The 56,253-nt window shown below is 61.4% G+C and carries 55 protein-coding genes (1 of these 55 cut by a window edge); 37 read left to right on the forward strand and 18 right to left on the reverse strand.

The features are described 5' to 3' along the window. The 13 genes from lnt to ugpQ form a co-directional block, all read left to right on the forward strand. Window positions 1–414, forward strand: partial view of an apolipoprotein N-acyltransferase gene (gene lnt / locus K328_RS23865; protein ID WP_051284847.1) — the 3' portion only. It extends 1,194 nt beyond the left edge of the window; only the last 414 of its 1,608 coding nucleotides appear in the window; its start codon lies off the left edge, out of view; the stop codon is at window positions 412–414. A 137-nt stretch (window positions 415–551) separates the two neighbouring features. Then, window positions 552–992 carry a helix-turn-helix domain-containing protein gene (locus K328_RS0112600; RefSeq protein ID WP_084608272.1) on the forward strand — a complete coding sequence of 147 codons (441 nt, stop codon included), beginning with the start codon at window positions 552–554 and terminating at the stop codon, window positions 990–992. 181 nt (window positions 993–1,173) lie between these two features. Beyond that, window positions 1,174–2,343 (forward strand): methionine adenosyltransferase, encoded by a 1,170-nt coding sequence (gene metK, locus K328_RS0112605; RefSeq protein ID WP_028466278.1) that lies wholly within the window; start codon window positions 1,174–1,176, stop codon window positions 2,341–2,343. 24 nt (window positions 2,344–2,367) lie between these two features. Continuing rightward, a complete protein-coding gene (trmB, locus tag K328_RS0112610) occupies window positions 2,368–3,105 on the forward strand; it encodes a tRNA (guanosine(46)-N7)-methyltransferase TrmB (RefSeq protein WP_084608273.1) in 738 nt (245 codons plus the stop codon). Window positions 3,106–3,283: 178 nt separating this feature from the next. Then, window positions 3,284–3,781, forward strand: a complete 498-nt coding sequence (gene rimP, locus K328_RS0112615) for a ribosome maturation factor RimP (protein ID WP_245577528.1) — start codon at window positions 3,284–3,286, stop codon at window positions 3,779–3,781. Between the two features lie 49 nt (window positions 3,782–3,830). Then, a complete protein-coding gene (nusA, locus tag K328_RS23870) occupies window positions 3,831–5,405 on the forward strand; it encodes a transcription termination factor NusA (protein WP_036554003.1) in 1,575 nt (524 codons plus the stop codon). Next, complete coding sequence (locus tag K328_RS23875; protein ID WP_084608274.1) at window positions 5,383–6,045, forward strand: RNA-binding protein; 663 nt, start codon at window positions 5,383–5,385, stop codon at window positions 6,043–6,045. Before nusA ends, K328_RS23875 begins: the two co-directional genes overlap by 23 nt. A 52-nt stretch (window positions 6,046–6,097) precedes the next feature. Further along, entirely contained in the window at window positions 6,098–8,704 is a 2,607-nt protein-coding gene (gene infB, locus K328_RS0112630; RefSeq protein WP_028466281.1) for a translation initiation factor IF-2, read from the forward strand. Window positions 8,705–8,746: 42 nt separating this feature from the next. Next, a complete protein-coding gene (gene rbfA / locus K328_RS0112635; protein ID WP_028466282.1) occupies window positions 8,747–9,187 on the forward strand; it encodes a 30S ribosome-binding factor RbfA in 441 nt (146 codons plus the stop codon). Continuing rightward, complete coding sequence (gene truB / locus K328_RS0112640; protein ID WP_028466283.1) at window positions 9,177–10,103, forward strand: tRNA pseudouridine(55) synthase TruB; 927 nt, start codon at window positions 9,177–9,179, stop codon at window positions 10,101–10,103. Before rbfA ends, truB begins: the two co-directional genes overlap by 11 nt. A gap of 14 nt (window positions 10,104–10,117) precedes the next feature. Beyond that, window positions 10,118–10,387: a 30S ribosomal protein S15 gene (gene rpsO, locus K328_RS0112645; RefSeq protein WP_028466284.1), complete on the forward strand. Its 270-nt coding sequence runs from the start codon at window positions 10,118–10,120 to the stop codon at window positions 10,385–10,387. A gap of 362 nt (window positions 10,388–10,749) precedes the next feature. Next, window positions 10,750–12,861: a polyribonucleotide nucleotidyltransferase gene (pnp, locus tag K328_RS0112650; RefSeq protein WP_028466285.1), complete on the forward strand. Its 2,112-nt coding sequence runs from the start codon at window positions 10,750–10,752 to the stop codon at window positions 12,859–12,861. 14 nt (window positions 12,862–12,875) lie between these two features. Then, window positions 12,876–13,610 carry a glycerophosphodiester phosphodiesterase gene (gene ugpQ, locus K328_RS0112655; RefSeq protein ID WP_028466286.1) on the forward strand — a complete coding sequence of 245 codons (735 nt, stop codon included), beginning with the start codon at window positions 12,876–12,878 and terminating at the stop codon, window positions 13,608–13,610. On the opposite strand, the gene K328_RS27175 is transcribed toward ugpQ, so the two are convergent. Continuing rightward, on the reverse strand, window positions 13,511–13,930 hold the full coding sequence (locus tag K328_RS27175; RefSeq protein WP_084608275.1) for a ribbon-helix-helix domain-containing protein: 420 nt from the start codon (window positions 13,928–13,930) through the stop codon (window positions 13,511–13,513). The genes ugpQ and K328_RS27175 overlap by 100 nt on opposite strands. 253 nt (window positions 13,931–14,183) lie before the next feature. Here K328_RS27175 and K328_RS0112660 point away from each other — a divergent pair, with 253 nt between their 5' ends. Beyond that, window positions 14,184–15,053 (forward strand): hypothetical protein, encoded by an 870-nt coding sequence (locus K328_RS0112660; RefSeq protein WP_028466287.1) that lies wholly within the window; start codon window positions 14,184–14,186, stop codon window positions 15,051–15,053. 30 nt (window positions 15,054–15,083) lie between these two features. Here the strand turns inward: K328_RS0112660 and K328_RS0112665 are convergent, their stop codons facing one another. The 3 genes from K328_RS0112665 to fabA form a co-directional block, all read right to left on the reverse strand. After that, entirely contained in the window at window positions 15,084–15,866 is a 783-nt protein-coding gene (locus K328_RS0112665) for an enoyl-ACP reductase FabI (protein WP_036554225.1), read from the reverse strand. A gap of 82 nt (window positions 15,867–15,948) precedes the next feature. Continuing rightward, window positions 15,949–17,172 (reverse strand): beta-ketoacyl-ACP synthase I, encoded by a 1,224-nt coding sequence (fabB, locus tag K328_RS0112670; RefSeq protein WP_028466289.1) that lies wholly within the window; start codon window positions 17,170–17,172, stop codon window positions 15,949–15,951. 1 nt (window position 17,173) lies between these two features. After that, window positions 17,174–17,704, reverse strand: coding sequence for a 3-hydroxyacyl-[acyl-carrier-protein] dehydratase FabA (fabA, locus tag K328_RS0112675; RefSeq protein ID WP_036554007.1), 531 nt, complete (start codon window positions 17,702–17,704; stop codon window positions 17,174–17,176). Between the two features lie 254 nt (window positions 17,705–17,958). Between fabA and irrA the strand changes: the two genes are divergently transcribed. Then, on the forward strand, window positions 17,959–18,390 hold the full coding sequence (gene irrA / locus K328_RS0112680) for an iron response transcriptional regulator IrrA (RefSeq protein ID WP_028466291.1): 432 nt from the start codon (window positions 17,959–17,961) through the stop codon (window positions 18,388–18,390). A gap of 58 nt (window positions 18,391–18,448) precedes the next feature. Here the strand turns inward: irrA and K328_RS0112685 are convergent, their stop codons facing one another. Continuing rightward, window positions 18,449–18,967, reverse strand: coding sequence for an SH3 domain-containing protein (locus tag K328_RS0112685; RefSeq protein WP_028466292.1), 519 nt, complete (start codon window positions 18,965–18,967; stop codon window positions 18,449–18,451). 159 nt (window positions 18,968–19,126) lie between these two features. Between K328_RS0112685 and K328_RS0112690 the strand changes: the two genes are divergently transcribed. Continuing rightward, entirely contained in the window at window positions 19,127–20,113 is a 987-nt protein-coding gene (locus K328_RS0112690; protein WP_028466293.1) for a 2-hydroxyacid dehydrogenase, read from the forward strand. Window positions 20,114–20,488: 375 nt separating this feature from the next. Here K328_RS0112690 and K328_RS0112700 read toward each other — a convergent pair whose 3' ends face one another. From K328_RS0112700 to coaBC, 4 genes are all read right to left on the reverse strand, one after another. Further along, complete coding sequence (locus K328_RS0112700; RefSeq protein ID WP_028466295.1) at window positions 20,489–21,277, reverse strand: HesA/MoeB/ThiF family protein; 789 nt, start codon at window positions 21,275–21,277, stop codon at window positions 20,489–20,491. A gap of 5 nt (window positions 21,278–21,282) precedes the next feature. Beyond that, window positions 21,283–22,242 carry a cysteine synthase A gene (gene cysK, locus K328_RS0112705; protein WP_028466296.1) on the reverse strand — a complete coding sequence of 320 codons (960 nt, stop codon included), beginning with the start codon at window positions 22,240–22,242 and terminating at the stop codon, window positions 21,283–21,285. A 121-nt stretch (window positions 22,243–22,363) separates the two neighbouring features. Next, window positions 22,364–22,822 carry a dUTP diphosphatase gene (gene dut, locus K328_RS0112710; RefSeq protein WP_028466297.1) on the reverse strand — a complete coding sequence of 153 codons (459 nt, stop codon included), beginning with the start codon at window positions 22,820–22,822 and terminating at the stop codon, window positions 22,364–22,366. Continuing rightward, on the reverse strand, window positions 22,819–24,024 hold the full coding sequence (gene coaBC, locus K328_RS0112715; RefSeq protein WP_028466298.1) for a bifunctional phosphopantothenoylcysteine decarboxylase/phosphopantothenate--cysteine ligase CoaBC: 1,206 nt from the start codon (window positions 24,022–24,024) through the stop codon (window positions 22,819–22,821). The genes dut and coaBC overlap by 4 nt, the downstream gene beginning before the upstream one ends. A 269-nt stretch (window positions 24,025–24,293) precedes the next feature. On the opposite strand from coaBC, the gene K328_RS0112720 reads away from it, so the two are divergent. Then, complete coding sequence (locus tag K328_RS0112720; protein WP_051284882.1) at window positions 24,294–24,479, forward strand: DUF4160 domain-containing protein; 186 nt, start codon at window positions 24,294–24,296, stop codon at window positions 24,477–24,479. After that, window positions 24,479–24,922, forward strand: a complete 444-nt coding sequence (locus K328_RS0112725) for a helix-turn-helix domain-containing protein (protein WP_028466300.1) — start codon at window positions 24,479–24,481, stop codon at window positions 24,920–24,922. The genes K328_RS0112720 and K328_RS0112725 overlap by 1 nt, the downstream gene beginning before the upstream one ends. 127 nt (window positions 24,923–25,049) lie before the next feature. Here K328_RS0112725 and ubiB read toward each other — a convergent pair whose 3' ends face one another. After that, window positions 25,050–26,597 (reverse strand): 2-polyprenylphenol 6-hydroxylase, encoded by a 1,548-nt coding sequence (ubiB, locus tag K328_RS0112730; RefSeq protein ID WP_028466301.1) that lies wholly within the window; start codon window positions 26,595–26,597, stop codon window positions 25,050–25,052. A 6-nt stretch (window positions 26,598–26,603) separates the two neighbouring features. Further along, window positions 26,604–27,344 (reverse strand): bifunctional demethylmenaquinone methyltransferase/2-methoxy-6-polyprenyl-1,4-benzoquinol methylase UbiE, encoded by a 741-nt coding sequence (ubiE, locus tag K328_RS0112735; RefSeq protein ID WP_028466302.1) that lies wholly within the window; start codon window positions 27,342–27,344, stop codon window positions 26,604–26,606. Between the two features lie 169 nt (window positions 27,345–27,513). Between ubiE and mutM the strand changes: the two genes are divergently transcribed. The 9 genes from mutM (at window position 27,514) to K328_RS25850 (ending at window position 37,905) form a co-directional block, all read left to right on the forward strand. Continuing rightward, window positions 27,514–28,344: a bifunctional DNA-formamidopyrimidine glycosylase/DNA-(apurinic or apyrimidinic site) lyase gene (gene mutM / locus K328_RS0112740; RefSeq protein ID WP_028466303.1), complete on the forward strand. Its 831-nt coding sequence runs from the start codon at window positions 27,514–27,516 to the stop codon at window positions 28,342–28,344. 16 nt (window positions 28,345–28,360) lie between these two features. Beyond that, complete coding sequence (locus K328_RS0112745; RefSeq protein WP_036554011.1) at window positions 28,361–28,762, forward strand: hypothetical protein; 402 nt, start codon at window positions 28,361–28,363, stop codon at window positions 28,760–28,762. A 49-nt stretch (window positions 28,763–28,811) separates the two neighbouring features. Next, complete coding sequence (locus K328_RS0112750; protein ID WP_028466305.1) at window positions 28,812–29,588, forward strand: enoyl-CoA hydratase; 777 nt, start codon at window positions 28,812–28,814, stop codon at window positions 29,586–29,588. Between the two features lie 100 nt (window positions 29,589–29,688). Then, complete coding sequence (gene rpsT, locus K328_RS0112755) at window positions 29,689–29,955, forward strand: 30S ribosomal protein S20 (RefSeq protein WP_028466306.1); 267 nt, start codon at window positions 29,689–29,691, stop codon at window positions 29,953–29,955. A gap of 750 nt (window positions 29,956–30,705) precedes the next feature. After that, window positions 30,706–32,127, forward strand: coding sequence for a chromosomal replication initiator protein DnaA (gene dnaA, locus K328_RS0112760; RefSeq protein WP_028466307.1), 1,422 nt, complete (start codon window positions 30,706–30,708; stop codon window positions 32,125–32,127). Between the two features lie 185 nt (window positions 32,128–32,312). After that, the gene (gene dnaN, locus K328_RS0112765) at window positions 32,313–33,431 is read left to right on the forward strand and encodes a DNA polymerase III subunit beta (RefSeq protein ID WP_028466308.1); all 1,119 of its coding nucleotides are present in this window, start codon (window positions 32,313–32,315) and stop codon (window positions 33,429–33,431) included. 68 nt (window positions 33,432–33,499) lie between these two features. Beyond that, on the forward strand, window positions 33,500–34,690 hold the full coding sequence (recF, locus tag K328_RS0112770) for a DNA replication/repair protein RecF (RefSeq protein ID WP_028466309.1): 1,191 nt from the start codon (window positions 33,500–33,502) through the stop codon (window positions 34,688–34,690). Window positions 34,691–34,714: 24 nt separating this feature from the next. Beyond that, complete coding sequence (gene gyrB, locus K328_RS0112775) at window positions 34,715–37,165, forward strand: DNA topoisomerase (ATP-hydrolyzing) subunit B (RefSeq protein WP_028466310.1); 2,451 nt, start codon at window positions 34,715–34,717, stop codon at window positions 37,163–37,165. Window positions 37,166–37,287: 122 nt separating this feature from the next. Continuing rightward, a complete protein-coding gene (locus K328_RS25850; protein ID WP_051284848.1) occupies window positions 37,288–37,905 on the forward strand; it encodes a hypothetical protein in 618 nt (205 codons plus the stop codon). 14 nt (window positions 37,906–37,919) lie between these two features. Here the strand turns inward: K328_RS25850 and K328_RS0112785 are convergent, their stop codons facing one another. Then, the gene (locus K328_RS0112785) at window positions 37,920–38,789 is read right to left on the reverse strand and encodes an MBL fold metallo-hydrolase (RefSeq protein WP_245577529.1); all 870 of its coding nucleotides are present in this window, start codon (window positions 38,787–38,789) and stop codon (window positions 37,920–37,922) included. A gap of 95 nt (window positions 38,790–38,884) precedes the next feature. Here K328_RS0112785 and K328_RS0112790 point away from each other — a divergent pair, with 95 nt between their 5' ends. Next, window positions 38,885–39,217 carry an ArsR/SmtB family transcription factor gene (locus tag K328_RS0112790; RefSeq protein ID WP_036554014.1) on the forward strand — a complete coding sequence of 111 codons (333 nt, stop codon included), beginning with the start codon at window positions 38,885–38,887 and terminating at the stop codon, window positions 39,215–39,217. A 25-nt stretch (window positions 39,218–39,242) separates the two neighbouring features. After that, window positions 39,243–39,785 carry a rhodanese-like domain-containing protein gene (locus tag K328_RS0112795; RefSeq protein ID WP_051284849.1) on the forward strand — a complete coding sequence of 181 codons (543 nt, stop codon included), beginning with the start codon at window positions 39,243–39,245 and terminating at the stop codon, window positions 39,783–39,785. 3 nt (window positions 39,786–39,788) lie between these two features. On the opposite strand, the gene K328_RS0112800 is transcribed toward K328_RS0112795, so the two are convergent. Next, the gene (locus tag K328_RS0112800; protein WP_028466314.1) at window positions 39,789–41,171 is read right to left on the reverse strand and encodes a tetratricopeptide repeat protein; all 1,383 of its coding nucleotides are present in this window, start codon (window positions 41,169–41,171) and stop codon (window positions 39,789–39,791) included. A gap of 334 nt (window positions 41,172–41,505) precedes the next feature. On the opposite strand from K328_RS0112800, the gene K328_RS23885 reads away from it, so the two are divergent. After that, window positions 41,506–43,500, forward strand: a complete 1,995-nt coding sequence (locus K328_RS23885; RefSeq protein ID WP_051284850.1) for a transglycosylase domain-containing protein — start codon at window positions 41,506–41,508, stop codon at window positions 43,498–43,500. Window positions 43,501–43,511: 11 nt separating this feature from the next. On the opposite strand, the gene K328_RS0112810 is transcribed toward K328_RS23885, so the two are convergent. From K328_RS0112810 to ada, 4 genes are all read right to left on the reverse strand, one after another. Then, window positions 43,512–44,435, reverse strand: coding sequence for an endonuclease/exonuclease/phosphatase family protein (locus K328_RS0112810; RefSeq protein WP_028466315.1), 924 nt, complete (start codon window positions 44,433–44,435; stop codon window positions 43,512–43,514). An 88-nt stretch (window positions 44,436–44,523) separates the two neighbouring features. Then, window positions 44,524–45,246: a M48 family metallopeptidase gene (locus K328_RS0112815; RefSeq protein WP_036554017.1), complete on the reverse strand. Its 723-nt coding sequence runs from the start codon at window positions 45,244–45,246 to the stop codon at window positions 44,524–44,526. Between the two features lie 92 nt (window positions 45,247–45,338). Further along, on the reverse strand, window positions 45,339–46,544 hold the full coding sequence (locus K328_RS23890; RefSeq protein WP_051284851.1) for a multidrug effflux MFS transporter: 1,206 nt from the start codon (window positions 46,542–46,544) through the stop codon (window positions 45,339–45,341). Window positions 46,545–46,631: 87 nt separating this feature from the next. Further along, window positions 46,632–47,747: a bifunctional DNA-binding transcriptional regulator/O6-methylguanine-DNA methyltransferase Ada gene (gene ada / locus K328_RS23895; protein WP_036554232.1), complete on the reverse strand. Its 1,116-nt coding sequence runs from the start codon at window positions 47,745–47,747 to the stop codon at window positions 46,632–46,634. Between the two features lie 257 nt (window positions 47,748–48,004). Here ada and ugpB point away from each other — a divergent pair, with 257 nt between their 5' ends. The 4 genes from ugpB to K328_RS0112845 all read left to right on the forward strand — a co-directional run bounded on the left by ugpB (window position 48,005) and on the right by K328_RS0112845 (window position 52,209). Then, window positions 48,005–49,312 carry a sn-glycerol-3-phosphate ABC transporter substrate-binding protein UgpB gene (gene ugpB / locus K328_RS0112830; protein ID WP_036554019.1) on the forward strand — a complete coding sequence of 436 codons (1,308 nt, stop codon included), beginning with the start codon at window positions 48,005–48,007 and terminating at the stop codon, window positions 49,310–49,312. 79 nt (window positions 49,313–49,391) lie between these two features. Next, a complete protein-coding gene (locus tag K328_RS0112835; protein WP_028466318.1) occupies window positions 49,392–50,270 on the forward strand; it encodes an ABC transporter permease in 879 nt (292 codons plus the stop codon). Between the two features lie 15 nt (window positions 50,271–50,285). Beyond that, window positions 50,286–51,128: a sn-glycerol-3-phosphate ABC transporter permease UgpE gene (gene ugpE, locus K328_RS0112840; RefSeq protein ID WP_028466319.1), complete on the forward strand. Its 843-nt coding sequence runs from the start codon at window positions 50,286–50,288 to the stop codon at window positions 51,126–51,128. A gap of 10 nt (window positions 51,129–51,138) precedes the next feature. Then, a complete protein-coding gene (locus K328_RS0112845; RefSeq protein WP_028466320.1) occupies window positions 51,139–52,209 on the forward strand; it encodes a sn-glycerol-3-phosphate import ATP-binding protein UgpC in 1,071 nt (356 codons plus the stop codon). A 1-nt stretch (window position 52,210) separates the two neighbouring features. On the opposite strand, the gene K328_RS0112850 is transcribed toward K328_RS0112845, so the two are convergent. Further along, on the reverse strand, window positions 52,211–52,729 hold the full coding sequence (locus K328_RS0112850) for a MarR family winged helix-turn-helix transcriptional regulator (protein WP_028466321.1): 519 nt from the start codon (window positions 52,727–52,729) through the stop codon (window positions 52,211–52,213). A 110-nt stretch (window positions 52,730–52,839) separates the two neighbouring features. Between K328_RS0112850 and K328_RS0112855 the strand changes: the two genes are divergently transcribed. The 3 genes from K328_RS0112855 to K328_RS0112865 all read left to right on the forward strand — a co-directional run bounded on the left by K328_RS0112855 (window position 52,840) and on the right by K328_RS0112865 (window position 56,250). Further along, a complete protein-coding gene (locus tag K328_RS0112855) occupies window positions 52,840–53,442 on the forward strand; it encodes a nitroreductase family protein (RefSeq protein ID WP_028466322.1) in 603 nt (200 codons plus the stop codon). Between the two features lie 18 nt (window positions 53,443–53,460). Beyond that, window positions 53,461–54,387: a DMT family transporter gene (locus K328_RS0112860; RefSeq protein ID WP_051284853.1), complete on the forward strand. Its 927-nt coding sequence runs from the start codon at window positions 53,461–53,463 to the stop codon at window positions 54,385–54,387. Between the two features lie 78 nt (window positions 54,388–54,465). Continuing rightward, window positions 54,466–56,250, forward strand: coding sequence for an SLC13 family permease (locus tag K328_RS0112865; protein ID WP_028466324.1), 1,785 nt, complete (start codon window positions 54,466–54,468; stop codon window positions 56,248–56,250). The last annotated feature ends 3 nt before the right edge of the window (window positions 56,251–56,253 follow it).

Genomic DNA, 56,253 nt, shown 5'->3' on the forward strand with positions numbered 1-56,253 from the left:
AGTTTCGCCCATGCCGGGTTGCCGCGCATCGGTGCTTTGATCTGCTACGAGATCATTTTCCCTGGCGCCGTGACGGAAGCCGGCGGGCCGCGGCCCGGCTTGCTGGTGAATGTGACGAATGATGCCTGGTTCGGAGTGAGTTCCGGACCCTATCAGCACCTGGCCGCGGCCAGGATGCGGGCAATCGAGGAAGGCTTGCCGGTTTTGCGCGCAGCAAATACCGGAATTTCAGCGCTGATCGATTCCTATGGGCGCGTTCTGGCGTCCTTGCCCCTGGAGCGTACAGGGACAATCGACAGCCCTATTCCAGCGTCCTTGGAAAATAAAACACTCTATGCGCGTGGCGAAGAGCTTGCGGCAATCTTGCTCGTGATCGCATCGTGTGGTGCCGCATTCTTTTTACGCCGGAATTAAGCGGCTTTTTTCTTTTTTTTGTTACGGCTTTTATATTGACTGCATACGTTTGTATGGGTAACTGATTTTAGCGCAATTTGAGACTATTGGTTTGTAATATGGAGCAGCCGTCGAGCAAACGCCGCCCGGGAGGCCGGATGGCGAGCCTTGGAAAGCCAAATCCGGTTGATGTCCATGTCGGATCGCGTGTGCGAATGCGACGGACGTTGCTTGGGATTAGCCAGGAGAAGCTTGGTCAGGCGCTTGGGCTTACATTCCAGCAGGTTCAAAAATATGAGCGCGGTGCAAACCGCATCGGCGCAAGTCGGCTCTATGATCTCAGCCGCATCCTCGAGGTGCCGGTAAACTTCTTCTTCGAGGACATGGCGCAGGAAGTTCAGGAACAATCGCCTGGCCGTCTGTTCGAAAAAGAACAGGAGCCGGACGCCTATCAGATCCCCGACGATCCGATGAACCGGCGTGAGACTCTTGAACTTGTCAGGGCCTATTACAGGATCGCAGATCCGGAGTCGCGCCGCCGCCTGTTCGACCTCATGCGCTCCATCGCCAACGCCTTCGATGGCGAAGATCCGGAATAGGCTGCACGCGCTTTCCTCTTGACCATGAATCCCAAAACCGGCAGGAAGTCCTACCTCTCGGTGCCTTCATTCGATTCACCGGATAGAGATTCATGTCGAGCTGCTTCGGAACGAAGCGGGGCGTTCACGGGTACGTCTTCGAGCAGGCATGAGTGCAACTCATATTCTAGGAGAGCCCCCGTTGACTCAATCCGACTACGAATTCACCAGCGAATCCGTCTCCGAAGGTCATCCGGACAAAGTCTGTGACCGGATTTCCGACACGGTCGTTGATATGTTCCTGGCTGCCGATCCGATGAGCAGGGTCGCGTGCGAGACTCTGGCGACGACCGATAAAGTCGTTCTTGCCGGTGAAGTCCGCGGGCCCGCATCCGTAACGAAGGATGCGATCATCGAGTCCACGCGCGAAGCGATCAAGGATATCGGCTACGACCAGGAAGGCTTCAGCTGGAAGACGGCCGATATCGAGGTTCTCCTGCACGAGCAGTCGACCGATATTGCTGCCGGTGTCGACGCGACCGGGAACAAGGATGAGGGCGCGGGCGACCAGGGCATCATGTTTGGCTTCGCCTGCCGCGAAACCGAGCCGCTTATGCCGGCGCCGATCCATTTTTCGCACCAGATCCTGAAATCTATGGCCGACGCACGCAAGTCCGGCGCGGACAAGGGCTTTGGTCCTGACTCCAAGAGCCAGGTGACCTTGCAGTATTCAAACGGGAAGCCGGTTCGGGCGACCTCCGTCGTGGTCTCGACACAGCATGACGAAGACCTCGAGCAGGATGAGATCCGTGAGATGGTGCGCCGTCACGTGGAAAAGGTCCTGCCGGAGGGCTGGATGTGCCCGGAAGATCATTTCTACGTCAATCCGACAGGCCGGTTCGTGATCGGTGGTCCGGTCGGCGATGCCGGTCTCACCGGCCGGAAGATCATTGTCGATACCTATGGCGGCGCGGCTCCCCATGGTGGCGGCGCCTTTTCCGGCAAGGACCCGACCAAGGTTGACCGTTCGGCTGCCTACGCAGCTCGCTGGGTGGCGAAGAATGTGGTCGCGGCAGGTCTTGCCGACCGCTGCACCATCCAGGTCTCCTACGCGATCGGGATCTCTCATCCGCTGTCGGTGTATTTCAACACTTACGGTACCGGCCAGGTCGACGAAGCGAAGCTGGCCTCCGTTGTCCGGGAGATGGTTGATCTGTCGCCCCGGGGCATCCGTGAGCGTCTGGCGCTGAGCAACCCGATCTATCGCCCGACCTCTGCCTATGGCCATTTCGGCCGCGAGGACGGTGGTAAGGGTTACTTCACCTGGGAAAAACTCGACCTGGTGGATGATCTCAAGAGCGCGTTCGCCTGAAGCCTCTGAAAGCGGGACAGAGCCGTGCCCACGGGCAAGGAAGATCCAAAAAATATCGTACAGCGTGACCGCGTCTTCTATGGGAGAAGGCGCGGTCGCCGCTTGCGCGCGGGTATGGAAGGGCTGCTCGAAGAGCGGCTGCCGGACCTTGCCGTAATCCTGCCGGATGCAAACGAACCGGGTGCGACGCTGGATCCGGCATCGCTGTTCCCGGACACCATCAAAGATGTCTGGCTGGAAATCGGTTTCGGCGGAGGCGAGCATCTGGCGGCCCAGGCCGCCGCGAACCCGGATGTCGGGTTCATCGGCTCCGAGCCCTTCATGAATGGCGTGGCCAGCCTGATCCGACATTGCGAGGATCGAGGGCTTTCCAATGTGCGTATCTATCCGGACGATGTGCGTGACCTGCTGCCATTGCTGCCGGACGCCTCACTCGCCCGGATTACCGTACTATTCGCCGACCCCTGGCCGAAGAAGCGCCACCATTCGCGCCGCATCATCCAGCATGAAAGCATTGCTGAATTTCACCGGCTGATTGCGCCCGGTGGAGAGCTGCGGCTGGCGACTGACGATATAGGCTATCTGCGGTGGATGCTGGCCCGGGCGACTGCGCACCGGGGCTTCCGCTGGAAGGCCCGTGGCCCCTCGGATTGGCGCGTCCGGCCAGCGGACTGGCCGGAGACCCGGTATGAGGCCAAGGCGCGAGATCAGGGTCGCCGTCCGGCGTTCCTTCGTTTCGAGCGTCTCGAAACGTTTGATTGAGCGAATCTTCTTGAAGAGGGCGCGCGTTCCGCTATAGTGCGACTTCCATTACAAGACCCAATCGGTAAAGCTGATAGGGTGGGCCAACGGCCCACTTTTTTTTTGTGCTTTGCCAGGGTGGTTTCCGGGCTTTTCGGGGCGGGACCTGAAGGGCCGGGGCGAGACTTAGAGGATACGGGTGACGCAGCAACTGAACGAGAAGATCGCCGCGATGATCGGCCCCTCAATTGAATCGATGGGCTACGATCTCGTGCGGGTGATGTTCACCGGTGGAAAGCAGGCGGTTCTCCAGATCATGGCGGAGCGCTCCGATCGGGCCCAGATGACGGTTGAGGATTGCGCGAGCATCAGCCGGGCGGTTTCCCTGATTGTTGATGTCGAGGATCCGATTTCCGGAGAGTATAATCTGGAAGTCAGTTCTCCCGGCATCGACCGGCCGCTGGTTCGTCCGGATGATTACGACCGGTTCGCCGGCTTCGAAGCGAAGATCGAGCTTGAGGTCGCGGTGAACGGACAAAAACGGTTCCGGGGCGAAGTGCTCGGTGCCGAGAATGGTGATAGCATCGTGATTGATAAGGGAGGGGAGCGTATGAGCTTCCCGTTCGCATCGATCCGGACGGCGAAATTGGTTTTGACCGATGCTTTGATCGCCGCCGCTGAACGCGGCGAGATCTGAGCGCCGGTTTCGGCAAAAAACAGAACATAACGGCAAGAAGACGCGATCCATGGAAACGGCAACCCAACCCAAGCTTGAACTGATTCAGGTCGCTGACGTTGTTGCGCGCGAAAAAGGCATCGAGCGCGACGAGGTGCTTGAGGCGATGGAGCAGGCGATCCAGAAAGCCGGTCGCTCCAAATACGGCCATGATCACGACATTCGGGCGAATATCGACCGTCAAACCGGCGCCATCGAGCTGATGCGCGTTACAGAGGTTGTCGATGAGGTCGAGGATGAGGTGACGCAGATCCCGCTTGCCGCTGCGCAAAAGCGGAACCCGGAGCTGAAGGTCGGCGATCTGATCGTCGACCCGCTGCCGCCGATCGATTTCGGCCGTATCGCCGCGCAGACCGCCAAGCAGGTGATCGTGCAGAAGGTCCGTGAGGCCGAGCGCACCCGTCAGTTCGCCGAGTTCAAGGATCGGGTCGGCGAAGTCGTCAACGGTATCGTCAAGCGGGTCGAGTTCGGCAATGTCACCATCGATCTCGGCCGGGCCGAGGCGGTGTTGCGCCGTGACGAGCTGCTGCCGCGCGAGAGCTTCCGGAACGGTGACCGTGTCCGGGCCTACATCTATGACGTCCGCGAAGAACAGCGCGGCCCGCAGATCTTCCTGTCCCGTACCCATCCGCAGTTCATGGCCAACCTGTTCAAGCAGGAAGTGCCGGAAATCTACGACGGTATCATCGAGATCAAGTCGGTCGCCCGTGATCCGGGCAGCCGCGCGAAGATTGCGGTGATCTCTTATGACGGCAGCATCGATCCGGTCGGCGCCTGCGTCGGCATGCGCGGCTCGCGCGTGCAGGCTGTGGTCGGTGAATTGCAGGGTGAGAAGATCGATATCATTCCGTGGTCCGAGGATCCGGCGACCTTCGTGGTCAACGCTCTGGCACCGGCTGAAGTCAGCAAGGTTGTTCTCGATGAAGAACAGCGCCGCATCGAAGTCGTGGTGCCGGATGACCAGCTCAGCCTGGCCATTGGCCGCCGCGGCCAGAATGTGCGTCTCGCCTCGATCCTGACCGGCTGGGATATCGATATCCTGACCGAGGCCGAGGAATCCGAGCGCCGCCAGGAAGAGTTCAAGACACGGTCGCGGACATTCATCGAGTCTCTTGATATCGATGACGTGATTGCTCATCTGCTGGTAGCTGAAGGTTTCAGCACGGTTGACGAGATTGCCTACTCGCCGCTTGAGGATCTGGTCAGCATCGAAGGCTTCGACGCGGATATCGCCGAAGAACTGCAGAACCGGGCACTGGTCTTTGCCGAGGCGGAGCGTACCCGCCTGCAGGACCAGACCAAGGAACTCGGCGTTGCCGAAGACCTGCTCGCTTTTGAAGGTCTGACGCTGGCGCATGTCGTCAAGCTGGCCGAACAGGGTGTGAAGACGCTGGACGATCTGGCCGATCTGGCCGGCGACGAACTCATCGAAATGCTGCCCGATGCCGGTTTCGACCAGGATTCCGCCAATGGCGTGATCATGGCGGCCCGGGCTCACTGGTTTGAAGATGAAGAGGGCGACGAGCCCGACGCTGGCGCCGAAGACGCTGCTGGGGAGGCTCATGACGAGACCCCAGCAACATGAGCGCCTCGCATTAGTCGAGGGCGATGATCTAGGCCGTAATCTGCGGCGCTGCATCGCCACCGGCGAAAGCGGCGAAACGGAGCGGATGATCAGGTTCGTCATCGGGCCTGATGATACGGTGGTTCCGGATCTGTCCGAAAAACTCCCGGGTCGTGGCCTCTGGGTGACGGCGAGCCGTGACGCGCTCACCGAAGCCAGCAAGAAGCGGGCTTTTTCGCGGGCGGCGAAGCAGAAAGTCGCGGTCCGAGAGGATCTCGTCGAGGCAGTGGAAGCCATGCTTGTCGCCTCGACCCAGTCTCTTATCGGTCTGGCCCGCCGGGCCGGTGCGGCCATTGCGGGTCACGCCAAGGTGGAAGACGCCTTGCGCCACAGAAAGGCCTCGCTCCTTATTGAAGCGTCCGATGGCGCCGTCGATGCCCGGGAGCGCATGACGCGCCTCGGAGACGGGGTTTGGACTGAAGCTCTTTTGACGCGCTCCGAGCTCGGAGCCGCGTTTGATCGGGAGCAGACAGTACACGCGGCCATCCTGGCGGCGGGAGACCATTCGAAGGGCCTGACGGTCCGATTGACACGAGAATTTGCAAGACTATCGGGTTTCCGGGGCGATATTTCGCGACTCGGGTTGGAAAACAGCGGCTAGGGGTGTATTGAGGCCCCAGCTCGGTATTTACGGAAAAGACGCGCGACCTAGAATGACAACAAGCAACGAGACTGATCGCAAGAAACTGAGCCTGTCCGGAAAGAAGCTTTCCCTTGGGAAGTCTGCCGACACGGATCAGGTTAAGCAGAGCTTTTCCCACGGGCGCTCCAAGACTGTTCAGGTCGAGCGGCGCAAGAAACGCGCCGGCGGTCCCGGCGGGTTTGGAGGCGACGCTGGAGGCTTGAGCGCGGAAGAGCGGGAACGCCGGACGCGGGCACTGAAAGAGGGCTTGCGTCAGCAGGAGGAGGCCGCGACGGCCGCCGCCGCTGCGACTCCGGCAGCGCCAGTAGCTGAGGCTGCTGTTGAAGCTGCTGCTGAGCCGGCACCGGCACCCGAGCCTATTGACCGGCGCCAGGCTGAACTTGAAGAAATGCGCAAGATCGCGGATGCCGAAGGTAAAGTCCGCGATGAGGAAGCCGCGCGACTCGCCGAAGAGGCCGCAGCACGCGAGGCCAAGCTCAAGGCTGAACAGGCCGCGGCACGGCCGGCGGAATCCCGGAGTTCTCCGGCAGCACGCGCGGCGGATCCGGCGCAACCTGCACCGGCTGCCGATGATGATGATGGACGGCGCGTCAAGCGCCGCACCTCCGGTGCGCCTGGCCGCCCGTCTGGTGCCCCGGCTACTCCGGATCGGCGCCCGGCGCCGACCCCGAACCGGCGTGGCGAACAGCGCCGCCGGTCCGGTAAGCTTACTGTTTCCCAGGCGCTTGATGATCGTGGTGGCGAACGCTCCCGCAGTCTTGCATCTGTGCGCCGTGCCCGTGAACGCGAAAAGCAGCGGCTGCGGGAAGAGGGCGGCGAGCAGGCCAAGCAGATCCGTGACGTGGTCATTCCGGACGCAATCACCGTTCAGGAACTCGCGAACCGTATGGCCGAACGTGCCGGCGACGTGATCAAATCGCTCATGAAAATGGGCATGATGGCGACCATCACGCAGTCCATCGACAGCGACACGGCCGAACTGGTTGTTGCCGAGTTCGGGCACCGTTCCAAGCGTGTGTCCGAGTCCGATGTTGAACTTCAGCTCCAGGGCAAGGACGACGCTCCGGAGGACATGCAGCCCCGTGCACCGATTGTCACGGTCATGGGTCATGTCGATCACGGCAAGACCTCGCTGCTCGACGCGCTCCGGCGCTCCGATGTGGCTGGCGGCGAAGCTGGCGGCATCACCCAGCATATCGGTGCCTATCAGGTGACCGTGCCGTCTGGCGCGAAAATCACTTTCCTCGATACGCCGGGTCACGAGGCCTTCACTGAAATGCGGGCGCGCGGTGCCAACGTCACGGACATCGTTGTCCTGGTGGTGGCGGCCGATGACGGCATCATGGCGCAGACGGTCGAAGCCATCCGGCATGCGAAAGCTGCTGGCTGCCCGATCATCGTCGCAGTCAACAAGTGCGACCTTCCGGACTCCGACCCCAGCCGTGTGCGTCAGGAACTCCTGCAGCACGAGATCGTGGTCGAGGAAATGGGCGGCGACGTTCTGGCCGTGGATGTGTCCGCGAAGACGAGAGCCGGTCTCGACAAGCTTGAGGAAGCGATTCTTCTGCAGGCCGAGGTGCTTGAAGTCAAAGCCAACCCGGATCGCCGCGCCGAAGGTGCCGTGATCGAGGCGAAGATGGAAAAGGGACGCGGCAGCGTCGCGACCGTCCTCGTCACGAAGGGTACGCTCAAAGTTGGCGATATCTTCGTTGCCGGTGCCGAATGGGGCCGGGTGCGGGCGCTTCTGGGCGATCACGGACAACGTACGGACAATGCCGGCCCGAGTATTCCGGTCGAGGTTCTTGGTCTGCAGGGTACACCGGTCGCGGGTGATGAATTCGCGGTGGTCGAGACTGAAGCCCAGGCACGCGAGATCGCCGAATACCGGCAGCGTGTCATGCGCGAGAAGTCGGCTGTTGCCGGCGCGCGTGGCTCCGTCGAGCAGATGCTGTCGGCCATTGCGGCCGGTCAGGCCGAGGAATTGCCGGTGGTCATCAAGACCGACGTGCACGGCTCCCTCGAAGCGATCCGTTCGACACTTGAGAAGATCTCCAATGATGCTGTCGCCGTGCGCATTCTGCATGGTGCCGTTGGCGGCATCAGCGAGTCCGATGTCGCGCTGGCGAAAGCCTCTAGCGCATTGATCATCGGGTTCAACGTCCGGGCCAACCCGCAGGCGCGGGACATGGCGCAGCAGGAAGGTCTCGAGATCCGCTATTACTCGATCATCTATGAGCTGATCGATGACATCAAAGCGGCGCTCACCGGCATGCTGTCTCCGGATCTCAAGGAAGAGTTCCTTGGCAATGCGGAAATCCGCGAGGTCTTCAACATCACCAAGGTCGGCAAGGTCGGCGGCTGTATGGTTACCGAGGGCATGCTCCGGCGTGCGGCCAAGGTTCGTCTGCTGCGCGACAGCGTGGTGATCCACGAAGGCACGCTGAAGACGCTCAAGCGCTTCAAGGACGAGGTCAAGGAAGTCCGCGAAGGTTACGAGTGCGGTGCTGCCTTCGAGAATTACAACGATATTCAGGCCGGCGACCTCATCGAGTGTTTCGAGGTGAAGGAAGTCGCGCGGAGCCTGGAATCAGTCCAGCGGGCCAGCACCTCGTCCTGAGTGGCGGGGTTTGACTGTCACACAGTCTGACGGGAGCTAAAAATGGTTGGATCGCACCCTGACAAACCGGGGCGGGGCGGACGAGCGCCGTCACAGCGCCAGCTGCGTATCGGTGAGGAAGTACGTCACGTACTGGCGGGCGTGTTCCAGCGCGGAGATCTGCACGATCCCGAACTGGAAGGCGCTTCGATCACGGTCAGCGAGGTCTCGGTAAGCCCGGACCTGCGCAATGCGAACGTGTTCGTCATGCCTCTTGGCGGCAGCAATGTGGATCACGTGCTCGGCGGGCTGAAGCGCGCCGCGCCGTATCTGCGGACCATGCTGGCCAAACAGATGTCGCTGCGTACCGTGCCGCGTCTTCGCTTTATCATCGACAATGCGTTCGAGACCGCCAACCGGATCAACGAGGTGTTCCAGAACCCTGTGGTACGCGCGGATCTCGAGAAGAAAGACGAGACGGACGAGGGCGGCAATGGCGCGTAGGAAGCGCGGCAACCCGGTAAATGGCTGGGTCATCCTGGATAAACCATCCGGCGTGACCTCAACCCATGCAGTGGCGGCGGTTCGGCGCGTGTTCGACGCCCAGAAGGCGGGACATGCCGGAACCCTCGACCCGCTGGCAACCGGAATTCTGCCAATTGCTCTCGGCGAAGCGACAAAAACCGTGCCTTTCGTGATGGATGCCTCGAAGGAATACACCTTCGAAGTGACCTGGGGTGAGGAGCGGACCACGGACGACCTTGAAGGGACTGTTTGCGGCACGTCGGAGGTTCGTCCGGACGTCGATACGATCAATGCCGTGTTGCCGCAGTTTCAGGGCGTCATTACTCAGATTCCGCCGATTTTCTCCGCCGTCAAGGTCCAGGGCCAACGGGCCTACGATCTGGCGCGCAAGGAAGTGCCGGTCGAGCTTTCGCCGCGCGAAGTGCGGATCGATTTCTTCGAGCTGGTCGAGGCGCTGGATGCGGACCATGCGCTGTTCCGTGTCGGCTCCGGAAAAGGCGCTTACATGCGAAGTCTGGCGCGGGATATTGCGCGGGCTGCCGGGACTCTCGGGCATATTTCGATGCTGCGCCGGCACCGTGTCGGACCGTTCCTCGAAGCAGATGCGATTTCGCTGGATTCCTTGAAGGCTTTGGAGCATAGTCCCGCCGCTTTCGAGCACCTATTACCGGTAGAAACAGCGCTAGACGGCATCCCGGCGCTGACTCTGGCCGGTGCAGAGGCAAATAAACTCAGATGCGGCCAGTCCGTCCCGGTCTTCCGGGCCCTGGATCTTGACCGTTTCGGAGATCTTCGGGAAGGCGACCTGATGTACGCCGTTTCCGGAGGCAGTCCTGTTGCGATCGGACGGATCGACGGCGGCTGTATTTGTCCGATGCGCGTACTCAACCTTTGACCTAGGAGTATTCGATGTCGATTACACAAGAGCGCAAAACAGCGCTGATCGAGCAGTATGGCCGCAAAGAAGGCGATACCGGTTCCCCGGAAGTTCAGGTTTCGATCCTGACCGAACGGATTGTGAACCTCACCGAACACCTGAAGACCCACAAGAAAGACTTCCATTCCCGCCGTGGGCTTCTAATCATGGTCGGCCAGCGCCGCCGTCTGCTCGACTATCTGAAGAGCAAAAACGTCGAGCGCTATCAGGTCATCATCAAGGAACTGGGCCTGCGCCGCTAATCTGTGCAGCGCTGCCAAAAACAGTAACGCGTCCGCCCCGCGAATTCCGTGGGGCGGTTTGCGTTTCTACAGGGCCTTCTGGATCTCCATATTGGGTTTGACGCCCTCGGCGATCCATGCGATTGAAAGCCCGCTCAATAGAGGAAAAAACCGAAGAACCGTACCGATGAGACACCGATAAATATGAGCCGTGTGTCACCTCGCTCGACCCTATGTTCGGTAACCATGGGCCCCCTGAGCAGTTCTCCCGCGCCCCGTGAGGCGATGCGTTCGAAGAACTGGACCGGAATGCCCCATTCCACGCCAAACACAGGACAGGACGAGGATCGGATCCGAGCGGTTCGGCTTTGAAGGAAAGCTGAATGTTTCAGATTTATAAACAAGAGATCGACTGGGGCGGGCGCAAGCTGACGCTCGAGACAGGTAAAATCGCGCGTCAGGCCGACGGCGCCGTCATGGCGACGATGGGCGAGACGACTGTTCTGTGTACCGCTGTGTACGCGCGGCAGCCGAAGCCGGGGATCGACTTCTTCCCGCTGACCGTGAACTACCAGGAAAAGACCTTTGCCGCCGGCAAGATTCCGGGTGGCTTCTTCAAGCGCGAAGGACGTCCGACCGAGAAAGAGGTGCTGACGTCGCGCCTCATCGATCGTCCGATCCGTCCGCTGTTCGTCAAGGGCTTCAAAAACGAAACGCAGGTTGTCTGCACCGTTCTGTCCCATGACTTGGAAAACGATCCGGACGTTGTCGCCATGATCGGCGCCTCCGCCGCGCTGACGATTTCAGGTGTGCCGTTCCTCGGCCCGATCGCGGCCTGCCGCGTCGGCTACAAGGATGGAGAATACATCCTGAACCCGCGCCAGAGCGAACTGCCGGATTCCGATCTCGACTTGATGCTCGCCGGCACCCAGGAAGGCGTGCTGATGGTCGAATCCATGGCTTCCGAGCTGTCTGAAGAGATCATGCTCGGCGCCGTCAGCTTTGGGCACAAGGCGTTCCAGCCGGTGATCGACGCGATCATCAATCTGGCCGAAGATTGCGCCAAGGATCCGATGGACCTGCCAGCCGAAAGCGAAGATCTCGGCCGGGTGCGCGATGCCCTGACGGCCGCAATTTCCGCTGACATGACGAAAGCCTATGCCGAGCCGAACAAGACCCAGCGCCAGCAGAATGTTGCTGTGGTCCGGGAAAAGGGCATGGCCCTGTTCGAGGACGCCGCCGATAAGGATCTCGCCAAGGGCCTGATGAAAGGCATCGAAGCCGATGTCGTCCGTGGTGCGATCCTGAAGACCGGTCAGCGGATCGACGGTCGCGACACCAAGACGGTGCGCCCGATCGTCTCTGAAGTCGGTATTCTCCCGCGCGCCCATGGCTCCGCTCTGTTCACCCGCGGTGAAACCCAGGCTCTGGCCGTCGCCACCCTCGGCACCGGCCAGGACGAGCAGATCATCGATGCGCTGGAAGGCGAATATCGCGAGAACTTCATGCTGCATTACAACTTCCCGCCCTACTCGGTCGGTGAAGCGGGCCGCATGGGCTCTCCGGGACGCCGCGAAATCGGCCACGGCAAGCTGGCATGGCGCGCGGTGCGTCCGCTGCTTCCCGCCAAGGAAGTCTTCCCCTACACCATCCGGGTGGTCTCCGAGGTCACGGAATCAAATGGTTCCTCCTCGATGGCGACGGTCTGTGGCACCTCTCTCTCCCTGATGGATGCGGGTGTTCCGCTGTCCTCTCCGGTTGCCGGTATTGCCATGGGTCTGATCAAGGAAGGCGACGATTACGCCGTCCTGTCCGACATCCTTGGTGATGAAGATCATCTCGGCGACATGGACTTCAAGGTCGCGGGTACCGAGAACGGCATCACGTCCCTGCAGATGGACATCAAGATCACCTCGATCACCGAGGAGATCATGAAGATCGCTCTGGATCAGGCGAAAGACGGCCGGGTTCATATCCTTGGTGAAATGTCCAAGGCTCTGACCTCCTCGCGTGAGGGTGTGTCCGAGAATGCACCGCGTATCACCACGATCAGCGTGCCGACCGACAAGATCCGCGAAATCATCGGCCCAGGCGGCAAGATGATCCGTGAAATCTGCGAGACCACGGGCGCGAAGATCGACATCGATGACGATGGCACTGTGAAGGTCGCGGCGGTCGATACCGCTTCCACCGAAGCAGCGCTCGAGCGGATTCGCTACATCGTCGCGGAGCCGGAAGTCGGCGTGATCTACAACGGCAAGGTCGTGAAGACCGTCGATTTCGGCGCCTTCGTGAACTTCCTCGGCGCCAAGGACGGCCTCGTTCACATCAGCGAGCTGAAGAACGAGCGTGTCGGCAAGACCACCGATGTGGTCAATGTCGGCGATGAGGTGAAGGTCAAGGTTCTCGGTTTCGACGATCGTGGCAAGGTCAAGCTGTCCATGAAGGTCGTGGATCAGGAAACCGGCGCCGACCTGTCCGCAGAAGAAGCCTAAGCGGCCTTCTGCAGATGAGCCTCCGGCTGTCCCGCTTTGTCGGACATCGCGGGATTGCCGCCGAGGCTCCTGAAAACACATTGACCGGCTTCCGCCTTGCGGCGGAGGCCGGTTTTTCGTGGGTTGAGTTCGATGTGATGCTGAGCGCGGACGACGTGCCGGTGCTGCATCACGACGAGGAACTGGGCCGTACGGATAATGGCTCCGGCCCGGTGGCGGTTCACCCACTGTCAGCCCTCAAGGCACTCGATGCAGGCTCCTGGTTCGGTCCTGGCTTTGCGGGAGAGCGTATCCCGACCTTCGAGGAGACCATCGCCTGCTGCCGCGCGCTGGGATTATCCATGAATGTGGAAATCAAGCCGACAACGGGCCGGGAAGTGCGAACAGCCGAGCTGGTCTCGGACATGCTGAACGATCTCTGCCCGGATCTGACGGACCGGATCATTGTCTCCAGCTTCGTGCCGGACTGTTTGCGGATCGCACAAGAAAAAGCCCCGGATTTTCTCCGAGGCTATCTGTCAGACACGATGGCAGAGGGTTGGCATGCGGCAGCCAAGGACCTTGGCTGTCTTTCAGTCCATCCGAACCATGCCTGCCTGGACGCCGGTTTAGTTACGGCAATCCATGATGCAGGCTTCCGTATTCTAACCTATACGGTGAACGATCCGGAGCGGGCTGAAAGCCTCATTGGCTGGGGTGTGGATGCGGTCATTACCGACGAGCCTTTGGCGGCAGCTGCGCTGGCCTGAGTTGCCCGTCCGGCATTCATCCGGGCAAGATCCCGCCAATATCCGAGCATGAAAACCCGCATTGCTGAAGGGACGGAGCTGGAGCCGCGCGTCCGGTCAATCTCGTTGATCAGCGCCTTGGCATTATAGCCCAGTCTTTTTGAGACGAGATCGAACATCGACCATTCCTCAGGATGAAGGCAGATGCTTGTGCGCCTGCTCTCTAAACGGAAATGGCGGCGCACCATACGGCTGGCGTCGCGGTCCCCGTCCTCAACCGTCTTCAGGGCGGAACCGAGTATGTCTCTACCCTGTTCGGACGATTTCAAGCTGTCTGCCATGAGGTGTCTCCAAGTAGTAGGTCCTTATATTTGTCACTATTCCCAGAAAAATGGGAAAGCGCAAGCGTAAATTGTTCAGCATACCCGTCTAGCGTGTCTATATTGCATACAACGGTGCACTGGTTCTTGTTAGTGCGTTGAAAAATATAAAAACATTATTTTCAGAAAATCTACGACGCCCTATTGGGTGAGAAAATAATTCCCAGAAAAATGGAAATTGCATTCCCAAAGAAATGGGAATAAGGTCTTAGGCATGGGTCGATTCAAAAGCGCGATATCGAAGCTCGAGACGGAATTGCGGTACCGTTGCCACCGCTATTACGTCGAGACAGGAATCCGGAAATACAAACTCGCCTCTGCAGCGGGTATATCCGACACATTGCTTAAAGGCATCGACAGCCCCGACTTCGAGGCATCGATGAAAACCTTGCAGCGGCTGGACGAGGTTATCCCGGAAGACTGGGAGCCGGCCGGCGCGGGCAGTAGCGGAAAAATTCTGGTCCCAGGGCAGGTTGATCCGGTCATTGGATATAAGGTCTGGGAGAGCGATCTCAGCCGCAGCCGGAAGATCTACGTGCGGGATGAACTCCTGCACGGGCTCGACCCGGACCAGATGGAGCGCTGTGCCCTCTATATAGAAAAGACTCGCGATCCCGATGGCCGTCTGATCGAAGGTAAATTCAAGATCGATGTCCTGAGGGCCATTGCCCCACAATGCGCCATCCATGTTTTCAATGTGGGTGAGGACAATCCTGACAACTATTTCATCGAGCACTGGGATGCTGGCACCGGCTTCTGGCAGGGTGCTGATATGACCGGGATGAAATTCGCAGAGCTTGATGACGAAGCGCTGCGTCGTTGCCAGCTCGAGGATTACCTGGTGTGCCGCGAGACGAAGTGGCCGAATCTCTCAATCGTGCACCGCAACTATGCCCACGGCGAAGAGCGGAACTTCCTCCGCCTGCTCTTCCCCTTTGAAGCCAGTGACGGGTCGCCGAAAATTCTCAGCATCACACGGCCGCAATCGTCTGGACTGGCCGTGGATCTGCTGAAGAAGAAGCTTCCGGGATATGATCTGAAAAGCGGCGAAGGTATTGTCGACCTGCGCAGCCGGCGTCCCTGAGACCCTTTTACGAACCTGTCTCCCCGTGGATCAGTCCGCGTCGCGTTCCGGCTTGGGGATTGCGACGGTATGGAAGCCGCCGTCCACATAGTGGATTTCACCGGTCACACCCGCCGACAAATCACTCAGTAGATAAAGACCGGCCTGACCGACTTCTGTCAGGGACGCATTGCGTTTGAGCGGTGCGTTGGTCTCGGCGAAGCGGAAGGTGTGGCGGGCATCGGCGATGGCCGAGCCGGCGAGGGTCTTCATCGGGCCGGCGGAGATCGCGTTCACGCGTATGCCATGTTCGCCGAGGTCGGCGGCCAGATACCGGACACTCGCTTCCAGGGCGGCCTTGGCCACTCCCATGACGTTGTAATTCGGAGTCGTGCGGTTGGCGCCGAGATAGGACAGGGTCAGCATGCTGCCGCCGTCCTTCATCAGCGGCCAGGCGCGGCGGGCGATATTCGTGAAAGAGAAGCAGGAGATATCCAGCGTGTTGAGGAAATTATCCCGCGAGGTATCCGCGTAGCGGCCCTTCAGCTCGCCCTTGTCCGAATAGGCGATGGCATGGACCACGAAATCCAGGCCGCCCCAGGCGGTGCCGATTTCATCGAACGCCCGGTCCAGCGCGTCATCGTCCGCGACATCGCACATGACGGCAAGCGGGGAGCCGACGCTCTCCGCCAGAGGATGAACCCGCTTTTTCAGGGATTCGTTCTGGTATGTGAACGCCAGCTGGGCACCTTGCGAGGCGGCTGCGGCGGCGATGCCCCAGGCGATCGAGCGGTCGTTGGCGACCCCCATGATCAGACCGCGTTTGCCGGCCATCAGGCCTTTGTAAGGCGCCGATTCCGCGTCACGCTGATCGGCCGTGTCGTCAATCAGGTCGGTCATCCCGGTCGCTCCGCTATCAGGCGTCGTATTTCTGGAAAGCTAGCACGGCATTGGTGCCGCCGAATCCGAAACTGTTCGACATGGCAACACGCAGCCCGGCGTTGTCCACGCGTTCCCGCACGATCGGCATGTCCTCGACTTCGGGGTCGACGGTTTCGATGTTTGCGGAGGCTGCGATGAAGTCGTTTTTCATCATCAGGAGTGTGTAAATCGCCTCGTGAACACCGGTCGCGCCTTGTGAATGACCGCTCAAGGATTTCGTCGAGCTGATCGGCGGGATCGCGCCCCGGTCCTTGAAGACCTCGCGGATGCCTTCCAGCTCGATTGTGTCGCCGACCGGCGTACTGGTGCCGTGGGCGTTGATGTAATCGACCGGCCCCTCGACGTTCTTCAGTGCCATCTGCATGCACCGCACGCCGCCCTCTCCGGAGGGCGCGACCATGTCGGCACCATCGGACGTGGCGCCGTACCCGACGATCTCGCCATAGATCTTGGCGCCGCGCGCCTTCGCGTGCTCAAGCTCCTCAAGAATGAGGACCCCGCCACCGCCGGAGATAACGAAGCCGTCGCGGTTGGCGTCGTATGCACGCGATGCCTTGTCCGGAGTGTCGTTATATTTTGACGAAAGAGCACCCATGGCATCGAACAGGACGGAGAGCGTCCAGTGCAATTCTTCGCCACCGCCGGCCAGCATGACGTCCTGCTTGCCCATTTGAACCAGTTCATACGCGTTGCCGACGCAGTGCGAGCTGGTCGAGCAGGCGGAAGAGATGGAATAGCTGAGGCCCTTGATCTTGAAGGCCGTCGACAGGGTGGCGGAATTGGTGCTGCACATGACGCGCGGCACCATGTAGGGGCCAACCCGCTTCGGACCCTTTTCACGCGCCGTGTCGAATGCCTGCATCATGTTGGATGTCGACGGCCCGCCGGAGCCCATGACCAGGCCGGTCATCGGGTTGCTGACGTCGGCGGGCTCCAAGCCCGCGTCTTCTATGGCCTGCTGGGCAGCAATGTAATTGTAGGCCGCGCCGTTACCCATGAAGCGCATCAGCTTGCGGTCGATATGTTCCGAAGGGTCCAGCTTGATCGAGCCATGGACGTGGGAGCGGAAACCGAGATCGGCATAGTCCGGCGCGAATTCGATGCCGGATTTGCCGGCGCGCAGGGAAGCGGCGACTTCCTCTGCATTGTTGCCGATGCTTGAAACAATTCCGAGACCGGTGACGACGACGCGACGCATATCAATTTGCCCCTTCGGTTGCCGTATTCTGGAACAGTCCGACGCGGATATCCTTCGCCTCGAAGACCGTGACGCCATCGCAATCCACGCGGCCGTCGGCAATCCCCATGTAAAGCTTGCGCATGATCACGCGCTTGAGGTCCAGCGTGTAGGTCAGCATTTTCGCGGACGGCAGTACCTGGCCGGAAAACTTCACCTCGCCGACGGAGATCGCGCGGCCGGAACCGGGTCCGCCCATCCAGCCGAGCGTGAAGCCGAGCAGCTGCCAGAGAGCATCCATGCCGAGGCAGCCCGGCATCACCGGGTCGCCGACGAAATGACAATCGAAGAACCAGAGGTCCGGCTTGATATCGAACTCTGCCGTCACCACGCCCTTGTCATAGGCGCCGCCGTTGGTCGAGAGGTTGGTGATACGGTCGAACATCAGCATCGGCGGCATTGGAAGCTGCGCATTCCCGGGGCCGAAAAGCTCTCCCTTGGCGCATTTGATCAGGTCTTCGTAACCGAAGCTGTTCTTTTCCTTGAAGTCCAACAATGCCGTTCCTTCCCGTACGCCAGCGCTTATCGTCAGGCGAGACCGTGTTCGGTCCCATAATAGACTGCATCCACGCGACCGCGCCATCTCTCACATTTCATGCACCGCCTACCCTAAATATAGTGGGGAGCGCAAGCAATCACGTGGCATATGATGCCCGGTGACTTGACATATTGGACGGTTTAACGCTCTGTCTTAGGATTGAGGCGCCCGAGTGGCGAGACCCCGAGAGACCGAATGGGATACCGGGAATGAGTAGTGCTGAGACCCATAGCGAAACGCAGAGCCTGTCCGGGCGCCTGACGAAGGCTGGATTGCGACCGACGCGTCAGCGTCTTGCCCTTGCGGATCTGCTGTATGCCGCGGGCGATCGTCACGTAACGGCGGAGCAGCTTCATAAGGAAGCTGGCGAAGCCGGGATCACGGTTTCGCTCGCTACGGTTTACAACACGTTGCATCAGTTCACCGGGTCCGGCCTGCTGCGGGAAGTCGTGGTGGAGTCCGGTCGTTCCTATTTCGATACGAACACCACGGATCATCATCATTTCTTCGTCGAAGATGAGCTGCGGCTGACCGATATCCCGGCCGAGAGGGTGGGCTTCGTCACGCTTCCGGACGCTCCGGAAGGTACGGAAATCGAACGGGTGGACCTGATCATCCGTCTGAAGGCAAAAGAGATTTAAGGCCGATCAAAATCTCGTGTTTCTCTAGCGATCCCCGATTTTCTAGCCCGCCACGTTTTTAACGCAGCGACTCATCAACCCGAATGCCCCAGATCGCCGATCTGTGTACCCAGCCGCTAAGGCCGGATACCTCTATCTCGCACCACTCCCGCGCGCAGCTTTCCAGCCAGGCAATCACGCCGGGCTCCAGATGAGCCACGGCCGGTGCGCTGTCCGCCTGCTCGCGGCGAAGGGTCCGGTTGCGGCCGATCACCAGTACGGAGCGGCGGCCGGACAGCATGCTCTGATGCACCCAGCCCTCGGTGCCTTCAAAATCCCGGACTTTCCGCCAGTTCTCGAATTCGGAAACGATCTCGACCGGCATGTTCTCCCGCACAAAGACCCAGTCCACCGGGTACCGCACCCCGGGGCCGGTCCGGACATTGACCTCTTCGGCCTGTAGCGTGACATAGCGGGGAATCGGCAGGCCGGTCACGCTGCCCACGGTCTCCGCCCTGGCAGCCATATTCGGGCCACCCAGAAGTGAGGTCGGCACGATCAACAGGGCGATGATCAGCGAGAGCGGTTTCAGAAACATGATGCGTATCCCGGAATGACAGATCATCCTACCATTGCAATTGGGGTGGAGTAAGAGGGGCGGCGCTATATAGCCGAGATACTTGTCACTTTGTGGACAATTCACCAGACGCCTGATATTTCCCGGAAGAACAGGGTTTCGGGGCGAAGGATAAATCCCATGACAACCAGCAAGCCGCTTGTCATCGTCACGCGGAAGCTACCGGATCCGGTGGAAACCCGGATGATGGAGCTATTTGATACGCGGCTGAACATGTCGGATGAGCCGTTCTCGCGGGAACAGCTGAAAGCCGCCATGGCGGAAGCAGACATTCTGATCCCGACCGTAACCGATAAACTCGACGCGAAATTGATCCAGGAAGCGGGGCCGAACCTGAAGCTGATCGCTTCTTTCGGCACAGGTGTCGACCATATCGATGTGCCCGCGGCCAAGAAGAAGGGCATCATCGTCACCAACACCCCCGGCGTGCTGACCGAGGATACGGCGGACATGACCATGGCGCTGATCCTTGCGGTGCCGCGCCGTCTGGTCGAGGGCGAGAAGCTGGTGCGTTCCGGAAAATGGGAAGGCTGGGGGCCGACGGTGATGCTCGGTCACCGTATTCACGGCAAGCGCCTCGGCATCATCGGTATGGGCCGGATCGGTCAGGCAGTGGCGAAGCGGGCCCGCGGGTTCGGGCTTTCGATCCATTATCACAACCGTCGGCGTCTGCATCCCGAGGTCGAGCAGGAACTGGAAGCCACATATTGGGACAATTTGGATCAGATGCTGTCCCGCATGGATATCGTCTCGGTCAACTGTCCGCGCACACCTGCGACCTATCACATGCTGAATGCGCGACGGCTCGCGCTGCTGCAGCCCCACGCCTATCTGGTTAATACCTCGCGTGGCGAGGTGGTGGACGAGGAGGCGCTGGTTCAGGCGTTGTCGAACCGGGATTTCGCGGGTGCGGGTCTCGATGTTTTCGAGCACGAGCCGCAAGTCGACCCGAAGTTGCTGAAGCTTTCCAACGTTGTACTGCTGCCGCATATGGGTTCGGCGACGATCGAGGGGCGGATCGATATGGGGGAAAAGGTGATCGTGAACGTAAAGACGTTCGTCGACGGTCACAGGCCGCCGGACAGGGTGCTAGAGCTCGAGTTCTGAGTGCTTCAGCCTACTGGAATTAATGACCGAAAAAGGCACTGGCGTCGCCGGAGCCGGCCATTACGCTGACCAGAATCAGGGTAAGCACCAACGTAATTCCGAGAAGTGGTAAGCTCCAGGACCCACTGGCCTGGAGATCGGCTTCGCTAGGTACAACACCATTGCCGCCGATCCGTCTCTTCGATTTGTGCCCGTTCATGGTTCTTACTCTCCCGGATCGACCTGGATTTCGCCCTATTGCGGAATCAGTCGCGTCCTGATCATTCTCACTCGCTAAGATGAAGATATGGTAACCGAGCGGATTATTTCCAATCCGTTATCGATCATCGACGTGGCATATGACACATGCCGATCAGGACCGAATTAGGGCAGAGATCAGGCGATTTCGCGGATTGTCGGGTCGGTGCCGCAGAGCGCGCAGCCCGGATCGCGGGCGGCTTTCATCTTGCGGAAGGTCGGGCCCAGCGCATCATAGATCAGCAGATGGCCGGAAAGGCTGCTGCCGAGATCGAGCAATTCCTTGATCACTTCGGTGGCCTGCAGCGTGCCGATGACACCGGCGACCGCCCCCAGAATACCGGCCTCCTCGCAGCGCGGGATCATCCCCGGCGGCGGCTCGGTCGGGAACAGGCAGCGGTAGCAGGGCTCACCCTCATGCCCGGGCACACCGCCGCGGAATGTCGCAAGCTGACCCTCGAAGCGGAGCAGGGAGCCGGAGACCAGTGGCTTGCCGGCAAAATAGGCGGCATCGTTGACGAGATAGCGGGTGGCGAAATTGTCACTGCCATCGGCGATCAGGTCATAGTCGGCGAAAAGGGCCGCCGCGTTTTCGGCGGTCAGCCGCTCCTCGTACTGGTTCACCCGGATACCCGGATTGATCCGGGCGACGGACTCCGCCGCCGACGCCACCTTGGAGATACCGACCGAAGCGGTGCCGTGAGCGATCTGCCGCTGCAGGTTGGTCAGATCGACTTCATCATCATCAATGACGCCGAGAGTGCCGACCCCGGCTGCGGCGAGATAGAGCAGCAGTGGCGAGCCGAGCCCGCCAGCGCCGATCACCAGAACCCGGGCCGAGAGGAGGCGCTCCTGCCCCTCCTCGCCGACCTCGTCCAGGATCAGATGGCGGGCATATCGATGGAACTGTTCGTCGTTCAGTTCCATGCCGCTTATTCCCCGAGGCCCTCGAACAGGGCGGTCGAGAGATAGCGCTCGGCGAAGCTCGGGATGATGACGACGATCCGCTTGCCTTCCATTTCCGGGCGCTTGCCGATCTCGAAAGCAGCAGCAAGGGCGGCGCCGGAGGAGATGCCGGCCGGCAAGCCTTCGATGCGGGCTGCCTCGCGACTGGTCTCGATAGCGGTCTCGTTGCTGACCTTGACGATCTCGTCATAGATCTTCGTGTCGAGAATGTCCGGCACGAAACCGGCGCCAATCCCCTGGATCTTGTGCGGTGCCGGGCTGCCGCCGGAGAGCACCGGGCTGGCTTCTGGCTCGACGGCCACGACATGGAGTTTCGGGTTGCGCTGCTTCAGCACGCCGCCGGCGCCCGTGATGGTGCCGCCCGTGCCGATACCGGAGACAAAGGCGTCGATATCGCCGCCGGTATCCGCCCAGATTTCCTCCGCAGTGGTACGGACATGGATCTCCGGGTTCGCCGGGTTGGCGAATTGCTGCGGCATGAAGGAGCCCGGCGTTTTGGCGACCAGCTCCTCGGCCTTCGCGATTGCGCCTTTCATGCCGAGCGGTGCCTCGGTCAGCACAATCTCGGCCCCGAGGAACGCCAGCATCTTGCGGCGCTCGATCGACATGGATTCCGGCATGGTCAGGACCAGCTTGTAGCCCTTGGCAGCCGCGACGAAGGCAAGGCCGATGCCGGTATTGCCGCTGGTAGGCTCAATGATTGTGGCGCCCGGCTTGAGCTCTCCGGAGGCTTCGGCCGCTTCGATCATCGCCTTGCCGATCCGGTCCTTTACCGAGGCCAGCGGATTGAAGAACTCAAGCTTCGCAAGGATGTCCGCCTTGACGCCCTTGGCTGCTGCCAGTTTCGAGACGCGGACGAGGGGTGTCCCGCCGATCGTATCAAGGATGCTGTCGTAGATTTTTCCGCGGAATTCGGTTGCGCTCATCTGGTGTTCCTCCCTCGGGGATTTCCTGTCCTGCTCAAGCTGGTCAATCCCGCCCGGCTCTTAAACGGCCGATACGGAACAAGTGTGTGTATGTTCGCGCGCCAGCGCCCAGTCAGCTGCGCTACCCGGTCCCGGTGGAGCCGAAACCGCCGCTGCCGCGTGTCGTTTCGTCCAGCTCCTCAACCTCGGCCCAGCGGGCCTGGATCACTGGTGCGACCAGCATCTGCGCAATGCGCATGCCGCGGGTCACGGTGAAGGACTCTTGGCCGTGATTGATCAGGATAACGCCGATCTCGCCACGATAATCCGCATCGATGGTGCCGGGCGTGTTCACCTGTGTCACGCCATTGCGCAGGGCGAGGCCGGAGCGTGGCCGCACCTGTGCCTCGAAGCCCGGCGGCAGGGCGATGGAAAGGCCGGTCGGAATCAGTGTGCGCTCGCCCGGCGCAAGAACGACATCCTCGGAAATCGCGGCCATCAGATCCATGCCGGCGCTGTCGGGCGTCTGGTATTCCGGCAGCGGAAGATCGGCGCCGTGCGGCAGGCGGCGGACGCGAACGTCGATGGTGGCGGAAGTCATGCCGTGAAATGCTCCGTGATGCGGGCGGCGAGTTTTGCAGCCACCTCGTGCTTGGTCAGGGTGGGCCAGTCCTCGGCACCGTCCCCGGTGATCAGGTGAATGGTGTTGGCGTCCCCGCCGAAAGTCCCCGTCGCCGGGCTGACATCGTTGGCCAGAATCCAGTCGCAGCCCTTGCGGGCGCGCTTCTCGGTCGCGTGCGGGACGACGTTTTCCGTTTCGGCAGCGAAACCAATAACCAGCGCCGGCCGTTTGCCGTCGAGCCCGGAAACCGTCTTCAGGATGTCCGGGTTCTCTGTCATGGAGAGCGCCGGGATATCCCCGCTGCCATCCTTCTTCAGTTTCTGCGTCGCTTCCTCGGCCACCCGCCAGTCGGCGACGGCGGCGGCGAAGATGGCAATATCGGCAGGCAGGGCGGCTTCGACCCCGGCCAGCATCTGTCGGGCGGTCTCGATATGCCGGACGGTGACGCCTGCCGGATCGGGCTCCCGCGTCGGGCCGGTGACCAGCGTCACCTCGGCGCCCGCTGCCGCGAGTGCCGCTGCGATGGCGTGACCCTGCTTACCGGACGACCGGTTGGCGATATAGCGCACAGGATCTATCGGCTCATATGTCGGCCCGCTGGTAACCACGGCGCGTTTTCCCGCGAGCGGCTTCGCTGCCGGATCAAGCTGGGCCGCGACGGCCTCGGCAATCGCCGCCGGTTCCGCCATGCGCCCCGGCCCGAACTCGCCGCAGGCCATGTCACCCTCGTCCGGCCCGATGAAAGAAATGCCGCGCTCCGTCAGGACTTTCACGTTCTCCTGCGTCGCCGCATGGGTCCACATCCGGACATTCATCGCCGGTGCGGCCAGTACTGGCGTGTCGGTCGCCAGCAGCAATGTGGAGGCAAGATCGCCCGCCAGCCCGGCTCGCATCTTCGCCAACAGATCGGCGGTGGCAGGCGCGACGACGATCAGATCGGCGGAACGGGAAAGTTGGATATGCCCCATCTCCGCCTCGTCGGTGAGGGAGAAGAGATCGGTATAGACCTTGTCTTCGGTCAGCGCCGAGAGACTAAGCGGCGTGACGAATTCCTCGCCCGCTTTCGTCAGCACCGCGCGCACGGCAATGCCGCGCTTGCGCAGCAGCCGCACCAGCTCCAGTGCCTTGTAAGCAGCGATACCGCCGCCGACGATCAGCAGAACCCGTTTGCCGGAGGACATGTCCCGGACCTTTCAGATGTCTCAGACGAGGCGGACTCTAGGGCCGGTGCGGTCGGGAGGCAAGGAGGGGGCACTATCATCCCGGAGATGGCGGAACCGCTGCAATGGCTTCGGGAGACTCTGCGTGAGGGTTGTTTCCTCGGCGCGGCTGAAAAACCGGCCTGTTCCTCTCATATTTGAGGATACAAACACGAAAAATTTTCGTATTATTTGTAGCGCGGGCCAACCGAATGCCGACAATCAGGATATTCACGAATTGCAGGATAGTGATGTATTTCGACGACCATCTCCCGCCACATTTCCATGTGATCACGACCGATCATCGCGAAGCGCTGGTCGCGCTTGAGGATAATAGGATTCTCGCGGGGCTTCCAGCACGGGAGATTCGTGAGGCACTTGATTGGGCCGCGGAGCACCGTGCGTTGCTCGTGGCGAAGTGGGCGGAGTTGAACTAATGGAGTTATTTCGAATCCAGGATGCCTGCTTTCGCACGGAAGGGCATTCAGCAGTGGCCGAGCTGGTTTTCCACACTGGAGAAAAGCTCGAAATAGATTTTGCCGAGCGGGCCAGGAACCGGCCGAAGCTGAAGCCACTTCTCGATCCGAAGGTTTTCGAGGCGGGCAAGATTGTCGATGGCGGTATTGCCGTGGAATGGCCGTGCGGCATCGAAATAGATGCCACGTCCTTACACAGGACAGCCCTTGCCATGTTTTTTCGTGCCTGGCGCAAGGGGCACGGCATGTCTCAGGCCGTGGCCGCCTCGGCGCTTGGGCTGACCAGCCGGACGGTTCAGAACTATGAAGCGGGGGAACAGGATATTCCGCGCACCGTGATGCTGGCCATGCGCGGTTTCGATGCGTCGCCCGATCTGCGGGACGGCGTTGCCGCGCTGACTTGAACGCGGGTCTATCCTGCCTTCCAGAGTGTCGAGCCGGTTGTTGGCAGCACTGGCGACAGTCAGGACCTTCAGACGTGGAATAGTGTCCGGGCTCAGTACTGCACCGGCTGCGCAGGGGGCTGGTTTTTCAGCCGAAGAGCAGCGCGACAACAGCGATTGCGAGCGCCAGCCAGACCGGCCAGAAGGAGCGGCGGCGCTTCGCGCTCTCCTCGGCGAAGCGGGCAACGGTATCGGGATGGAGCTTCACACCGCCTTCGGTCAGCGAGCCCATTACCCGGTCGGCGGTCTCGACCATCTGCGGCAGGCGCTCGGCGATGGCGATGGCGTGGGAGGTGGCTTCCCTGATCCGGGCCTGGGGACCGCGATGCTCCAGCATCCAGTCCTCGATCATCGGCCGGGGCAGCTCCCACATATTGACTTCGGGGTTGAGCGTCCGGCCGACGCCTTCCGCCACCACCATGGTTTTCTGCAACAGCAGGAGCTGGGGCTGGGTTTCCATCTCGAATTGCTCGGTGATGCGGAACAATTGCGCCAGCAGGCGGGCGACGGAAATCTCGTGCAGCGGGCGGCCGAGCAGCGGCTCGCCGATGGAGCGGCAGGCCTGGGTGAAGGCGTCGATGCTTTTGTGTGCGGGCACGTAACCGGCCCGGAAATGCACCTCGGCGACCTTGCGGTAATCGCCGGTAATAAAGCCGGTCAGCATGTCGGCGAGGAAATAGCGGGTCTTCTGGTCCAGCCGGCCCATGATGCCGAAATCGACCGGCACAACGCGGCCCTCGGCGTCCACGAAGGCATTGCCCGGATGCATGTCGGCATGGAAGAAGCCGTCCCGGAACACCTGATTGAAGAAGGCGGTTGCGGCCCGGCGCAGGATTTCCGTCGGCTCCTGACCGTGTTCGATCAGCGTTTCCAGATCGTCGATACGTGTGCCGTGTACCCGTTCCACGGTCATCACACGGGCGGTGGTCCGGCTCCAGTTGACCTGTGGTACCCGGAAACCCGGATCGTCAGCGAAATTCTCGGCGAGTTCGGATGCGGCGGCGGCCTCCATGCGGAGGTCCATTTCCATGACGACGGTTTCGGCGAAAAGATCGATCACCTCGACCGGCTTCAGGCGGCGGATCCAGGGCCAGTGCTCTTCCAGCAGCTCGGCGATCCAGTGAAACAGATCAAGGTCGCGGGCGAACCGTTTCTCGATATCGGGTCGGAGGATCTTGACCGCGACCTCCTCGCCGTCGGTGGTGACGGCGAAATGCACCTGGGCGATGGAGGCGGCGGCGACCGGTTTTTCGTCGAAGCTGCTGAACACCTCGTTGATGGGACGGCCGAGTTCTTCCTCAAGTGTCTGTTTGGCGACGGAGACCGGGAAGGGTTTCAGGCGGTCCTGCAGCTGGGAAAGGTCGTGCGCCTGCTCCTCGCCGATCAGATCGGACCGGGTGGCAAGAGACTGGCCGAACTTGATGAAGCTGGGGCCGAGGGCGCTGAGCGCTGCCGCGAGGCGCTCGCCGGGGCGCAGCCGGTCATAGCGCCGGTCCCGGAACAGCAGCACGAAGCGCGCGGCAAAGGCGAGCGCCGGTGCTTGCGGAATGTTGGCGAGCGGCGCCAGGGCCCCGTACCGGGAGAGAATCCAGGCGGAGCGGCAAAGACGGACGAGGTTACGAAGAGCGCGCCACATATCGGATCAGATCTTCCAGGCGGAATGGATGGCCGCGATACCGCCGGAGAGGTTGCGGTACCGGATGCGTCCGAAGCCGGCGGCCTTGATCCGGTCGACGAAGCGCTCCTGATCGGGGAATTTCCGGATGCTTTCGGCAAGGTAGAGATAGGCGTCGCGGTCGTCGGCGACACGGGCGCCGATTTCCGGCAGCACCTTGAAGGAATAGAAATCATAGACCGGGTCGAGCGCCGGCAGGGCGAGGCGGCTGAACTCGAGGCAGAGGAAGCGCCCGCCCGGCTTCAGCACGCGCCGCGCGTCGCGCAGGGCGGCGTCGATATCGGTCACGTTCCGCAGGCCGAAGGCGATCGTATAGAGATCGACCGAATTGCTCTCGATCGGCAGCATCTCGGCATTGCCGACGGTCCAGGTCAGATCCCCGATGCCGTTTTCGGCGGCACGCTCGCGGCCGACGGTGAGCATCGCCTCGTTGATATCGCAGACAATGACCGGCCCGCCGCCGCGTTCCCGGTAGCGGAAGGCGATGTCGCCGGTACCGCCAGCCACGTCCAGCAGGGTGAGGTCCGGGCGCGGTGCCACCCAGTCCATCAGTGCGGCCTTCCAGAGCCGGTGGATGCCGAGGCTCATCAGGTCGTTCATCAGGTCGTAGCGTCCGGCGACGGAGTCGAAAACCTCGCGGACAAGCCCGGCTTTCTCGCCGACAGGCACATCCTTGAAGCCGAAATGGGTGGTGGCGTTCTCAGTCATCGCGCAAATCCCGCTGCCGGTCAGGGGCGTTCCCAAGAATCGCCCCACCCGTGATCTAGCCCAGAGTGAGCGGCAATCCAACAGGAGAAGCAATGGTCTTCCGGTCATGCTTGCCCATGTCTGCCTGCTCCCGTACAGAGGAACAGACGCGGAAGCGAAGGGGTGCGACGTGCCTGAATTGCCCGAGGTTGAAACCGTAATGCGCGGCCTGCAGCCCTTTATGGAGGGCAAGCGGCTGGTGCGTGTGGAGCAGCGGCGGCCGGATCTGCGCTGGCCGTTTCCAGACGATTTCGTTGCCCGGCTCGAAGGCCAGCGGGTCGCAAGCATGTCGCGGCGGGCAAAATACATGCTCGTCCAAATGGAAGACGGCACGGTGCTGATCTGGCATCTCGGCATGTCCGGCCGGGTGACCATCGACGAGACCCGCCCGCCTGAGCTGGACCGGCACGATCATGTCGTCTTCACCACAGAGGATGGCACCGTGATCCGGTTCAACGACCAGCGCCGGTTCGGTTCCATGGATCTCGCGGCGGAGGCCGAGCTACTGGCCCACAAGCATTTTGCCGGGATGGGGCCGGAGCCGCTTTCCAATGCCTTTAACGGTCCGGCGCTGGCCGCCGCCCTGAAAGGCAAGCAGACGCCGATCAAGGCGGCCCTGCTGGATCAGAAGGTCGTCGCGGGGCTCGGCAATATCTATGTTTCCGAGGCACTGTTCCGCTCCGGCATCTCCCCCTTGCGCAAGGCCGCCAACGTGCAGGGCGCGCGGGCCGAGCGGCTGGCGGGGGACATCCGGGAAGTGCTGCAGGCCGCGATCCGGGCCGGTGGCTCCACGCTCCGTGATCATGCCCGGCCGGACGGGGAGCTCGGCTACTTCCAGCATGAATTCGCCGTCTATGACCGAGAGGGCACGGCATGCCCGGTGGAGCCCGGTCACGGGCCGATCCGCCGCATTGTCCAGTCCGGCCGGTCCACTTTCTATTGTCCACGCTGCCAGCGGTGAGGTAGAAGCTGCCATCATGTCTATCCGGCAAAACAACAAGCGCGGGTCCGCACTCCGGGCGCTTCGGCTCCTCGTCAGAGTGTTCGTCTTCGTCCTGCTGCTGGCTTCTGCCCGGACGGGATGGACGGCGGACGGCTTTGTTGAAGGCTTTGCCGATTTGCCCCTGATGCCGGGTCTCGAACAGATTCCCGATGCCTCGCTGGCATTCGATGCAGCCAGCGGGCGGATCGTGGTTGCCTTTGCCCGCGGACCGCTGCCGGTCGCTGGCATTCAGACTTTCTATGCGGAAACCCTCGGTCAGCTCGGCTGGACGAGGGCGGGCGAGAATACCTACCAGCGCGAGGGGGAGAGCCTGACGCTGGACTTCACGCCGGACGGTGCTGATACGCTTGTCCGGTATTCCTTATTGCCCAGATGACCCGCGGGCCTGTCCCGCTGGCGCGCAACGGATGAATGGGAGCGATCCGATGCCATACGAGAACATACTGGTTGAGAAGAAGGGGGCCGTCGGCCTCATCACCCTGAACCGGCCAAAGGCGCTGAATGCCCTGTCCAGTCCGCTGATGGCGGAGCTGAGCAAGGCGCTCGCCGGTTTTGAGGCGGATGACGAGGTCGGCTGCATGGTGCTGACTGGCAGCGAAAAGGCTTTCGCCGCCGGCGCCGACATCAAGGAGATGCAGAGCAAGAGCTTCACAGACGTGTTCAGCCAGGATTTCATCACCAGCGGCTGGGAAGACCTGACCGATTGCCGCAAGCCGGTGATCGCTGCGGTTTCCGGCTACGCGCTCGGAGGCGGCTGCGAGGTGGCGATGATGTGCGATTTCATCCTGGCTGCGGACACGGCGAAGTTCGGCCAGCCGGAAATCACCATCGGAACGATCCCGGGGGCCGGTGGCACGCAGCGTCTGACCCGTTTCGTCGGCAAGTCCAAGGCCATGGAAATGTGCCTGACCGGCCGCATGATGGACGCAGAGGAAGCGGAGCGGGCGGGACTTGTGAGCCGCGTCGTTCCGGCTGCCGATCTGCTGGACGAAGCCCTCAAGGTGGCGGGCAAGATTGCCTCTCTCTCCCGTCCGTCGGTGTTTATGGCGAAAGAGGCGGTCAACCGATCCTACGAGACCACACTGGCTGAAGGTGTAAACTTCGAACGGCGGCTGTTCCATGCCACCTTCGCGACCGAAGACCAGAAAGAAGGGATGTCGGCATTTGCGGAAAAGCGGCAGCCCAGTTTCAAGAACCGCTGATTCTCAAATCAGTCGGATTTACGCGGTTGACGCGACGGGAGACTCTCGTCTATAAGCCGCCCTCTTGAATTTCCGCGCATCGAGCTGGGATTAGAAGCAAATGGCGCAACATCAGTCTGCCAAAAAACGTATTCGCCGTAATGAACGGCGTCGGGTTATGAACCACGCCCGGATTAGCCGTATTCGTACCTTCGTGAAGAAGGTCGAGTTGGCAATCGACAGTGGGGATAAGGAAGTCGCTCAGGCCGCGTTCAAAGCTGCGCAGCCGGAAATGCAGCGTGGCGTGACCAAAGGTGTCCTTCATCGGAACACCGTGTCGCGCAAGCTGTCGCGTCTCTCTGCCCGGATCAAGGCGATCTCCGCCTAAAAACGGACGTCCTGACGAATACTTTAAGTGGAAGCCGCACCCTCCGGGTCGCGGCTTTTGCTGTTCCAGCCAGTGGCAAGTCCGCTGGTGCGTGTGAAGCGTCTATGACGCTTTGGCTGCATTTTTATTGAATTTTTGTTGCAAAATGACCCCCAAAATATTGTGGTCAGCGCGACCCGGTTAACACTGAATTCTGAAAATTCTAATAATTTCAAACGATTGGACGCGTCTTTCCGATGGGTGGAATGGAAAGGCGATGTCATCTTTGAAGGACGGAATTCAAGGCGTTGATTCAAAGTGGAGATTGATTCTGTCAAGGAAAAGATCGGCGGTTTCGGCGAAAAAAAATCGTCATTTTGGATAGAGTCACGGTTGCGTACCGAAAAGCACTTGGGTAGTTTGGCTTCCTACTGCCGGGCCGGAGTGTAAGAAAAAATGAATAAGTTCATTCAAAAATTCAGGCTCGGTATTCGTTTAACGTTGAAGTTTGACAGGGCACTCGGAACGAGCGCCAAGTAAAACCTTCAACGTTTCAAAGATTTATTTCGCACAGCCCGAAGAGTGCAAGAAATCGCCGGGGCGATTTCCTCTGGGGAAGCTGTGTCCGGAGCGTGAATTTTCCGGCCGGCTGGTCGTTACATCGGATGGGGCTCTGAGATGACCAGAATCGTGCAGGAGAAGGGGTCGAGAAGAGGTTTGAATGTGTGGGGTGAATCCGGGCCGCAACGAACGGTCGCCGGGGGTCAGGACATGACAGCCGGCATTTCGAGCGATCACGAGCTGTGTTGGGCGCGTGTGCGAGGCAGACTCCGGACAGAACTGGGTGATGCGGTTTTCCGGAACTGGCTGAAGCCGCTGACCTTCGAAGGCATTGATGAAGGCACGGCGATGATGCGGGCGCCGAGCCCCTTCGTCCGCGACCGCGTCCGCTCGCAATATTCCGATCGCCTGCGGGCCATCTGGTCGGTCGAACATCCCGATGTGCAATCCATCGCTATCTTTGCGTCGAGCCGCGGCAGGTCCGAGAGCAGCCGGGACGAGGCAGCGGATGCCGCGCCAGAGCAGGGCATGGCTGCGCCGGCGCAGCGTCCCGCAGCGCTGAAGGCTCCCGCGGTTCATGGTTTCTCCGGATCGGACGAGCGCCCGGATTTCGAGGCGCCGCTGGATCCACGCTTCACTTTCGATAATTTCGTCGTCGGCAAGCCGAACGAATTGGCCTTTGCCGCCGCGCGCCGGGTCGCCGAGAGCGAGACGGTGCCTTTCAATCCTTTGTTCCTTTATGGCGGCGTCGGCCTTGGTAAGACTCACCTGATGCACGCCATCGCCTGGCATGTCCGGCAGCGGCATCCGAGCCGGCGGGTGATCTATCTTTCCGCCGAAAAGTTCATGTACCAGTTCATCCGGGCACTGCGCTTCCGCGACACGGTCGCGTTTAAGGAGCAGTTCCGCTCGGTCGACCTGTTGATGATCGACGATGTGCAGTTCATCAGCGGCAAGGACTCGACCCAGGAAGAGTTCTTCCACACCTTCAACGCGCTGGTGGACCAGAACCGTCAGGTGGTGATTTCCGCCGACAAGTCGCCGACCGATCTCGAAGGCATGGAAGAGCGCTTGCGGTCTCGCCTCGGCTGGGGGCTGGTTGCGGATATCCATCCGACCAACTACGAGCTCCGTCTTGGCATCATGCAGTCCAAGGCCGAGCGCCTCGGCGTCGAGATGCCCGAAAAAGTGCTCGAGTTCCTGTCCCACAAGATCTCTTCCAACGTGCGCGAGCTTGAGGGTGCGCTGAACCGGATCGTCGCGCATTCGACGCTGGTCGGCCGGGAGATCTCGCTTGAGATGACCCAGGAAGTTCTGGTCGATCTACTGCGGGCCAATGACCGCCGGGTGACCGTCGAGGAAATCCAGCGTCAGGTGGCGAACCATTTCCAGATTCGGCTTTCGGAGATGCACTCGGCCCGCCGGTCCCGCGCGATTGCCCGGCCACGGCAGGTGGCGATGTATCTGTCGAAGCAGCTGACCTCCCAGTCGCTGCCGGATATCGGCCGGAAATTCGGCGGCCGGGACCATACGACGGTGCTGCATGCGGTGCGGAAAGTCGAGGAACTGCGCGGTCTGGACAAGCAGTTTAACGACGATGTCGATCTGCTTCGGCGCATGCTGGAATCGTGATCATTCGGGGCCGGTATGCGTGCCGATCATAATGGGTCAGCAGCACGAACTTTTTTGCCCTTGAAACTACCGCAAGCGCCATGCACTTGTGCTATAGTTTCATGCGCTTGTCTCATGCGGAGGCGCTCGCTCGCCGATGGGTCGGCGATTGGGGGATCAACTTTCCAGCCGATAAGTAGAAGAATATGAAAATCGTTATCGATCGCGCGGCTTTGCTTAAGCCTCTCGGACATGTCCAAAGTGTTGTGGAACGGCGGAATACGATCCCGATCCTGTCCAACGTGCTGTTGAAAGCGCAGGACGGTCGGCTCAGTCTCAGCACGACCGACATGGATATGGATATTGTCGAATCCGTGGCCTGTGACGTGTCGGAAGCCGGTGTTGTGACGGTGCCGGCCCATACCCTCTATGATATCGTGCGCAAGTTGCCTGACGGATCGGATGTGGAACTTGCCGCGTCCGGCGATGTCAGCCGCGTGACGATCAGGGCCGGTCGCTCCAATTTCTCTTTGCCTGCCCTGATGCCGGAGGAATTCCCGGCGCTCAGCGGCGACACGCTGCCTAACAGTTTTGTCATCAGCGCGGCGGATCTCTGCATGCTGATCGACCGGAGCCGGTTCGCGATCTCCACCGAGGAGACCCGCTATTACCTGAACGGTATCTTCCTGCACGCGGCCGAAGCCGACGGTGTCAAGGTGCTGCGCGCGGTGGCGACCGACGGTCACCGTCTCGCCCGGGTGCAGATGCCATTGCCCGAAGGCGCGGCGGATATGCCTGGCGTCATCGTGCCGCGCAAGGCGGTGAATGAGGTTCGCAAGCTGATCGACGGCGCCGACGGCGACGTCACGATCTCGCTTTCCGATACCAAGCTGCGGGTTTCCTTCGAGGACACGGTGGTCACAACCAAGCTGATCGACGGTACGTTCCCGGATTATGAGCGGGTGATTCCGAGCGGCAACGACAAGATGCTGCATGTCGACCGGCAGCGCTTCTCCGAAGCGGTGGATCGCGTGGCAACGATTTCGACCGAAAAGTCACGGTCGGTGAAACTTGCCGTCACAAGCGGCCAGTTGACCCTTTCCGCCAGCAGCCCGGATAACGGGACCGCTCAGGAAGAGGTCGAGGTCGATTACAGCGCGAGCGATATCGAGATCGGCTTCAATTCCAAGTATCTCCTGGATATCACCGGCCAGATCGAGGGTGAGCGGGCGGTTTTCCAGCTCGCCGACCAGGCCTCGCCGACGATCATTCTCGACGAGGATGATCAAAGCGCCCTTTACGTGCTGATGCCGATGCGCGTCTGAGGACGCCTCGGTCCTGGGCAACGAGGCCAGCACGAACGGAAATGTTGAACGCATTGCGAAACACGGACATGTCCCGAACGACGCCCGCACCGGTGCCGACCAGCGCCGGACGGGCTTCGCCGCGCGTCAGCCGATTGTCCGTGACCGCGTTCCGCAATTATACCTCGGCCCGGATGGATGTTTCTTGCCCGGCAATCGTGCTGACCGGGCCGAATGGCGCCGGCAAGACCAACTTGCTTGAAGCGGTTTCTTTCCTGACTCCGGGCCGTGGTTTGCGCCGGGCCAGAATTTCCGAAGTTGGCCGTGTGGCTGCCGATGGAAGCAATGCTGCCTGGGCCGTTTCGGCTGAGGTCGGCGGGATGATCGGGTCCGTGCAGATCGGCACCGGGCGCGATCCGGGGCCTGAAGGTACCGGCCGTGACGGTGGCGAGAAACGTCTGGTGCGGATAGACGGTGTTCCGGCGAAGAGCCAGACCGTGCTGGCCGAGCATCTGGCGGTTTCCTGGCTGACGCCGCAGATGGACCGATTGTTCATCGAGGGCTCCTCGAACCGGCGGCGCTTTCTGGATCGGCTGGTTTATGCCTTCGATCCGGATCATGCGACGCGGGTGAATGCCTATACTCACGCGCTGCGCGAACGGGCGCGGCTGCTGCGGAACGGCACACGGGATCGTGCCTGGTTCGCGGCGCTCGAAGAATCAATTGCTGAAAAGGCGGTCGCCATCGCGGCTGCCCGGTCCGGTCTTGTGGCGCGGTTGAATGCGGTGACGATGGCCGGCTCAGGCCCGTTTCCGGGTGCAGAACTCTCGCTTGACGGTTATGTCGAGACGGAGATAGCCAGCCGTCCGGCGCTTTCGGTCGAGGACGAGCTGAAGGCGCGGCTGGAAAAGGCCCGGCGCCTCGACGGCAGCGAGCCGGCGGCTGTTCCCGGCCCGCATCGCAGCGACCTCGAGGTCCGGCATATGACCAAGGGCATGATGGCGCCGCACTGCTCGACGGGTGAGCAGAAGGCGCTGCTGATTGCCATCGTGCTCGGCCATGCAAGGCTGGGAGCACACGAAACCGGCGCGGTTCCCGTGCTGCTGCTGGACGAGGTGGCTGCCCATCTCGACAGCGGGCGACGGGCCGCGCTTTACGATATTCTCCTCGCGCTTGGCGGGCAGGTCTGGATGACCGGCACCGACCGGGCGCTATTCGCGTCCCTTGAGGGCGCAGGCCAGTTCTTTGCCGTTGAAGACGGTGAAGTGCGGGCCGATTGATCACCTGAAGGACTAGGAGCCGACATGGCACAAGATGATCTTCCGGAACAGAACGGCGTGACCAGCGAAGACGCTGAATATGGCGCCGAGTCGATCAAGGTCCTGCGCGGGCTTGATGCGGTCCGGAAGCGGCCGGGCATGTATATCGGGGATACCGATGACGGCTCGGGTCTGCACCATATGGTCTACGAGGTGGTCGACAACGCCATCGACGAGGCGCTGGCCGGGCATTGCGATCTGGTGACGGTAACCCTGAACGCGGACGGATCGGCAACAGTCACCGATAACGGGCGCGGTATCCCGGTCGATATCCATGCGGAGGAAGGGGTCTCCGCCGCCGAGGTCATCATGACCCAGCTCCATGCCGGCGGAAAATTCGATCAGAATTCCTACAAGGTCTCCGGTGGCCTGCACGGGGTCGGCGTTTCGGTCGTGAACGCGCTTTCGGAAAGCCTTGAGCTCCGGATCTGGCGTAACGATACAGAATATGTGGTCCGCTTCCGCCACGGCGAAGTCGAGGCGCCGCTGGCCGTGGTCGGTCCGGCGAACGGCAAGAAGGGTACGGAGATCACTTTCCTGCCCTCGACCGAGACCTTCACCAAGACGGTGTTTGATTTCAAGACCCTGGAGCACCGGTTGCGCGAATTGGCCTTCCTGAATTCCGGCGTGCACGTGCTGCTGAGCGACAAGCGCGAGGCGGAAGAGGTTGCCGTTGACCTGTTCTATGAGGGTGGCCTGAAGGCTTTTGTCGACTATCTCGACCGAAACCACAGCCCGCTGCACGAGTCGATCGTGGTCTCCGGCGAGCGCGACGGGATCACGGTCGAAGTCGCGATGCAATGGACTGACAGCTATCACGAAAACACGCTCTGCTTTACCAACAACATCCCGCAGCGCGATGGCGGTACGCACCTTGCCGGTTTCCGTGGCGCGATGACCCGGACGATCAATGCCTATGCGCAGGAAAGCGGGATCGCGAAGAAGGAAAAAACCCAGCTTAGCGGTGACGATGCCCGCGAGGGTCTGACCTGCGTTCTGTCCGTAAAGGTTCCGGACCCGAAGTTCTCCTCCCAGACCAAGGACAAGCTGGTTTCCTCCGAGGTCCGGCCGGTGGTCGAATCAATCCTTGGCGAGCGGCTGCAGCAGTGGTTCGAGGAACACCCGGCAGACGGCAGAAAGATTGTTTCCAAGGCGTATGAAGCCGCGGCGGCGCGTGAAGCCGCCCGCAAGGCGCGTGAGCTGACCCGCCGTAAGGGCGCGCTCGATATCGCCAACCTGCCGGGCAAGCTGGCCGACTGCCAGGAGCGCGATCCGTCGCTCTGCGAAGTCTTCCTGGTTGAGGGTGACAGCGCCGGCGGTTCCGCCAAACAGGCGCGAGACCGGAAGACCCAGGCCATTCTGCCATTGCGCGGTAAGATCCTGAACGTGGAGCGGGCCCGCTTCGACAAGATGCTATCGAGCCAGGAAATCGGCACCATCATCGCCGCGCTTGGCACCAGTATCGGCTCGGAAGAGTTCAATATCGACAAGCTGCGTTACCACAAGATCATCATCATGACTGACGCCGACGTGGACGGCAGTCACATCCGAACTTTGCTGCTCACCTTCTTCTTCCGGCAGATGCCGGAACTGGTGGAACGCGGCCATCTCTATATCGCGCAGCCGCCGCTTTACCGGGCCAAGAAGGGCAGTTCCGAGACCTATCTGAAGGACGACCGGGAGCTGGAAGCCTACCTGATCAGCAACGGCATTGACGGGGTCACCCTGAAGCTTGCCGATGGTGCCCAGATGCTCGGCCCGGACCTTGAGCGGATGGCTGAACAGGCGCGGGATGCCAAGACCCTGATCGAGCCTTTGGTGCGCCGCATCGGCTCCGCCTTCGTGGTCGAGCAATGCGCTATTGCCGGTGCATTGAGCCCGGAATTGCTTGCCGATCCGGAGGCCGCCACTAAAACCGCGACCAGCATCGCCGAACGGCTCGACGCGCTTTCCGAAGACATTGAGCGCGGTTGGACCGGTCATTTTGATGCGGACAATATCGAGCTGGTGTTCGAGCGCACCTTGCGTGGCGTGACCGAGCGGTACCGGATCGATCAGATGCAGGTCCGTACGCCTGAGGCACGGCGCCTCACCGGTCTTGCCGAAGAGCTTTCAGCGACGTTTGGCAAAGGCGCCACCCTGATGATGAAAGATGCGGAACGGCCAATCCATGGCCCGATCGCACTGATCGAGGCGATCCAGGAAAGCGGCCGCAAGGGCCTCACCGTGAACCGATATAAAGGTCTCGGCGAGATGAACCCGGATCAGCTTTGGGAAACCACCCTCGACGTCAATCAACGCACCCTGCTGCAGGTCCGGGTCGACCACCTGGACGAGGCGCAGGAAATCTTCTCGACGCTGATGGGCGACGTGGTCGAACCGCGCCGGTTGTTCATTCAGGAAAACGCCCTGAAGGTCGCCAATCTGGATATCTAGCCGGTCTGGCGAATGCGCATCGCGGCGGCCCCAATTGCGTGCTCTTGTATTTGTAATTGCACGCGATTCTGGCCGCCGTTAGACTCCCTCCGAGGAACATTTACGTGTTGGGGGAGTGTGGCATGATTCGCCGCAGCATGGCCGTTTGTCTGATTTTGAGCATTGCGGCCTGTGCCGGCCGGGAGGCGGTCCCGGTGGCGACCTCCAATGAGCAGGACGAGACCATGAGCTGCCTGGAGATCGATCGCGAGATCGGCCGCAACAATGCGTCGATGCGGGCTCTGGCGGGCGAGAACCACGGCAGGACCGGGCGGAACGTCCTGGCGGGCGCCGTCGGCCTCGTGCTGTTCTGGCCGGCGCTTTTCGCCCTGGATCTGAGGGATGGGGCGGGCAAGGAAATGGTCGCCCTGGATTCCAGAAACGACATGCTCGAGATGCTTGCACGGCAGAATACCTGCACCGTCCAGGCTGCTCTGAGATCGGAAACCGCAAAGACGGAATACGCGGCAAATCTCGACGAGGACGGCAATCCGATCAAGCCACTCGGCCCGGTTCAGGCGGCACACTCGCCCGGCACGCCGGTCGCCATGATGCCGGGATCGCATCCCGTGCCGGCTTCGGCGAAGCCCGCGGCCGATGCCCAGGGAGGCGACGGCCTGAAGTGGCTGATGGATTCTTTCCTGAACGGCGATATCGACCAGACGGAATATGAACAGCGCCGGGTTGCCCTCGGGCTCTGAGGGGAGGGCGCCGCTCAGAACTGGTTGAGCGGCAGTTTCAGGTAGCGCACGCCATTGTCTTCCGGTTCCGGCAAGTGCCCGGCCCGGACATTCACCTGGATCGCCGGCAGGATCAGCTTCGGCATGTCGAGGGTCTTGTCCCGGGCCTCGCGCATGGCGACGAAACTCTCCTCGTCGGCGCCGTCCTTGAAATGGATACTCCGGGCCTTTTCTTCCCCGACTGTAGTCTCGAAGGCAATCTCGCGGCCGCCCGGCTGGTAGTCGTGTCCGACGAAAATCCGGTAGTCGTCCGGCAGTGACAGGATGCGCTGCACCGAGTGATAGAGGGTGCGCGCGTCGCCGCCCGGGAAATCGCAGCGGGCACTGCCGAAATCAGGCATGAAAATCGTGTCACCGACAAACAGCGCGTCGCCGATCCGGTAGGTCAGGCAAGCCGGTGTGTGACCGGGCGTGTGCATCACCTCGCAGTCCAGATTGCCGATCTTGAAGCTGTCGCCATCCTGCCAGAGATGCTGGAATTCGTTCGGCTCTTCACTCAGATTCTGCAGGTTGAAGACCGGTTTGAAGACGTCGCGCACATCCTTGATGTGCGCGCCGATGGCGATGCCGACCCCGAGTTCGCGGCGCATATAGGGCGCGCCCGACAGATGATCGGCATGAGCATGGGTCTCAAGCAGCCAGCTCACCTGCAGGTCCTTGTCCCGGATATAGCCGAGCACCTTGTCCGTGCTCTCGGTGAAGGTCCGGCCCGAGGCGGAGTCGAAATCGAGCACTGAATCGATGATGACCGCCTGTTTGGTGTCCGGGCAGCTCACGACATAGGTGATGGTCGATGTTCGCTCGTCGAAAAAACCTTCGACCAGAGGCTTTGTCAGGTTGTCCACAGTACTTCTCCCGGAAAAGGCTTGTTTCCGCTTCGTTGATTCAATATATAAGCAATAACTTATATATGTAAACCGGATCGCTCAGGATTTTGCGAATGGCAGGACTATCCCTTGAGATCATGGAGCGGAAAGCATCCGGTGTTGCGGATTTTCTGATGGCCGCCGCGAACAAGAACCGGCTCATGGTGCTGTGCCACCTCGCGGATGCCGGCGAGCTTACCGTCAATGATCTTGCGGCCCGGCTGGACCTCTCGCAGCCCGCTCTCTCGCAGCATCTGGCGCGCATGGCGGAGGAGAAACTGGTCGCGGCTCGCGCCGAAGGGCGCAGCCGGTATTACGCCCTGACACCGGGGCCGGTCAGCGATCTGCTTGCCGTTTTGCAGAAACATTTCTGTCCGCCCGAAGAAGCGGACATTGCAGCCGAATAAGGCCGGCTCGAGAAAGGAAAAGACCATGGAGACAATTCATCAGCAGCTTCCGGGCATTGATGCCCAGAGCGCCGCGCCGCAGATCGAAGGCGGAAAGCTCGTCCTGATCGATATCCGAGAGCCGGACGAGCGGGCACGGGAATGGATCCCCGGATCGGTCGCCATTCCGCTCTCGGCATGGAAATCCGCAGATCTCACCCCCTATCTCGATAAAGGCGTCGTGCTGCATTGTCGTTCCGGCAACAGAACGATGATCAATGCCCCGCTTTTTGTAGAAGCCGGATTTGCCTCCGCCGCTTTCCTTGAAGGTGGCATCGAGGGTTGGAAGGATGCGGGCCTGCCAGTCACACGCAACAAGAAGGCGCCGCTGGAGATCATGCGCCAGGTGCAGATCATCGCCGGGTCTTTCGCCTTCGCCGGTGGGCTCGCGGGCTATCTGGCCGATCCGATCTATGCCCTGATCCCGGCCTTTGTCGGTGCCGGCCTGCTGATGGCGGGTGTGACCGGCTGGTGCGGTATGGCGCGGATGCTGCGACACATGCCCTGGAACAAGCAGGCATCCGCCTGACGCTTATCCATGAAGGGCGATGGCCTGGGCTTCGGCCTCTGTCGCCCGTGTATGATCGCTGCGGCCGCGATGGGCCCGGGCGGCGAACCGCCAGTTCATCGGGCTTGTCGGCTTCAGCGCGGTGCGCTCTGAGGCCAGTGCGAGGGCAAGGTCGTTTCGCCCTCCCCTGAGGGCGGCTTCCAGCAAGGTCATGCCGATAATGTCGCGCTGGGCGTGGCTGCCGCCGAGATAGCGGGTGCGGTAACGGATCGGCAGCAGGATATCGACGGCCTCTCCATATTTCTCCTCGGCAAAGGCCTTCAGGGCCTTGCAGAAGGGCTGGCCGACGGTCCGTGTCATCGCCGCGTTCGCGTCGTTGGCGGCGGTGGTATAGCGCTCATGTGCGTTCAGCACCTGCTCCGCCACCTCCCAGCGACCATCGGCGACAAAGGTCATCATCGCGTGCACATCATTGAAGGCATAAAGCGTGTCCGTCGCGCTCGGCTCCCACTTGTCAGCCAGCGTCTTCCAGCGATCGCCGACATCCACACCAAGCAGCTCCAGCCGCCAGAGCAGCGCGGCCGCGTCCAGTTCCTCGTACCTGTCGCCGCTTGAATCGGTACTGCGCAGGCAGCGGTCATAGATGTCGAGCACCTGATCGTTCTGGGCAAGATCGAGATGGTAGAGCGAGAGATGCCACCAGAGATGATTGGCGAAGTTGCTGTAGGCCCAGTCCTGCTCGCGTGATCGCATCCAGTTGATACCGCCGGATTGTCGGCCCTGACTCTCCATCACGTGACCGACCGCGTGAATGGCGTAGGCGTCCTTCGGGTTCATGGCCACGGCCCGCCGGCCGCACTCTTCGGCAATCGAGAAATCCCGATTTTCCTCAAGCCCGAAGGCATAGAGACCCAGCACATAGCCGTATCCGGGGACACTTTCATTCCAAGCATGGAGAATGCGGGCCACACGGTCCCGCTGATTGTCTGTGTCGCCGAGCAGCACGTCGGAGAGATGGGCGAGTTGCAGGGCCAGCAGGTCGCGCGGGAACTGCACCAGCAACGCGTCCCAGCGGTCGACGGCGCCGTGGAAATCGCCGTCGGCCCAGGCCCTGATGGCCTCGATATGCCGGCGTTCCCGTTCGTTGGCCCGGGGCGCCAGCGCTTCGGCGGTCTTCAGCGTGCTGACAAGCTCCGGATAGATCCGGGTTTCCATCGCCTGCGTCAGCAGCGCCGCCTTGAAGATCTGACCCATGACGAAATCCGGCTCGGCATCAAGCACCTCGGTGATCTCGCCGAGCGGGTCCCCGGAATAGGTGAGGAACATTTCGTGAGCATTTTCCAATGCAGCGACGAGGGCGTTGTCGGTATTGGAGACGGCGAGGTCCCTGCAGTCCGTGGTGGTCATGGCGGATCTCCGGCCGGTGATGTAGTCACTGTCGCATAGCTACGCGCCTGGACGATCACGGACAATGCGAGAGCGCGTGATCGGATCGAGAGGGTTAATAAAAACAAGCTTTTAACGCCTATTTTTGAATGTATTTATTAAATTAGTGTTGAAAATTTAAAATATATTTAAGAAAGTCTGATAGTTGTTTGTTTTATAATGATTTTTATTTTCCTTACAGTAAAAGCGACGAGATTTTTAAAGTTAATCCAATATATTAAGTAAGCTAAAAATATTTGCTTAAATCAGATGCTTATGAGTTAATTCTAACATTAAACTTTGGGCGCGGTTCCTGATGGCACGGACTCCGACAAAAAAGCCTGCGGCGACAACGCGCCGCTCATCTTCCGGTGCGCGCAAGACCGCCGCAACGAAGGATAATGCGCGCAAATCGACGGCCAAGCAGGACACAAAAACCGCCGCCACCAGAAAGCCTGCGGGCAAGAAAACCGCCCGCAAACCAACAACATCCCGGCGCCGCAAATCGGCCGTGGTGCGCAAGCGCACGGGGGTCGTCGCGGGGCTTATCAAGTACGGTTTCGTCGCGGCGATATGGGCATTCGTGCTGGTTGGCGGCGTGCTCGCCTATCATGCCTATCAATTGCCGAACATCACCGATCTCGACCGGTATGAGCGGGCGGGGGCGACCCGGCTGCTCGACCGCGATGGCGCCATGTTCGTCTCCTACGGGGCGCTGCATGGCCGGCCGGTCACCGCCGCCAATCTCGCGGCCCCATTGATCAACGCGCTGGTCGCGACGGAGGACCGGCGGTTCTTCTCTCATTTCGGTGTCGATCCAATTTCGATCCTGCGCGCGGCCGTCGTCAATCTGAAGGCGGGACGGACGGTGCAGGGCGGCAGCACTCTGACCCAGCAGCTCGCCAAGAACGTCTTTCTCAGCGCGGACCGGTCCTACTCCCGGAAGATCCAGGAACTGCTGCTGGCCTTTTGGCTGGAGCACCGCTTCAGCAAGCAGGAAATTCTCGCCATCTATCTCAACCGGGTCTATTTCGGCGCCGGTGCCTACGGAGTGGATGCAGCGGCCCGGAAGTACTTCCGCCGCCCGGTCGAGGATCTGACAGCATACCAATCGGCCCTGCTGGTCGGTTTGCTGAAGGCACCGTCACGCTACAATCCGGCGGTCGACCGGGAGCGCTCACAGGGTCGTACGCGGCAGGTTCTGCTGAACATGGCCGATGCGGGCTACCTCACCGAGGACGAGGCAGAGCGGATCGCCGCCCGTCCGTCCGCCATCCAGGGCGCGGCGGGGGTTAGCCGGAACCATCGCTATTTCGCCGACTGGGCGCGTGAGCGGGCGAACGGCTATGCCGGACCCGGCGGCGGGGACCGCACGGTCCGCACGACCCTTGACCGACGGCTGCAGCGGATCGCTGAACAGGCCGTGAGTGAAGGCATGAAGCGCGGGGCCAAGAAGGGCGCCCGGCAGGTCGCCATGGTGGTGATGTCGCCGGACGGCGCTGTCCGGGCGATGATCGGCGGGCGCGACTATGCCAGCTCCCAGTTCAACCGTGCCACCCAGGCGCTGCGCCAGCCGGGTTCCGCCTTCAAGCCTTTCGTCTTTCTGGCTGCGCTTGAGGCGGGTTATACGCCAAAGACGAGGCTGCCCGATGCGCCGGTTGCGCTGAACGGCTGGACGCCTCGGAATTTTGATGGCCGGTATCGGGGTGAGGTCACGCTTGAGGACGCGCTGGCGCATTCCCTGAACGCGGCAACGGTAAATCTTTCCGAAGCGATCGGCCGGCGCCGGGCGCTCTCGGTTGCGCGCCGTCTCGGCGTGACGGCATCCCTGCCCGAGGGGCCGAGCCTGGCGCTCGGTGCCGGTGAAGTAACCTTGCTGGAAATGACAGCTGCCTATGCAGCCTTCGCCAATCAGGGGCGGTTTGTCTCGCCCTATGCAGTTGAGCGCATCCAGACATCCGCCGAAGGCGCGATCTACGCGCATGATGATCGACCCGCCCCACAGATCGTGGAGACCCGGATTGTCGCCGCATTGAATACGATGCTGCAGTCGGTGGTGGAAAACGGAACCGGGCGCAGGGCCCGGATCGGGCGTCCGGCCGCCGGCAAGACAGGCACGTCCCAGGATTTCCGCGATGCCTGGTTCATCGGCTATACGGCTGATCTGGTTGCAGGGGTCTGGGTCGGCCGGGACGATGCGTCGGCCATGGATGGTGTCACCGGCGGTAGCTTGCCCGCGGAAATCTGGGCTGCCTTCATGTCGAAAGCGGCAGATGGGCCGCCCCGATCACTGGTCCTGAACACCAATTAGTCCTGACGTGATTAAAGAGCGCCTGTTTCGATATCCACGATCAACGGCAGGTGGTCCGAGCTTACATGCGGGCCGAGGGCGGCACCGCCCACCTTCAGCGTTGGTGAGATCAGGGCATGATCGATCGGCAGGGCCATCAGGTCGCCGAGCCAGTTATCTCCCCAGGTGAAGGAGCGGCGCAGGCCCGGTACCACCCGCGTGCCTGAATCAGCAGAGATCTTCTGCACGGCGTGGCTCCAGGGGGCGGCGTTGAAGTCACCGGTGATGATGAGAGGCGTGTCCAGTTGATCCCAGATATCAGCCAATGCCTCGATTTGCTTGGCCTGGGGCAGCGGGAACGGCCAGCGCAAATGAAGCGAGGCAACAGTGGTGTCCCGCCCGCCGCCTGAAACGGTAGCCCAGGCAAGCCGGTGATCCTCCAGGCATCCGGTCCCGGTGAATGCAGTCCGGGAGAGCACAGCAATACCGACCGATCCCCGATACGGGCAGATGATCTGATACGGGTAGGTTTCCTTGAGACGCTTCGTCAGTCTCGGTTGCTCGACAGCGGCTTCCTGCAGGGTAATGACGTCGGGTTTCATCTCCACAATATAGGCCGTCACCGGTTCAATCCTGGCGTGGTTGTGGTTCATGTTGAGAGACAGGATCCGGAGATTGCCTGGCCCTTGCGGCTGGTTTTCCGAGAGGGTGCTTCCGCCGAAAAGCTGGCCGAGCGAACCGGCGCTGACCACGATGACCGTGGTCAGAAACAGAGCACTGATCCAGGCACGGGTGACCAGCAGCAATAGCAGGAAGGGAAGCGCGAGCACTACCAGATGCAGGCGCAGATGGGAGAAACTGTCCGCGAGTGGATGAAAGGCGCCGAACTGACCGGCAATGAGCGCGGCGGCGATAGCCCAGGAACAGAAAAGCGCGAAGCGTCGGAAAGAATTCATATGACGTGAACCCACGAGACGGTCATTGCGAATGCCGGGACTTTCGTAGGGAAATTTGACCGGATCATGGTCGTGTGACGGAAACGGTTCAGCCGTAGCGGTGCAGCGTGGCGCCGTGCCGTTTCAGCCAGGCGCGGGACATATCCATATTCTCGACCAGCCCGTCGCACAGCGCCCAGAACCGGCCGGAATGGTTCATTTCGATCAGGTGGGCGGCTTCGTGGGCGCAGACATAATCCAGCACATGTTCCGGCGCCAGGATCAGGCGCCAGGAGAAAGACAGCGCGCCGGTGGAGGAGCAGCTTCCCCAGCGGCTGCGTGTGTCGCGGACGGAAATCCGCGTCGGCTTGCGCCCAACTTGCTCCGCATGGAATCGGGCACGATCCGAGAGCTCCCGCCGGGCTTCCCGTTTTAGCCAGTCCGTCAGTCGCCGGGCCAGATGGTCAGCACCGCCGGATACTTCCAGATATGGCAAGCCATCGTCAGGGCATTCGGTGCGGCGGACCGCACCTCGCAGCTCCGGTGCATGGCGGATCCGGTGGTCGACACCGAGCAGGGGAATGGTGGTGCCGTCGGCAAAGGGGATGGCGTCCGGCAGGCGGGCCAGGCGGTTTTCCAGCCAGACGACGTTCCGGGCGACGAAGCTCTCTGCCTGAGAGCGGGAAACGCCTGGAGGCAGCACCAGCTCCGGCGCGCCGCGGGCCGGATCGACTTTCAGCGACAGGCGCCGGGCGCGGGTTGAGATCCGTACGGGTACCTCGATATCAGCGCCGTCACGGCCTCTCACGATCAAGGGGCTGGATGCATTCATGGGTGTAGCTTTTACCAAGGTCTAGTGGTTCAGGGAATGTAAACTACCAGATATTACTGCCTTCGTGGACCCGCCGGGTCAATTGCGGCAGCTCAGTCTTTCGCTTCTCCCGGGCGCGGGATCAGCATCACCGAAACCACGCTGAGCACACCGGCAACCGCGAACAGGTCTGGCATCACCAGGGGATGGTTGTTCTGCAGGCTGCTGATGATGAAGGAGCCGACCGCCCCGGTGCCCATCTGCAGGAAGCCGAGCAGGGCGGAAGCGACACCGGCGATATGCGGGAAATGCTGAAGCGCACCGGCCATGGAACTCGGCAGGGTGATGCCGAGGGCGACGAGGAGCAGCATGCTTGGGCCGATGATCGCGGCGGCGGAGACATGGCCGAACTGGGCCGGGATGAACATGGCGAAGCCCGCGATCAGGCCGACGACGCTGCCGATCCGGACCATGTTGTGGATCCCGATCCGGCGGCCGAACCGGTTGGTGATGATGTTGCCGGTCAGGAAACCCGCGACATTGAACAGGATCAGCAAACCATAAGCTTGCGGCGAATAGCCGAGCTCCACCATCAGGATGTAGGGCGACCCGGTTTGATAGGCGAAGAGCATGCCGAAGAAACAGCCGTTCAGGGCGGCGTAACCGAAGAACCGGCGGTCGACGATCAGCGCGCAGTAGGTTTTGAGCATGCCGCCGAGCTTCATGGCGTCGAGATTTTTCTGCGCGAGGGTCTCCGGTAGCCGGAACAGGCTGAAGAGGAACAGCACGCCCGCGACGACCGCCATGAAAACGAACGAGGCCTGCCAGCCGAAATGGCCCTGCAGTTGGCCGCCGATGGTCGGGGTCAGCGCTGGCGAGAGCGCCATGGCCATGCCGATGAAGGACATGATCCGGGCGGATTCGGCGCCTTCGGACTTGTCCCGGATGAGCGCCCGGCTGACGGCGTGACCGGCACAGGCACCGATGGCGAGCAGCACGCGGGCACTGATCAGCGCCCAGATCGTGGTTGCTAGTGCGCAGGCAATAGCGCCGGCAACATAGATCGCGAGGCCGGTCAGGATCACCGGGCGGCGGCCAAACCGGTCCGACAACGGCCCTGCGAGTAGCTGGAAAAAGGCGAAGGCGGTGAAATGCACCGTCAGGGTGAGCTGAACGGTGCCCATGTCCGTCTGGAAATAGTCGACGAGCGACGGCAGGGACGGAACGAACAGACCGACGGCCATCTGGCCGAGGGCGACCATCATTGTGAGAGTCGCTATGCCGCTGGCCGAATAGACCCGGAAATCGGTTTTTTGCATGGGTGATCTTCGACATGGGAAAAAGGCCGCCACTGCTGTCGGCCTTTCTTTCATAACGCAATTCTGCGCTGCGGTATACCGATTGGTTTACCCCGCCTCGGCCAGGCTCATCTCGTCACGCTGTTGACGCTCTTCATCCAGTAATTGGCGCTTGCGGGGCACGCCCCAGCGATAGCCGGTCAGGCTGCCGCCGGCCCCGACCGCGCGATGGCAGGGAATGACAAGGGCGACGCGATTGCTGCCGCAGGCCCGGCCGACCGCCCGGGGCGCTCCCGGCTTGCCGATGGCCTCGGCCAGCTCGCCGTAAGTTCTCGTCTCGCCGTAGGGCACGTCCATCAGTGCTTCCCAGACCTGGCGCTGAAAGGCGGTCGCCTGGATGTCGAGCGGCAGTTTGATATCCGGTAGCCGTCCCTCGAGATGGGCGATCACGGCCTCGGTGATCCTGCCTAGTGTGTCGTCGTCCCGGACGATTTCCGCTTTCGGGAATTCCTCACGGAGTTCCACCTCAAGTTTTCCGGCATCCTCGCCCAGTGCAAGAAAGCAGATCCCGCTCTCCGTGGCCGCGATGAGAATCTGGCCAAGCGGGCTGGGCGCGAGGGTAAAGGCGATCACAGCGCCGCGTCCGCCCTTGCCGTAGGTCGCGGGCGTCATGCCGAGCTGGCCGCGGGCTTTTTCATAAAGCCTGCTGGAGGAGCCGTATCCCGCCCCGTATAGCGCGGGGGAAACGGCTTCGCCCGATTTCAGGTTCTCACGCAGTCTTCCAAGCCGTTGAGCGTCCCAAAACTGCCTCGGGGTCACGCCGGTTGCGGCCTTGAAGGTGCGCTGCAGGTGATAGGGGGAGAGGCCGGTTGCGTCGGCCAGTTCGTCCAGGGTCGGTGCGGTTTCGTCTGCGGCGTCAAGCAGGGCGCAGGCCGCTTCGACTGCGCCGAGACGTCGGGTGTGGGCCGCATCGGCGCCGAGGCATTTCCGGCAGGCCCGGTAGCCGCCTGCCTCCGCTTCGGCGGGGCTGTCATAGAACCGCACGTTCTCGCGCTTCGGTTTGCGCGAGGAGCAACTCGGGCGGCAATAGATACCAGTGGTGGTCACCGCGTAGAAGAACACGCCATCCGCTTCCCGGTTGCGGGTCGCTACCGCAGTCCAGCGCGCCGCATCGTCGCTGAAACGGTTCGATTCAGGGGTTCCGATTGAACTGCTATCCGGCATGGGCCCGGCCTCCTCGGTGACTTCGCCCATTTTATACCTTTTCGGCGCGGCTTCCGACTATCCGCAGCTTGCGCGGCAAACCGGGTATTTCCGCAGCGGCTGGCTGATCGGAACAGAACAAACGAACATTTCATATTTTCAAATGAAAAGAGAAACTTGGCCGTCATTATTGCAACGAAAATGTCACGGTTCTTTCACCGTTCGGACGTGTGCCGGGAATAGGGTCGGCGCTCGTATTTCTTCCAACGGAGCCTCTTATGAAAGCGACCAAGACGATCTTCGCCGCTGCGGCCGGCCTTGCCATGCTCGGCGCCGGCGCCGCAAACGCGGCCACTGAAATCACCTTCTGGCATGCCATGGGTGGCGGTCTCGGTGAGACGGTCAACACCATCGCCAAGGACTTCAACGCGTCCCAGAGCGAATACAAGCTGACCCCGATCTACAAGGGCGGCTACGAAGAGACCATGACCGCCGGGATCGCCGCATTCCGCGCCGGCGAAGCGCCGAACATCATCCAGATCTTCGATGCCGGCTCCGCCACCATCATCAATGCCAAGGGCGCCGTCTATCCGGTCGCCAGCCTGCTGAACGAGAACGGTGTGCCGTTCCACGCCGAGGATTACATCTCCGGCGTTCGTAACTTCTATGCGGACAGCAAGGGCGACATGATCGGCATGCCGTTCAACAGCTCCACCCCGGTGCTCTATTACAACAAGGACGCGCTCGCCAAAGCCGGTGTGCAGCCGCCGAAAACCTGGGAAGAGTTCGAAGAAATCGCGCCGAAGCTGAAGAAAGCCGGCTACATCGCCCTTTCCCAGTCCCACACCCCGTGGATCTTCTCCGAGAACTTCCATTCACGGCACAACATCCCGCTGGCGAACGACAATAACGGCTTCGACGGCGTTGCTACCAAGATCAACTACAACAACGAACACATGCGCATGCACTTCTCCAAGGCACGCGAATGGCAGCAGGCCGGCCTGTTCGGGTATTACGGCAGCAAGTGGGGCGACAACCAGAAGCCCTTCATCGACCAGGAAGTCGCCATGTGGCTCGGCTCCTCGGGTTCTTTCGGCGGCCTGAAGAAGAGCGCCAAGTTCGCCTTCGGCACCACCAACCTGCCGTACTGGAACAGCATCACCAAGGGTGAGGAATACACGACCTTCATCGGTGGCGCCGCGCTCTTTGCCTTCAGCGGCAAGGAAAAGGCTCAGAACGAAGGCGTTGCCAAGTTCTTCCAGTTCCTGACCAAACCGGAGACCCAGTTCTTCTGGCACAAGGAAACCGGTTACGTGCCGATCACCAACGCGGCCTACAAGCTCGCTCAGGAAACCGGTTACTACAATGACGAGCCGGACGCCGAAGTCGGCATCCAGCAGCTGAACCAGAAGGCGGCCGCGAACAACAAGGGCTATCGCCTCGGCTACTACGTTCAGATCCGTGAAGTCATGACCCGTGAATATGACCAGGTCTTCGCCGGCACCAAGTCCGTCGACGACGCTTTCGCGGCCATCGAGGACGGTGCGAACAAGCTTCTGGCCCGCTTCGCCAAGACGGTCCAGTAACCAGCATTTCTCGCAAGAGCGGCGGGCGGTCTCAACCGCCCGCCGCTTTCCCGTTCTGGCTCATCAAGGGATATCGGCGATGAAACGGCAGCAATTCGACAGTTTTACCCTGCCGTATCTGCTGATCGCGCCTCAGCTCGCGATCATCTTTATTTTTTTCGTCTGGCCTGCGGCACAGGCGGTCTACCAGTCTTTCATGCTGGAAGACCCGTTCGGCCTGGCCAGTCAATTCGTTGGTTTTGATAATTTCATCGAAGTGGTTTCGAACGAGCATTACGCGCGCTCGGCCATCTTCACCGCGATTTTCTCCGGGCTGGTCGCCTTTCTCTCCATGGCTATCGCTTTGCTGCTGGCGGTCAAGGCGGACGGCATCCTGCATGGCCAGTCGGCCTACAAGATCATGCTGACCTGGGTCTATGCCGTGGCCCCGGCCGTTGCCGGTATGATGGGCGTTTTCCTGTTCGACCGTAGCATTGGCCCGCTCAATCACCTGTTCAACGCCACCGGCTGGCCCTTCAACCCGCAGCTCGATGTGTTCGACGCCTCGGTGACGGTGATCCTGGTTTCGGTCTGGAAGCAGATCAGCGTGAACTTCATCTATTTCCTTGCCGGTCTGCAGTCCATCCCGCGCGCCGTGCGCGAGGCGGCCCTGATCGACTGCCGCAACGGCTTCCGCCGGTTCTGGACTGTGACCCTGCCGCTCTTGGCACCGACCGGCTTCTTCGTGCTGGTGATCAACATCACCTATGCCTTCTTCGAGACCTTCGGCGTGATCGACACAATGACCCGCGGCGCCCCCGGCGGCGGCACGGCGACGCTGGTCTACAAGGTCTATCAGGACGGCTTCCTCGGCGCGGATATCGGCGGCAGCTCCGCCCAGTCCGTCATTCTCATGATCCTCGTGCTGGGACTGACCATCGTGCAGTTCCGCGTGATCGAGAAGCGCATCCATTACTGAGCCGGGGATCGAGCCATGCACCGTATCAAACTCACGGACCATCTGATCCTGATCCTCGGCGTGCTGTTCCTGCTGCTGCCGATCTGGGTGGTCTTCGCCTCATCGACGCACCGGCCGGAAACCATTCTGAACCAGGGACTGCAATTCTGGATCGGGGATTATTTTCTGGAAACCTACAGCGCGGTCCTGTTTGACAATACGGGCTTCACCCAGGCCGTGAACGCCGTGCTGATGCTGAAGAACTCCCTGATCCTCGGCCTCGGCTTCTCGGTCGGCAAGATCCTGATCTCGACCATCGCGGCCTATGCCATCGTCTATTTCCGCTTTCCGGCGGGCAGCTTCTTCTTCTGGATCATCTTCTCCTCCCTGCTGCTGCCGCTGGAGGTACGGATCATCCCGTCCTACGAGGTGGTCTCGAAGCTCGGCATGCTGAATTCCTATACCGGCCTGATCCTGCCGCTGATCGCGTCCGCCACCGCGACCTTCTTCTTCCGTCAGTTCTACAAGTCCGTGCCGGAAGAGATCCTGGAAGCGGCAAGGATCGACGGCGCCGGGCCGTTCCGCTTCTTCGTCGATATCCTGCTGCCGCTGTCGAAAACCATGATCGCGGCGATCTTCATCATCATGTTCGTGGTCGGCTGGAACCAGTATCTCTGGCCCATCCTGATGACCACGGACGAGAGCTATTTCACTGTTGTCATGGGGATCAAGCAGATCCTGAACGATCTCGAAGGCAACCGTATCCCGCAATACAACAAGGCCCTCGCGCTTTCCTTCCTGGCGATGCTGCCCCCGGTCATGGTGGTGCTGATCTTCCAGCGGTGGTTCGTGAAGGGCCTCGTCGAGTCCGAGAAATGAGGAACTGAGGATGGCCGAGGTCGCACTCACCAACGTCGAGAAAACCTACCCGAACGGCTTCAAGGCCATTCACGGGATCGATATCGACATTCAGGACGGCGAGTTCATCGCTCTCGTTGGCCCGTCGGGCTGCGGGAAATCGACTCTGCTGCGCATGGTGGCCGGGCTGGAAAGCATTTCCGGCGGTGAAGTCGCCATCGCGGGCCGTGAGGTCAACAAGCTGGAGCCGGCGGACCGGGATATCGCCATGGTATTCCAGAACTACGCGCTCTACCCGCACATGACCGTCCAGGGGAACATGGCCTACGGCCTGAAAAACCGCGGCATGGCGAAAGAAGAGATCGCCCAGCGGGTGCAGAAGGCCGCCGAGATTCTGGAACTCTCCCCGCTTCTCGACCGGCGACCGCAGCAGCTTTCCGGCGGTCAGCGTCAGCGCGTCGCCATGGGTAGGGCCATCGTCCGCGAGCCCGCCGTGTTCCTGTTCGACGAGCCGCTTTCCAACCTCGATGCCAAGCTCCGCGTACAGATGCGGGTCGAGGTGAAGAAACTGCAACGCCAGCTCGGCACTACCAGCCTCTATGTCACCCATGACCAGGTCGAGGCCATGACCATGGCGGACCGGCTGGTGGTCATGAATGCGGGCATCGCGGAGCAGATAGGCACCCCGATCGAGGTCTATGACCGTCCGGCCAGCATGTTCGTCGCCGCCTTCATCGGCTCACCCTCGATGAACTTCATGACAGGCAAGGTAGAAAGCGGCGCGGCCGTGCTCAGCTCAGGTCAGCGGATCGGTCTGAACGGGCAGGCGAAAAACCTCGCCGAAGGTCAGCCGGTGACAGTCGGCATCCGACCGGAACATTTCCAGCCCTGCGGCGAAGGGGAAGGCCTGGAGGTCCGCATCGATCTGGTTGAGCATCTCGGCGCGGAAACGCTGATGCACGGCGCGGCACCCGGTAATGGCGACCTGACCACGGTTCGGATCGCCGGTCACCAGACGCTTTCGGGCGGTGACAGCATCCGGGTCAGCGTCGCGCCGGATCAGGTGCATCTGTTCGATACGGAGAGCGGCAAGCGGCTCTGAGCTAGGCGCCGACCTTCGCCAAGAGGCGTTTCAGTTCCTCCCGCTCGGCAGTGTCGAGCGGCGCCAGCATCTCTTCCTCGACCGCTAGGTGGGACAGGACGAGGCTGTCCGCGAGGGCAAAGCCGTCTTCGGTCAAGGCGATCTTGAGGCTGCGCCTGTCTTTCGGATCCGACCGGCGTTCGACGAGGCCACGCTTTTCCAGACGGTCGAGCCGGTTGGTCATAGCCGAGGTTGAAAGCATCATCTCGCCGGCCAGCTCGGACGGTGTCAGGGTCTCGCCTTTGCCTTGACGGCGCAGCGTCAGTAACACGTCGAATCCGGCGCCATCCAGCCCGCCTTTCGCGGCATTGCCTTCAACAGCGGTCCGGACCCTGTCATTTGCCCGCCGCAGCGCACCGCAGACCGCCATGGGGGACGGATCGAGGTCGGGCCGTTCCCGTTTCCACTGCTGAAGGATCGTCTCCAGAGCGGCACCCTGTGCGGATTCCGCAGGCGATTTTGCACGCGAGTCTTGACTCATGGATCGTTCGCCATCAAATAGTTCGATATCAAATTATCTGATGCCGTATAATCGTGCATCGAATGATGCCAGCTTAAGTCACCCGCCCCGGAATGTGAAGGACTTGCCCCATGAGTTATCTCCGTACAACGGACCATCCGATCGAACCGCTCTTTCTGGACAGATGGTCGCCGCGCAGTTTCGAGCCCGAAATCATGCCGGACGAGGACTTGCTGACAATTCTCGAAGCGGCCCGGTGGGCTCCCTCCGCCTTCAATATTCAACCGTGGCATTTCCTTTATGCGACCCGGAACGGTGCGCATTGGGACCGGTTCGTCGGTGTGCTGGACGATTTCAACAAAGCCTGGGCGCGCGACGCCTCCGTTCTCTTTGTCCTGCTCTCCGATACGCTCATGCGGGGGGACGCCACCCGGCCCGACCGTGTGTCCACGGTAAACAGCTTCGACGCGGGGGCGGCCTGGGCCCATCTCGCGCTTCAGGCCACGGCGCGCGGCTACCACGCACATGCAATGGCCGGGATTGATCGGGAGCGCGCGCGTTCCGCACTCGCCATTCCGCCACGCTTCAGGATTGAAATCGCCATTGCGGTGGGCCGCAGGGGGGCGCCGGAGCGGCTGCCGAATGCGCTGGCCGAGCGGGAGGCGCCAAGCGACCGCAAGCCGTTGTCACGGATTGCTTCGCCGGGACCCTTCCCGGCGGGGACAGTGCGCTAGAGCGGGAGGAGAACCAAGATGACGCAATCGCTTGACCATCCCGAAGAAGGCGCGCAACCAAGATCGATGTTTGCGAACCCGTCTCTGTTGTTGCTCATGACCGGCGCCCTGATTGGTGTGAATTTCCCGCTCGGGAAAATCGCTGGCGACGCTGGTATCTCGCCCATTCTCTGGGCCATGATCCCGTCGCTCGGGGTCGCTGCGCTGATGCTCCCGGTACTCGTCATGCGGCGCGGTCTCCAGCGTCCTGACCGGACGCTGGCCCGCTTTTCTGTGATTGCGGGGCTGGTCTCCTACGTGATCCCGAATGTCATTCTCTTTGCCGTTATTCCGCATGCGGGTGCCGGCTATATGGGGCTGATGTTCGCCCAGTCGCCAGTCTTCACGCTGGCCTTCTCGGCCCTTCTCGGCCTCAAGACACCGAACCGGCTTGGTCTTGCCGGGATCGCGGTTGGATTGACCGGGGCGGCCATTGTCAGTCTGACCAGGGGTGCGGCTCCGGATGCGCCGGACCTGTTCTGGATCGTGGCGGGCTTCGCGGTGCCGGTCGCGCTTGCTGTCGGCAATGTCTACCGCACCATAGCCTGGCCGGAGAACACCTCGCCCGACGCCCTCGCTTTCTGGAGTCACGGGGCGGCGATCATCGCTTTTGTCGCGCTGCTGTTTCTGGTGGAGGGGACGGTGCCGCTTGCTTCTCTGGCGGCAGTGCCCGAAGCGGCTCTGTTGCAGGCGGTGGCGGCGGCGGCGACATTCCCGCTTTTCTTTCGGCTTCAGCATCTTGGCGGACCGGTCCTCTTGAGTCAGATCGGCTATGTCGCCGCCAGCGTCGGTCTGGTCATCGCGACATTTTTGCTCGACGAGCGCTACAGCCTCGCGACCTGGGCCGGTGCTCTGGTCATTGCCGTGGGCATCGCTCTGACGGTGATGGCACAGCGGCGCACCTGATTACTCATTGAGCCGGCGCGGCCGGCTTGCCTCCTGAATCCGCTTCCGCACAGCGCGTGGGGACGCTATAGCTCGGCAATGACATTTGACCAGATTGCCATCCTCGCCATCATCGTTGGCGCTCTTACAGCCTTCATCTGGGGGCGGTACCGGATCGATCTCGTTGCCATGCTGGCGCTGCTGCTGTCGGTGGCGGCCGGGGTCGTCGATCCGCTGACGGCCTTTGCCGGTTTCGGTCATCCGGCCGTCATCACGGTGGTAGCCGTGCTCGGTATGTCGGCGGCGCTGACCCGCTCCGGTGCGGTCGGTGTGATCGCGGAGCGCATTGCCCAGCGCACCAAGTCGGACCGGGCGAAGACCTTCTCGCTGATCGGGCTGGCCGGGGTGATGTCCAGCGTCATGAACAATGTCGGCGCGCTGGCGCTGTTGATGCCGATAACCTTGTCGGTTGCCCGCAAGGCCGGGCTTTCGCCGTCCCGGCTGCTGATGCCGCTGTCCTTCGCCTCGTTGCTGGGGGGCATGATCACCCTGATCGGCACGCCGCCGAACATCATCATCGCCGACTATCGCCACAAGGTAACGGGCGAGGCCTTCCAGATGTTCGATTTCCTGCCGGTCGGCCTCGCGGTCGCCGTCGTGGGCATTATCTATCTGGTTTTCATCGGTATCAGGCTGGTGCCGAACCGGCGCGCCAATGACGAGGGAAAGCGCCTTTTCGAGCTTTCCAGTTATGTCACGGAGTTCAGGGTTCCCGCCGATTCGCGCCTGATCGGACAGACCATCCGGGCGCTCGGTGACCGCAACGAAGACAGCGGCCGGCCGACTGTGCTTGCATTGCTGCGCGACAACGAGCGAGTGGTCCGCAGGCTGACCCGCGAACCTCTGGCCGAAGGCGATCTTCTCTTGGCCCACGGCTCTGCCGAACAGATCGAGGCGGCGGTGCAGAAGGGCCTTGAGCTGGTCGATGCCAAGGAACTCGATGCCATCAAGTCAGATATGCCGGAAAACGGGGAGCTCGCCGTGGTTGAGGCGGTGATGCCGCCGCGTGCCTGGATCGAGGGCCGTAGCGCTGCCATGCTGCGCCTGCGCTCGCGTTACGGGCTGAACCTGCTCGGGGTGGCCCGCGGCGGGGCGCCGATCAACACCCGGCTGCGCGACGTGCGGTTCCGGGCAGGCGACGTGCTGATGCTGCAGGGTGACAGCGACCAGATCTATGGCACAATTTCCTCCCTCGGCTGCCTGCCCTTGGCGCAACGCCAGATGAGCCTGGAGCGGCCGAAAATTCTGATCCCGGCACTGCTGTTTCTGGCCGCCATCGTCGCTGCCAGTCTCGGCATTCTGCCGGCGGCGGTGACGCTTGCGGGCGGTCTCGCGGCCATGGTGGTGTCCGACAATATCTCCATGAGCGAGGTCTATGATGCCATCGACTGGCAGATCGTGGTGTTGCTGGGAGCGATGATACCCGTCGGCACGGCGATGCATGAAACCGGGGCGGCGGGGCTGATCGCTGGAGCCATGGCGAGTGCTGTGGCGGATGTCTCGCTGTATCTGGTGCTGGCGCTTTTGCTGCTGGTCACCATGTTCCTGACGGATATGATGAACAATGCGGCAACGGCGCTGGTTATGGCGCCGGTCGCGCTTGGCATCTCCGAGCAGCTCTCGGTCAATGCCGACCCGCTTCTGATGGCGGTTGCGATCGGCTCCTCCAGTGCGTACCTGACCCCGATCGGGCACCAGAACAATCTGCTGGTGATGGGCCCCGCGGGGTACAAATTCGGGGACTACTGGCGAGTCGGCCTGCCGCTCGATTTTCTGATCATGGCAGTGGCGGTTCCGCTATTGCCCGTGGTCTGGCCGTTCTGAGCC

Source organism: Nisaea denitrificans DSM 18348 (assembly GCF_000426505.1).
Taxonomy (GTDB): domain Bacteria; phylum Pseudomonadota; class Alphaproteobacteria; order Thalassobaculales; family Thalassobaculaceae; genus Nisaea; species Nisaea denitrificans.

Coding starts and splice junctions, on each gene's coding strand:
- K328_RS0112600 (WP_084608272.1), top strand. CDS start 552: ATGGCGAGCCTTGGAAAGCCAAATCCGGTTGATGTCCATGTCGGATCG.
- nusA (WP_036554003.1), top strand. CDS start 3,831: ATGGAAACGGCAACCCAACCCAAGCTTGAACTGATTCAGGTCGCTGAC.
- K328_RS23875 (WP_084608274.1), top strand. CDS start 5,383: ATGACGAGACCCCAGCAACATGAGCGCCTCGCATTAGTCGAGGGCGAT.
- infB (WP_028466281.1), top strand. CDS start 6,098: ATGACAACAAGCAACGAGACTGATCGCAAGAAACTGAGCCTGTCCGGA.
- rbfA (WP_028466282.1), top strand. CDS start 8,747: ATGGTTGGATCGCACCCTGACAAACCGGGGCGGGGCGGACGAGCGCCG.
- truB (WP_028466283.1), top strand. CDS start 9,177: ATGGCGCGTAGGAAGCGCGGCAACCCGGTAAATGGCTGGGTCATCCTG.
- rpsO (WP_028466284.1), top strand. CDS start 10,118: ATGTCGATTACACAAGAGCGCAAAACAGCGCTGATCGAGCAGTATGGC.
- pnp (WP_028466285.1), top strand. CDS start 10,750: ATGTTTCAGATTTATAAACAAGAGATCGACTGGGGCGGGCGCAAGCTG.
- ugpQ (WP_028466286.1), top strand. CDS start 12,876: ATGAGCCTCCGGCTGTCCCGCTTTGTCGGACATCGCGGGATTGCCGCC.
- K328_RS27175 (WP_084608275.1), bottom strand. CDS start 13,930: ATGGCAGACAGCTTGAAATCGTCCGAACAGGGTAGAGACATACTCGGT.
- K328_RS0112660 (WP_028466287.1), top strand. CDS start 14,184: ATGGGTCGATTCAAAAGCGCGATATCGAAGCTCGAGACGGAATTGCGG.
- K328_RS0112665 (WP_036554225.1), bottom strand. CDS start 15,866: ATGGCCGGCAAACGCGGTCTGATCATGGGGGTCGCCAACGACCGCTCG.
- fabB (WP_028466289.1), bottom strand. CDS start 17,172: ATGCGTCGCGTCGTCGTCACCGGTCTCGGAATTGTTTCAAGCATCGGC.
- irrA (WP_028466291.1), top strand. CDS start 17,959: ATGAGTAGTGCTGAGACCCATAGCGAAACGCAGAGCCTGTCCGGGCGC.
- K328_RS0112685 (WP_028466292.1), bottom strand. CDS start 18,967: ATGTTTCTGAAACCGCTCTCGCTGATCATCGCCCTGTTGATCGTGCCG.
- K328_RS0112690 (WP_028466293.1), top strand. CDS start 19,127: ATGACAACCAGCAAGCCGCTTGTCATCGTCACGCGGAAGCTACCGGAT.
- K328_RS0112700 (WP_028466295.1), bottom strand. CDS start 21,277: ATGGAACTGAACGACGAACAGTTCCATCGATATGCCCGCCATCTGATC.
- cysK (WP_028466296.1), bottom strand. CDS start 22,242: ATGAGCGCAACCGAATTCCGCGGAAAAATCTACGACAGCATCCTTGAT.
- dut (WP_028466297.1), bottom strand. CDS start 22,822: ATGACTTCCGCCACCATCGACGTTCGCGTCCGCCGCCTGCCGCACGGC.
- coaBC (WP_028466298.1), bottom strand. CDS start 24,024: ATGTCCTCCGGCAAACGGGTTCTGCTGATCGTCGGCGGCGGTATCGCT.
- K328_RS0112720 (WP_051284882.1), top strand. CDS start 24,294: ATGTATTTCGACGACCATCTCCCGCCACATTTCCATGTGATCACGACC.
- K328_RS0112725 (WP_028466300.1), top strand. CDS start 24,479: ATGGAGTTATTTCGAATCCAGGATGCCTGCTTTCGCACGGAAGGGCAT.
- ubiB (WP_028466301.1), bottom strand. CDS start 26,597: ATGTGGCGCGCTCTTCGTAACCTCGTCCGTCTTTGCCGCTCCGCCTGG.
- ubiE (WP_028466302.1), bottom strand. CDS start 27,344: ATGACTGAGAACGCCACCACCCATTTCGGCTTCAAGGATGTGCCTGTC.
- K328_RS0112745 (WP_036554011.1), top strand. CDS start 28,361: ATGTCTATCCGGCAAAACAACAAGCGCGGGTCCGCACTCCGGGCGCTT.
- K328_RS0112750 (WP_028466305.1), top strand. CDS start 28,812: ATGCCATACGAGAACATACTGGTTGAGAAGAAGGGGGCCGTCGGCCTC.
- rpsT (WP_028466306.1), top strand. CDS start 29,689: ATGGCGCAACATCAGTCTGCCAAAAAACGTATTCGCCGTAATGAACGG.
- dnaA (WP_028466307.1), top strand. CDS start 30,706: ATGACAGCCGGCATTTCGAGCGATCACGAGCTGTGTTGGGCGCGTGTG.
- dnaN (WP_028466308.1), top strand. CDS start 32,313: ATGAAAATCGTTATCGATCGCGCGGCTTTGCTTAAGCCTCTCGGACAT.
- recF (WP_028466309.1), top strand. CDS start 33,500: ATGTCCCGAACGACGCCCGCACCGGTGCCGACCAGCGCCGGACGGGCT.
- gyrB (WP_028466310.1), top strand. CDS start 34,715: ATGGCACAAGATGATCTTCCGGAACAGAACGGCGTGACCAGCGAAGAC.
- K328_RS25850 (WP_051284848.1), top strand. CDS start 37,288: ATGATTCGCCGCAGCATGGCCGTTTGTCTGATTTTGAGCATTGCGGCC.
- K328_RS0112790 (WP_036554014.1), top strand. CDS start 38,885: ATGGCAGGACTATCCCTTGAGATCATGGAGCGGAAAGCATCCGGTGTT.
- K328_RS0112795 (WP_051284849.1), top strand. CDS start 39,243: ATGGAGACAATTCATCAGCAGCTTCCGGGCATTGATGCCCAGAGCGCC.
- K328_RS0112800 (WP_028466314.1), bottom strand. CDS start 41,171: ATGACCACCACGGACTGCAGGGACCTCGCCGTCTCCAATACCGACAAC.
- K328_RS23885 (WP_051284850.1), top strand. CDS start 41,506: ATGGCACGGACTCCGACAAAAAAGCCTGCGGCGACAACGCGCCGCTCA.
- K328_RS0112810 (WP_028466315.1), bottom strand. CDS start 44,435: ATGAATTCTTTCCGACGCTTCGCGCTTTTCTGTTCCTGGGCTATCGCC.
- K328_RS0112815 (WP_036554017.1), bottom strand. CDS start 45,246: ATGAATGCATCCAGCCCCTTGATCGTGAGAGGCCGTGACGGCGCTGAT.
- K328_RS23890 (WP_051284851.1), bottom strand. CDS start 46,544: ATGCAAAAAACCGATTTCCGGGTCTATTCGGCCAGCGGCATAGCGACT.
- ada (WP_036554232.1), bottom strand. CDS start 47,747: ATGCCGGATAGCAGTTCAATCGGAACCCCTGAATCGAACCGTTTCAGC.
- ugpB (WP_036554019.1), top strand. CDS start 48,005: ATGAAAGCGACCAAGACGATCTTCGCCGCTGCGGCCGGCCTTGCCATG.
- K328_RS0112835 (WP_028466318.1), top strand. CDS start 49,392: ATGAAACGGCAGCAATTCGACAGTTTTACCCTGCCGTATCTGCTGATC.
- ugpE (WP_028466319.1), top strand. CDS start 50,286: ATGCACCGTATCAAACTCACGGACCATCTGATCCTGATCCTCGGCGTG.
- K328_RS0112845 (WP_028466320.1), top strand. CDS start 51,139: ATGGCCGAGGTCGCACTCACCAACGTCGAGAAAACCTACCCGAACGGC.
- K328_RS0112850 (WP_028466321.1), bottom strand. CDS start 52,729: ATGAGTCAAGACTCGCGTGCAAAATCGCCTGCGGAATCCGCACAGGGT.
- K328_RS0112855 (WP_028466322.1), top strand. CDS start 52,840: ATGAGTTATCTCCGTACAACGGACCATCCGATCGAACCGCTCTTTCTG.
- K328_RS0112860 (WP_051284853.1), top strand. CDS start 53,461: ATGACGCAATCGCTTGACCATCCCGAAGAAGGCGCGCAACCAAGATCG.
- K328_RS0112865 (WP_028466324.1), top strand. CDS start 54,466: ATGACATTTGACCAGATTGCCATCCTCGCCATCATCGTTGGCGCTCTT.